The 57671-nt window shown below is 35.3% G+C and carries 62 protein-coding genes and 1 pseudogene (1 of these 63 running past the window's edge); 42 read left to right on the top strand and 21 right to left on the bottom strand.

The genetic code is table 11. From position 1 onward, the window contains the following. On the bottom strand, positions 1–1734 hold the 5' portion of the coding sequence (locus EKM64_RS00315) for an ABC transporter ATP-binding protein/permease (RefSeq protein WP_125674409.1). The gene continues 213 nt to the left of window position 1, outside the view; 1734 of the gene's 1947 nt are visible here — the first part of the coding sequence; the start codon lies at positions 1732–1734; the stop codon falls past the left edge of the window. Positions 1735–1788: 54 nt separating this feature from the next. Further along, positions 1789–2538, bottom strand: coding sequence for a tyrosine-protein phosphatase (locus EKM64_RS00310; RefSeq protein WP_125674407.1), 750 nt, complete (start codon positions 2536–2538; stop codon positions 1789–1791). 73 nt (positions 2539–2611) lie between these two features. On the opposite strand from EKM64_RS00310, the gene EKM64_RS00305 reads away from it, so the two are divergent. From EKM64_RS00305 to EKM64_RS00280, 6 genes are all read left to right on the top strand, one after another. Continuing rightward, positions 2612–3361, top strand: a complete 750-nt coding sequence (locus EKM64_RS00305; RefSeq protein WP_125674405.1) for a glycosyltransferase family 2 protein — start codon at positions 2612–2614, stop codon at positions 3359–3361. A gap of 217 nt (positions 3362–3578) precedes the next feature. After that, positions 3579–4766 carry a Firmicu-CTERM sorting domain-containing protein gene (locus EKM64_RS00300; RefSeq protein ID WP_125674404.1) on the top strand — a complete coding sequence of 396 codons (1188 nt, stop codon included), beginning with the start codon at positions 3579–3581 and terminating at the stop codon, positions 4764–4766. 36 nt (positions 4767–4802) lie between these two features. Continuing rightward, positions 4803–5402 (top strand): exosortase family protein XrtG, encoded by a 600-nt coding sequence (gene xrtG, locus EKM64_RS00295; RefSeq protein ID WP_125674403.1) that lies wholly within the window; start codon positions 4803–4805, stop codon positions 5400–5402. After that, positions 5402–6757, top strand: coding sequence for a TIGR03111 family XrtG-associated glycosyltransferase (locus EKM64_RS00290; protein WP_125674402.1), 1356 nt, complete (start codon positions 5402–5404; stop codon positions 6755–6757). The genes xrtG and EKM64_RS00290 overlap by 1 nt, the downstream gene beginning before the upstream one ends. 3 nt (positions 6758–6760) lie before the next feature. Further along, positions 6761–7168 (top strand): 6-carboxytetrahydropterin synthase, encoded by a 408-nt coding sequence (locus EKM64_RS00285; protein ID WP_125674401.1) that lies wholly within the window; start codon positions 6761–6763, stop codon positions 7166–7168. A gap of 13 nt (positions 7169–7181) precedes the next feature. After that, positions 7182–8789 carry a TIGR03766 family XrtG-associated glycosyltransferase gene (locus tag EKM64_RS00280; RefSeq protein ID WP_125674400.1) on the top strand — a complete coding sequence of 536 codons (1608 nt, stop codon included), beginning with the start codon at positions 7182–7184 and terminating at the stop codon, positions 8787–8789. Positions 8790–8953: 164 nt separating this feature from the next. Here EKM64_RS00280 and EKM64_RS00275 read toward each other — a convergent pair whose 3' ends face one another. Further along, complete coding sequence (locus EKM64_RS00275) at positions 8954–9397, bottom strand: OsmC family protein (RefSeq protein WP_125674399.1); 444 nt, start codon at positions 9395–9397, stop codon at positions 8954–8956. 194 nt (positions 9398–9591) lie between these two features. On the opposite strand from EKM64_RS00275, the gene EKM64_RS00270 reads away from it, so the two are divergent. Further along, complete coding sequence (locus EKM64_RS00270; RefSeq protein ID WP_125674398.1) at positions 9592–10305, top strand: helix-turn-helix domain-containing protein; 714 nt, start codon at positions 9592–9594, stop codon at positions 10303–10305. Between the two features lie 110 nt (positions 10306–10415). Here the strand turns inward: EKM64_RS00270 and EKM64_RS00265 are convergent, their stop codons facing one another. From EKM64_RS00265 to EKM64_RS00250, 4 genes are read right to left on the bottom strand one after another with little or no spacing between them, the layout of a single operon-like run. Then, entirely contained in the window at positions 10416–11393 is a 978-nt protein-coding gene (locus EKM64_RS00265) for an acetylxylan esterase (RefSeq protein ID WP_125674397.1), read from the bottom strand. A gap of 26 nt (positions 11394–11419) precedes the next feature. Further along, positions 11420–12925: a sodium:solute symporter gene (locus EKM64_RS00260; protein WP_125674396.1), complete on the bottom strand. Its 1506-nt coding sequence runs from the start codon at positions 12923–12925 to the stop codon at positions 11420–11422. Continuing rightward, positions 12922–14115 carry a cation:proton antiporter gene (locus EKM64_RS00255; protein ID WP_125674395.1) on the bottom strand — a complete coding sequence of 398 codons (1194 nt, stop codon included), beginning with the start codon at positions 14113–14115 and terminating at the stop codon, positions 12922–12924. Before EKM64_RS00255 ends, EKM64_RS00260 begins: the two co-directional genes overlap by 4 nt. Next, positions 14115–14858, bottom strand: a complete 744-nt coding sequence (locus EKM64_RS00250) for a sugar phosphate isomerase/epimerase family protein (RefSeq protein ID WP_125674393.1) — start codon at positions 14856–14858, stop codon at positions 14115–14117. Before EKM64_RS00250 ends, EKM64_RS00255 begins: the two co-directional genes overlap by 1 nt. A 438-nt stretch (positions 14859–15296) precedes the next feature. Between EKM64_RS00250 and EKM64_RS00245 the strand changes: the two genes are divergently transcribed. Both EKM64_RS00245 and EKM64_RS00240 read left to right on the top strand, forming a co-directional pair. Then, positions 15297–16172 (top strand): N-acetylneuraminate lyase, encoded by an 876-nt coding sequence (locus EKM64_RS00245; RefSeq protein ID WP_125674391.1) that lies wholly within the window; start codon positions 15297–15299, stop codon positions 16170–16172. 13 nt (positions 16173–16185) lie between these two features. Continuing rightward, positions 16186–16878, top strand: a complete 693-nt coding sequence (locus tag EKM64_RS00240) for an N-acetylmannosamine-6-phosphate 2-epimerase (RefSeq protein ID WP_125674389.1) — start codon at positions 16186–16188, stop codon at positions 16876–16878. Positions 16879–16958: 80 nt separating this feature from the next. Here EKM64_RS00240 and EKM64_RS00235 read toward each other — a convergent pair whose 3' ends face one another. Then, on the bottom strand, positions 16959–17780 hold the full coding sequence (locus EKM64_RS00235; RefSeq protein WP_125674387.1) for a MurR/RpiR family transcriptional regulator: 822 nt from the start codon (positions 17778–17780) through the stop codon (positions 16959–16961). An 84-nt stretch (positions 17781–17864) separates the two neighbouring features. Between EKM64_RS00235 and EKM64_RS00230 the strand changes: the two genes are divergently transcribed. Beyond that, positions 17865–18725, top strand: coding sequence for an ROK family protein (locus EKM64_RS00230; RefSeq protein ID WP_125674385.1), 861 nt, complete (start codon positions 17865–17867; stop codon positions 18723–18725). Between the two features lie 28 nt (positions 18726–18753). On the opposite strand, the gene EKM64_RS00225 is transcribed toward EKM64_RS00230, so the two are convergent. Continuing rightward, positions 18754–18993: a hypothetical protein gene (locus EKM64_RS00225; protein WP_125674383.1), complete on the bottom strand. Its 240-nt coding sequence runs from the start codon at positions 18991–18993 to the stop codon at positions 18754–18756. 72 nt (positions 18994–19065) lie between these two features. Between EKM64_RS00225 and EKM64_RS00220 the strand changes: the two genes are divergently transcribed. The 3 genes from EKM64_RS00220 (at position 19066) to EKM64_RS00210 (ending at position 20710) form a co-directional block, all read left to right on the top strand. Then, entirely contained in the window at positions 19066–19446 is a 381-nt protein-coding gene (locus tag EKM64_RS00220; protein WP_125674381.1) for a YueI family protein, read from the top strand. A gap of 15 nt (positions 19447–19461) precedes the next feature. After that, complete coding sequence (locus tag EKM64_RS00215; protein WP_125674379.1) at positions 19462–20439, top strand: ribose-phosphate diphosphokinase; 978 nt, start codon at positions 19462–19464, stop codon at positions 20437–20439. Between the two features lie 70 nt (positions 20440–20509). Then, positions 20510–20710, top strand: coding sequence for a hypothetical protein (locus EKM64_RS00210; RefSeq protein ID WP_125674377.1), 201 nt, complete (start codon positions 20510–20512; stop codon positions 20708–20710). 56 nt (positions 20711–20766) lie between these two features. Here EKM64_RS00210 and EKM64_RS00205 read toward each other — a convergent pair whose 3' ends face one another. Then, positions 20767–21627, bottom strand: coding sequence for a LysR family transcriptional regulator (locus EKM64_RS00205; RefSeq protein WP_125674375.1), 861 nt, complete (start codon positions 21625–21627; stop codon positions 20767–20769). 120 nt (positions 21628–21747) lie between these two features. Here EKM64_RS00205 and EKM64_RS00200 point away from each other — a divergent pair, with 120 nt between their 5' ends. From EKM64_RS00200 to EKM64_RS00190, 3 genes are read left to right on the top strand one after another with little or no spacing between them, the layout of a single operon-like run. Then, positions 21748–22605: an aldo/keto reductase gene (locus tag EKM64_RS00200; protein ID WP_125674373.1), complete on the top strand. Its 858-nt coding sequence runs from the start codon at positions 21748–21750 to the stop codon at positions 22603–22605. Positions 22606–22619: 14 nt separating this feature from the next. Beyond that, positions 22620–23267: an NAD(P)H-binding protein gene (locus EKM64_RS00195; RefSeq protein ID WP_125674371.1), complete on the top strand. Its 648-nt coding sequence runs from the start codon at positions 22620–22622 to the stop codon at positions 23265–23267. A gap of 19 nt (positions 23268–23286) precedes the next feature. Then, positions 23287–24030, top strand: coding sequence for an SDR family oxidoreductase (locus tag EKM64_RS00190; RefSeq protein ID WP_125674368.1), 744 nt, complete (start codon positions 23287–23289; stop codon positions 24028–24030). Between the two features lie 322 nt (positions 24031–24352). Here EKM64_RS00190 and EKM64_RS00185 read toward each other — a convergent pair whose 3' ends face one another. Further along, complete coding sequence (locus tag EKM64_RS00185; RefSeq protein WP_125674366.1) at positions 24353–24715, bottom strand: rhodanese-like domain-containing protein; 363 nt, start codon at positions 24713–24715, stop codon at positions 24353–24355. Then, the gene (locus EKM64_RS00180; RefSeq protein WP_225420910.1) at positions 24705–25256 is read right to left on the bottom strand and encodes a MarR family winged helix-turn-helix transcriptional regulator; all 552 of its coding nucleotides are present in this window, start codon (positions 25254–25256) and stop codon (positions 24705–24707) included. Before EKM64_RS00180 ends, EKM64_RS00185 begins: the two co-directional genes overlap by 11 nt. 721 nt (positions 25257–25977) lie before the next feature. On the opposite strand from EKM64_RS00180, the pseudogene EKM64_RS00175 reads away from it, so the two are divergent. After that, positions 25978–26109: pseudogene (locus EKM64_RS00175) on the top strand (SDR family oxidoreductase); the annotation flags it as partial. Between the two features lie 19 nt (positions 26110–26128). Further along, positions 26129–26776, top strand: coding sequence for a flavodoxin family protein (locus EKM64_RS00170; RefSeq protein ID WP_125674364.1), 648 nt, complete (start codon positions 26129–26131; stop codon positions 26774–26776). Positions 26777–26884: 108 nt separating this feature from the next. Here EKM64_RS00170 and EKM64_RS00165 read toward each other — a convergent pair whose 3' ends face one another. Together EKM64_RS00165 and EKM64_RS00160 are read right to left on the bottom strand one after the other, a co-directional pair. Beyond that, a complete protein-coding gene (locus EKM64_RS00165) occupies positions 26885–27724 on the bottom strand; it encodes a class I SAM-dependent methyltransferase (RefSeq protein ID WP_125674362.1) in 840 nt (279 codons plus the stop codon). 67 nt (positions 27725–27791) lie between these two features. Then, positions 27792–30119: an HAD-IC family P-type ATPase gene (locus EKM64_RS00160; RefSeq protein ID WP_125674360.1), complete on the bottom strand. Its 2328-nt coding sequence runs from the start codon at positions 30117–30119 to the stop codon at positions 27792–27794. Positions 30120–30208: 89 nt separating this feature from the next. Between EKM64_RS00160 and EKM64_RS00155 the strand changes: the two genes are divergently transcribed. The 5 genes from EKM64_RS00155 (at position 30209) to EKM64_RS00135 (ending at position 33852) form a co-directional block, all read left to right on the top strand. Next, entirely contained in the window at positions 30209–30871 is a 663-nt protein-coding gene (locus EKM64_RS00155; protein ID WP_125674358.1) for an HAD hydrolase-like protein, read from the top strand. A gap of 2 nt (positions 30872–30873) precedes the next feature. Continuing rightward, positions 30874–31686, top strand: coding sequence for a hypothetical protein (locus tag EKM64_RS00150; protein ID WP_125674356.1), 813 nt, complete (start codon positions 30874–30876; stop codon positions 31684–31686). A 16-nt stretch (positions 31687–31702) separates the two neighbouring features. Beyond that, positions 31703–32065, top strand: a complete 363-nt coding sequence (locus tag EKM64_RS00145) for an iron-sulfur cluster biosynthesis family protein (protein WP_125674354.1) — start codon at positions 31703–31705, stop codon at positions 32063–32065. A gap of 103 nt (positions 32066–32168) precedes the next feature. Then, entirely contained in the window at positions 32169–33368 is a 1200-nt protein-coding gene (locus EKM64_RS00140; protein ID WP_125674352.1) for a glycosyltransferase family protein, read from the top strand. Then, entirely contained in the window at positions 33346–33852 is a 507-nt protein-coding gene (locus EKM64_RS00135) for a hypothetical protein (protein WP_125674350.1), read from the top strand. Before EKM64_RS00140 ends, EKM64_RS00135 begins: the two co-directional genes overlap by 23 nt. A gap of 90 nt (positions 33853–33942) precedes the next feature. On the opposite strand, the gene EKM64_RS00130 is transcribed toward EKM64_RS00135, so the two are convergent. Both EKM64_RS00130 and EKM64_RS00125 read right to left on the bottom strand, forming a co-directional pair. Then, positions 33943–35328 (bottom strand): hemolysin family protein, encoded by a 1386-nt coding sequence (locus EKM64_RS00130; RefSeq protein ID WP_125674348.1) that lies wholly within the window; start codon positions 35326–35328, stop codon positions 33943–33945. 77 nt (positions 35329–35405) lie between these two features. Beyond that, positions 35406–36500, bottom strand: a complete 1095-nt coding sequence (locus tag EKM64_RS00125; protein WP_125674346.1) for a CAP domain-containing protein — start codon at positions 36498–36500, stop codon at positions 35406–35408. 177 nt (positions 36501–36677) lie between these two features. Between EKM64_RS00125 and EKM64_RS00120 the strand changes: the two genes are divergently transcribed. The 6 genes from EKM64_RS00120 (at position 36678) to EKM64_RS00095 (ending at position 42035) form a co-directional block, all read left to right on the top strand. Continuing rightward, complete coding sequence (locus EKM64_RS00120; RefSeq protein ID WP_125674344.1) at positions 36678–37205, top strand: MerR family transcriptional regulator; 528 nt, start codon at positions 36678–36680, stop codon at positions 37203–37205. 75 nt (positions 37206–37280) lie between these two features. Further along, positions 37281–38180, top strand: coding sequence for a phosphogluconate dehydrogenase (NAD(+)-dependent, decarboxylating) (gnd, locus tag EKM64_RS00115; protein WP_125674342.1), 900 nt, complete (start codon positions 37281–37283; stop codon positions 38178–38180). A gap of 27 nt (positions 38181–38207) precedes the next feature. Further along, positions 38208–38651, top strand: a complete 444-nt coding sequence (locus EKM64_RS00110) for a fluoride efflux transporter FluC (RefSeq protein WP_225420909.1) — start codon at positions 38208–38210, stop codon at positions 38649–38651. Next, the gene (locus EKM64_RS00105; protein ID WP_225420908.1) at positions 38648–38992 is read left to right on the top strand and encodes a fluoride efflux transporter FluC; all 345 of its coding nucleotides are present in this window, start codon (positions 38648–38650) and stop codon (positions 38990–38992) included. Before EKM64_RS00110 ends, EKM64_RS00105 begins: the two co-directional genes overlap by 4 nt. A 12-nt stretch (positions 38993–39004) precedes the next feature. Continuing rightward, a complete protein-coding gene (locus EKM64_RS00100) occupies positions 39005–39418 on the top strand; it encodes a DUF805 domain-containing protein (RefSeq protein WP_125674340.1) in 414 nt (137 codons plus the stop codon). A gap of 229 nt (positions 39419–39647) precedes the next feature. Continuing rightward, positions 39648–42035 (top strand): DUF11 domain-containing protein, encoded by a 2388-nt coding sequence (locus EKM64_RS00095; protein WP_125674338.1) that lies wholly within the window; start codon positions 39648–39650, stop codon positions 42033–42035. Positions 42036–42162: 127 nt separating this feature from the next. Here the strand turns inward: EKM64_RS00095 and EKM64_RS00090 are convergent, their stop codons facing one another. Together EKM64_RS00090 and EKM64_RS00085 are read right to left on the bottom strand one after the other, a co-directional pair. Then, a complete protein-coding gene (locus tag EKM64_RS00090) occupies positions 42163–42552 on the bottom strand; it encodes a winged helix-turn-helix transcriptional regulator (RefSeq protein ID WP_125674336.1) in 390 nt (129 codons plus the stop codon). 45 nt (positions 42553–42597) lie between these two features. After that, entirely contained in the window at positions 42598–43821 is a 1224-nt protein-coding gene (locus EKM64_RS00085; RefSeq protein WP_125674334.1) for an MFS transporter, read from the bottom strand. Positions 43822–44359: 538 nt separating this feature from the next. Here EKM64_RS00085 and EKM64_RS00080 point away from each other — a divergent pair. Genes EKM64_RS00080 through EKM64_RS00070 form a run of 3 tightly spaced genes read left to right on the top strand, consistent with a single transcriptional unit; the run spans position 44360 to position 47012 of the window. Next, complete coding sequence (locus tag EKM64_RS00080; RefSeq protein WP_125674332.1) at positions 44360–45328, top strand: ABC transporter substrate-binding protein; 969 nt, start codon at positions 44360–44362, stop codon at positions 45326–45328. 18 nt (positions 45329–45346) lie between these two features. Further along, positions 45347–46312 (top strand): ABC transporter permease, encoded by a 966-nt coding sequence (locus EKM64_RS00075; RefSeq protein WP_125674330.1) that lies wholly within the window; start codon positions 45347–45349, stop codon positions 46310–46312. Then, on the top strand, positions 46245–47012 hold the full coding sequence (locus EKM64_RS00070; RefSeq protein ID WP_125674328.1) for an ABC transporter ATP-binding protein: 768 nt from the start codon (positions 46245–46247) through the stop codon (positions 47010–47012). The genes EKM64_RS00075 and EKM64_RS00070 overlap by 68 nt, the downstream gene beginning before the upstream one ends. Before the next feature lie 134 nt (positions 47013–47146). Here EKM64_RS00070 and EKM64_RS00065 read toward each other — a convergent pair whose 3' ends face one another. Then, positions 47147–48013 (bottom strand): NAD(P)-dependent oxidoreductase, encoded by an 867-nt coding sequence (locus tag EKM64_RS00065; RefSeq protein WP_125674326.1) that lies wholly within the window; start codon positions 48011–48013, stop codon positions 47147–47149. 154 nt (positions 48014–48167) lie between these two features. Here EKM64_RS00065 and EKM64_RS00060 point away from each other — a divergent pair, with 154 nt between their 5' ends. Continuing rightward, entirely contained in the window at positions 48168–49016 is an 849-nt protein-coding gene (locus EKM64_RS00060; protein WP_125674324.1) for a YitT family protein, read from the top strand. 136 nt (positions 49017–49152) lie between these two features. Here EKM64_RS00060 and EKM64_RS00055 read toward each other — a convergent pair whose 3' ends face one another. Beyond that, the gene (locus EKM64_RS00055) at positions 49153–49794 is read right to left on the bottom strand and encodes an SDR family oxidoreductase (protein ID WP_125674323.1); all 642 of its coding nucleotides are present in this window, start codon (positions 49792–49794) and stop codon (positions 49153–49155) included. A 97-nt stretch (positions 49795–49891) separates the two neighbouring features. On the opposite strand from EKM64_RS00055, the gene EKM64_RS00050 reads away from it, so the two are divergent. After that, on the top strand, positions 49892–50656 hold the full coding sequence (locus EKM64_RS00050) for a flavodoxin family protein (RefSeq protein ID WP_125674321.1): 765 nt from the start codon (positions 49892–49894) through the stop codon (positions 50654–50656). Between the two features lie 53 nt (positions 50657–50709). On the opposite strand, the gene tpx is transcribed toward EKM64_RS00050, so the two are convergent. Next, complete coding sequence (tpx, locus tag EKM64_RS00045) at positions 50710–51207, bottom strand: thiol peroxidase (RefSeq protein ID WP_125674319.1); 498 nt, start codon at positions 51205–51207, stop codon at positions 50710–50712. 97 nt (positions 51208–51304) lie between these two features. On the opposite strand from tpx, the gene EKM64_RS00040 reads away from it, so the two are divergent. From EKM64_RS00040 to EKM64_RS00005, 8 genes are all read left to right on the top strand, one after another. Continuing rightward, complete coding sequence (locus EKM64_RS00040; RefSeq protein WP_125674317.1) at positions 51305–51952, top strand: nitroreductase; 648 nt, start codon at positions 51305–51307, stop codon at positions 51950–51952. A gap of 2 nt (positions 51953–51954) precedes the next feature. Next, entirely contained in the window at positions 51955–52464 is a 510-nt protein-coding gene (locus EKM64_RS00035; RefSeq protein ID WP_125674315.1) for a GNAT family N-acetyltransferase, read from the top strand. A 115-nt stretch (positions 52465–52579) separates the two neighbouring features. Further along, positions 52580–53011, top strand: coding sequence for an LPXTG cell wall anchor domain-containing protein (locus EKM64_RS00030; RefSeq protein WP_164505254.1), 432 nt, complete (start codon positions 52580–52582; stop codon positions 53009–53011). Positions 53012–53147: 136 nt separating this feature from the next. Then, positions 53148–53987, top strand: a complete 840-nt coding sequence (locus tag EKM64_RS00025; RefSeq protein WP_125674311.1) for a WxL domain-containing protein — start codon at positions 53148–53150, stop codon at positions 53985–53987. Positions 53988–54113: 126 nt separating this feature from the next. Next, positions 54114–55211 (top strand): DUF3324 domain-containing protein, encoded by a 1098-nt coding sequence (locus EKM64_RS00020; RefSeq protein ID WP_125674309.1) that lies wholly within the window; start codon positions 54114–54116, stop codon positions 55209–55211. A gap of 88 nt (positions 55212–55299) precedes the next feature. Further along, positions 55300–56280, top strand: coding sequence for a WxL protein peptidoglycan domain-containing protein (locus tag EKM64_RS00015; RefSeq protein ID WP_125674307.1), 981 nt, complete (start codon positions 55300–55302; stop codon positions 56278–56280). Between the two features lie 2 nt (positions 56281–56282). Beyond that, positions 56283–57317 carry a DUF916 and DUF3324 domain-containing protein gene (locus tag EKM64_RS00010; RefSeq protein WP_125674305.1) on the top strand — a complete coding sequence of 345 codons (1035 nt, stop codon included), beginning with the start codon at positions 56283–56285 and terminating at the stop codon, positions 57315–57317. A gap of 3 nt (positions 57318–57320) precedes the next feature. Then, positions 57321–57599: an acyltransferase family protein gene (locus EKM64_RS00005; RefSeq protein WP_125674303.1), complete on the top strand. Its 279-nt coding sequence runs from the start codon at positions 57321–57323 to the stop codon at positions 57597–57599. The last annotated feature ends 72 nt before the right edge of the window (positions 57600–57671 follow it).

Below are 57671 nucleotides of genomic sequence, written 5' to 3'. Positions count from 1 at the left end.
TACTAATCCAATTAAGAATGATTCGGAAACAAACATATTTCTGATATCTTTCTTTCTAGCCCCGATGGCACGCAATATACCAATTTCTTGGGTACGCTCAGAAACACTGATGTATAAGACTACGATGATCATAATAGCTGAAACGATCAAGGAAATACCGGCGACACCAGCTAGAACGTAGAATGCAAGGTTTAGATAAGTATTAAGTTGGTCGATGATCGCACCAACTCCAGTGATCATATATTTATTTTGCTTCTTACTCTTAACTGTCATCTTGTAAGATTTGATCTTGTCTTGAACAGCTTTAACATTTTGAGTTTCATTGACGGTCAAAGTAGCAAAGTTAGGTTTGATGGTTACATTAGATTTCTTAGATGCTGATTTTAAAGTGTCATAAGTGATGGCAGAAGATCCAGATTTGATAATACCAGAAACTTTCAAGTCAATAGCAACCTGAGTAGGCTTTTTATCGTCATCTAAAGTTGAAATGTACATCTTTACAGTTTTACCAACTAAATTCTTATAGTGCTTTTTGTTTAATTTTTGAGCGTCTGATTTAAGCAGAATGATCTCACCATTACTTGGCTTTGATCCTTTGGTAATGTCACCAGTTTTTTCAGTGGCATTCCAGGTCTGGAAATATTGAACATTGGTATTTTTCTTGTTGTAATTCAATTTTGGAGATTGTAGGAAATAAGCTTTTTCGACTTTTTCAACGTTTTTGATGTCTTTAAAGCTAGTTATGTCAGATTTAGTAATATTGATGGAATCAGTATCTGTATTAGCTCCATTTTGTGGCAGATTCTTAGTAACTTGAATGGCATTAGGATTGATCTGCTTAGTCATTTCACCATTGATATAGCCAGTGACGCCAGAACCTAGTCCTAACATCAAGATAACCGAGAATATACCAATAGCGGCACCAATTATGATCAGGATATTTCGACCCTTTGTGTAGAGCATATGTTCCCAAGCTAGTCTAAACGTATCCATGAAGCTTAGATGAGTGATTTTTTTATTAGCGTCACTGATATTTTCCATCTTATAGCTTTCTCGGATTGTTTTATCAGAATCAATCACACCATCTGCCAAGTGAACGATTCTTGTACCATAATCAGCTACTGTTTGTGAATGGGTAACAGCGATGACTAATTTACCTTCTTTGGCAATGTCATCTAAAATCTTCAATACTTCTTTTGTATTTTGTGAGTCTAAGGCCCCAGTAGGCTCATCGGCAATAATGATCTCTGGATCATTTGCTAAAGCACGAGCAATAGCAACACGTTGTTTTTGCCCACCGGATAGCTGGTTGGGATGCTTAGTAACGTGTTCTTCTAGTCCAACTTTCTTTAATAAATCAGTGGCACGCTGTATACGTTCCGATTTACTTAATGATGACATTTCAAGAGGAACTAGGACATTTTCCAAAATGGTCAGGTGACTGATCAGATGGAAACTTTGGAAAACAAAGCCAACAGTGTGACTACGATAATTATCTAGGGCTTTATCTGATCCTTTCTTGAGTGACTTGCCGTCAACAAAAATATCGCCTTCAAATTGAGAATCCAATCCACCGATAGTGTTTAGTAAAGTAGTTTTACCACCACCAGATTCACCTAGAATTGAAACAAATTCTCCACGATCAAGTTCAAGATTGATTCCTTTTAGGACAGGAAACTTCTTTTTGCCTAGCATAAAAGATTTTTTGACATCTTTTAGTTCTAACAAGCTCATTGAATAACCCCGATTCATAACTATGTATTTGGTAAATTGATTATAATAGTTATCCTAGTCTAAGTAAATTCTTTTTAACTTTTTGAGTTTTTTGGAATTAATCCCAAAGGCCGAATGCAAATATTCCTCAAAACTTCCATAATAATGATTTATTGCAGCGAAGACAGACGTAACGCTGGCTAAATCAGCTTTAGTCATATTCATTTTATTGATATCTTCATTTCCATTTTTATCATTTAAAGTACGCGCAATTGTAGCGGTGTCAGAATACATAAGATTAGTCAGAAGGTAATCCTTTGTTATTGTCTCATCGTCAACTCCGAGAGCCTTGAGAATCAAAATGGCACCCATGCCAGTTCGATCCTTACCAGCAGCACAGTGGAACAACAGAGATTCATTGGGTTGATCATTCTCTAATAGTAGATCAAAAAATAATTTGTAAGCTCTTTGCCCATATTTATCTAAGAGAACTGATTGATAGATCATTCCTAGATATGATTGCTGGCTGTCAAAAGCATTCATTAATTTTTCACCATTACCTTTTAATGGGTATATTGGATCTGAATAAATTTTATAAAAATTAGTATTTTGATCAGTCCAGGAGTTCTGTTCTCGCTCTGAACGAAAATCGACGACATATTTTAATCCGTATTTTTTAAGGTAATTTAAAGCTTGAGGCGTTAAATTGCTTATATCTCCTGAACGAAGGAGTTTATTATATTTAATTTGTTGGCCACTGGTGGTTTTATATCCCCCCAGTTCACGTAAGTTTATTGCACCTTCAAGATTTAAGATACGTTTCATAATTTTCCTCCCCGATAATTCGTTGCGTGTATTAGGTTTTTTGAAGTAAAATGTTATTAAGGTGATTTTATTAATGACAGAAAATAAACTTTCAATTATTGTATCAGCCTACAATGTTGCTGGCTACATTAACAAAACGATTGAATCGTTAGTCGCTCAAACTAATAAAAATTTTGAAGTGATCATTGTCGATGATTGTTCAACTGATAATACTTTAGAGGTTATCAAAAAATATGAAGCAAAGTATAACTGGATCAAAGTTGTTTGCCATGCTCAAAATGCCGGAGTTTCAGCGGCTAGAAATTCTGGATTGCAGGTAGTTAAGACTGATCTGGTTACTTTTGTTGATGGTGATGATTTTGTTGAACCAGAATACGTTGATTTTTTTCTAAGTCTATTTAATGAATATGATTTAGATATGGCAACATGTGGTTTTTTCAATGACAATGGGAAAAAAAATAAAAATACTGACCGTCAAAATAGTTTTGTTGATCGTGACGAAGCAATCAAGCAGATCATTAAAATCAATGGAACAGTCATGGGTTATACTTGGAATAAAGTTTATCGCACATCGATCATCCAAAAAAATAATCTGTCTTTTCAAACAGATTTGGATTTGATGGAAGACGAAGTTTTTAATGTTGAGTATGCAACGTTAGCACAAAAATTTTACCTCGATAATAAACCCTTGTACCATTATGTTTCTAGAAAAGACAGTGCAAGTCGTAAAGTGACGATTGAAAACGTTCGAGATGTTGGACTTGCCAATCTGCGAGTTTACAGAACTATTCACGGATTCAATGATCGTGAAGAAATGAAATAGGGTTTTTATTTAGGCCACTCGTTACTTTAAGGTAATGCTTGGCCTAATTTTTTTTGATTATAGAATAAATTATTTATAGTTGAATTAAAGGCAAAGTATCTTTATCATGACTATAAATTAAGTTAAAATAAAACTGAGTATAAATATTTTTGTAAATAATAAAATGTCAAAATAGTTATTTGAGAAATCTTAAATTTAAAGGGGGGAATTTAACTGTATGAAATTACGTAAAATAATAGTAATTGGTGCAATCATGCTTGGACTAGGCGGGTCAATAGGATTTATAAAACCTGCAACTGTGAATGCTGATTCTAGTACTATTACCATTGACGGAAAATTCTCTGATTGGAAAAACATCAATTTGATCGAGGGCTATAACGGTTATACCGGAATGGTCAGTGATGGTCAATATGTCAATGTCTACGTGAAGATGAAAAACGGACAGGTACCCGGTCACGGTGATTATATTTTTAATGTTGATGGAAAAGATTATCATGTTTGGACTAACGATATTTCGGGTGACGTTGCTGAGGGTGATGCCAAACAAATCACGTTAACTGGTGGTTCAGATTATGATGGTACTCAATATGGAACAGTAGGTAATGGTTATGTTTCTACTGTCGATGGTAAAAGTGTGGCGGAGTTCAAAATTGATTTAAGTAAGTTTGATTTACCTGATTCAGATGTTGGCAAGCAGATCTCAATGAAAAATTCTAATATTGGCAGCGACGAAGTAACCACAATAGTCAATTCTGTTGGTGGCAAAGATGCAGTTGGTACTGTTGATGGTAAGGCCGATAAGAATGAAAAAGGTGATACGCCAACGAATGCCAATGCCAATAATACGAATGATAATTTGAATATTAATATTGATGGTAAGTATCAAGATTGGAAGAATATTCAATTAACTGAAGGCTATAACGGCTATACAGCTATGGTCAGTGACGGCCATTACGTATATGTTTATGTCAAAATGAAGTATGGTAATGTACCTGGTTATGGTGATTATAATTTTGATATTAGCGGTAAGAAAGTTTACGTTTGGACAAAAGAAATTCCGTCTACTTTAGCAGCTAATGAAACCAAGGCTGTCAGTTTTACTGCTGGTGACTATAACGAAGATAATAAGTACGGAACTGTCGGAAATGGTTATGTTACTAATGATGGAAAAAATAATATTGGTGAATTTCGAATAGATCTTAGTAAGCTAGATGTTTCAACTATGGGTGGCCAGACAATTACTATGTATAATCCCAACATTGGTAATGAGAAGGTCACAACTTCTGGTGGTTCAACAGGTCCACTCTTGATTTCTGGAGTCGGGGTTTTAATCGCCGGGTTTGGATATGTCAAACTAAAGAAAGCTGGATATTTAAAACGTGGAGCACGTAATTCTGGTAAATAGTTTGATCAATAAATTAAATAATAGGACTGATGTTAAATGAACATATACATCCTACTGGGAATTGTAGTATGGCTGTACATGTTATCAGTACTAAAAAGAGCCCAGTTATCTGCTTTCTTCTTCATTGTTGGTAGTGCTGGACTTTTCTTTATTTTGATGGCAATTAGTCGTCCATACTGGGTCTGGTTTTTTACCCATGCGGTCATTCACGGAGTTGACCTTTTAAATAAAATAACCGGTTGGGCCACAGTCATGTTGAAGACGGGATTAGTGTATATTACTAACGGCCATAATCCGGTCATTATGTCGATTGATTATGAATGTTCAGGAATTATTGAAACATGTGCATTTGTCTCGTTAGTCGTCTTTTTTCCGATGTATGAACGTAAGGAAAAAGTATTCTATGCTATTTTTGGGATGTTCTTCATATATTTGATCAACGTTTTGAGATTGATCATTGTTATAACAATTGTTCATTTTATGGGTGGGCAGTCGTTCTTTTTAGCGCACTCTGTTATTGGACGATTAGTCTTCTATGTATTAGTCATTGCACTATATTATAACGTCTTCACTTACTCTCAATTAGCACGTGGAATTTATCGAAAGTTCATAGATCGGAGGAGCAGTAAGGAGTAATGTACTGGATAAATTTAGCACTTACTAAAATGGGCTTCTGGATCACTTGGGCGCTTATTCCAATAATAGTAGAAATCATTCCTGCAATTATTTCTACTATTAAGCTGATGTACATACACACACATCAAAAAAAATTAGTAGCGCCTGGAAAATGGCCTTATGTATCGATTATTGTGCCAGTATATAATTCTGAAGATACTTTATTTGAATGTATTCGATCAATCAATAATCAGACCTATCCTAAAGATGCCATGCAGATAGTTTTGGCAAATAACCAAAGTACAGATGATAGTTTTGGAGCCTATGCTAAAGCACAAAATACCTTTCCAGAGCTAATTCTGCGTTACGTTAATACGGACAACGTTAAGGCCAAAGCTTTGAATACAGCCATTTATGAAAGCATTGGAACGTATATTATCAATATTGATAGTGATGGTATATTGGAGCCACATGCTGTAGAAAATATGGTCTTGCGTTTTGAAAATGATCCTAGTATTTCGGCCATGACAGGATCGATAATTCCTAAAGAAGAATTGGTTCAAGGTGTGAAGGGCTTTTGGCATCGCATCTTGGCAAAAAATGAATATTATGAATACGCCCAAGCTTTTATGTCTGGACGTACGATCGAGTCATCACGGGATCAATTATTTACAATGTCAGGAGCATTTTCGGCCTTTAGGCGTGAAGTCTTAATGGAAACGTTCTTGTACGATATCGACACTATCGGTGAAGATACTGATATGACATTCCAGATTAGGACTCGATTAGGTAAAAAGGTTATTGTTTGTTCAGATGCTATATTTTATGTTGAACCGATTTCAGGATTTAAGGAATTGTATACACAGCGTCAACGATGGCAACGTGGAGAATTGGAAGTTACACACAATTACATGTCACAATCGGCTGGATTAAATAAATTTTTTAATAATTTTTTGGTACGAAGAATGATGATCGATCATACTTTTAGTTTTCCAAGAATGATTTGGACTTTTGCCAGTTTTGTCTTGATAGCATTTGGGTTTTCACCATTGATCCTGTTACTATCGTACATTTTGATTTATGCTCTATATGTTTTTGTAGCAGTGATCAATTATATCAGTGTAGGGATCTTACTTAAAAAGTATCCAAAAGAACAACGTTACTATTTGCACCTTTGGTGGGTAACATTGACGTTACCACTGTATATGTTTATCTGTTCTTGGATCCGCTTGATTGGAATTATTAATAGTATGACGACCAAAGCTTCATGGAAAATGCGTGGTATTAATACTGAAATGGATCAACTTAGAAGTGTTCTAAAAGATGATATTAAAACTGTTAAAGAGCAATGTCGCAAAGATAGAAAGGGAGAATAATTCATGGTAAAGCAACGGTCATATAAGATTAAATCGTATGTTAATGCAAGTCATGCGGTTCGCTGGGAATCGGGAACTGGTAAGAAGCATAATCATACTTGGGAAATCACATGTGAATTGCATGTTGCTGAGGCGATGGTTTCTTTCTTTGATATTGAGAAATCTCTACATCGAGCTATTGACGCACTTTCAGGTAAGTATTTGAATGATTTACCTGAGTTTAAGGTTGTCAATCCAACAGTCGAAAATGTAACGGAATATCTATTTAACGAGATCGATGCAATTTTACGTACAAATGGTGCGATGTTACTTAGAATTGAAGTCAGTGACTCTCCAACACGAGCATATTGTATCGATGTGACGGATAGAAAATTACCAAAAGATCCAGAAACTAAATCGGAACAAAAATAATAGGGAAAACCAGATGCGTAGATTTTATAATTTTAGTAATTCAGTGATAAATATATTTTGGAGAGTCTTATTTTTTCTGACTCTCTTTTTTGCATTGACGTCAGTGAACATAATTATTGGAGATAATGATACATTCGGAACTAGTACAACTATGGTGACAACAGGTTTAGTTATTTTTATTATTGCGATAATTGTTATGAATTACGCATATCCGAAAATCCGTGCTTGGTTTTATAATGTTTTTATTATTCATCAAGTCTTAACTGGTAGTTTGATAATATTAGCAGTAGTAGCTGCTCAAATTTTTTTTGTGATGTATTGTCATCCAGTCAGTGGATTTGATTCAGGTATGTTACTACATGCGGCAACTAGTACTAAACATGCCCAAGAGGTTGATGTTACTAGTTACTTTAGTCTTAATCAGAATAACTTGCCTATAATGTTATTTATGCACTGGTTAGTAACTTTGAGTGGTAAGACGTCGTGGTTATTCTTTGATTACGTAACATTGTTTTCAGTTGATCTGTCGATGGTCATTAATTTATTGAGTATTATGTTGATCAAAAAAAGACTCTTAGGCACGGCACTTTATATGCATTCTGCTTGGTTAATGGTATTCCCAACGATCATCATGCCCTATACCGATGCTTGGTCGTTGCCATTAGTGTCAATGTATCTATTCTGTTATTTTGTCATGTATAAGACAGCCAAAATGGATACTGTCATCGAACAGATATCGTTTATGTTAGCGGGAGTAGTATTTGGATTTAGTGTTGTTTTAGTTTATTTTGTAAAACCATCTGCGATCATCCCCGTGATTGCAATTGTTATCATTGGGATCTTAAATTGGCTGATTAAAAAGAAACATTTAACTATACGTGGATTAGTTGTGACATTTGCAGCACTGACACTAATTGGTGCGGGAGCGGGAGCTACCTACAAAATCGCTAATGATAAAATTCAAAACCAAACATATATTGAAATTGATAAGACACGTTCGATCCCTGCAATTCATTTTATGGCGATGGGAGTTTACGGACAAGGTGGTTATGATTGGCATCAAGCGGTTGCGATGACGTTTATTCCAACTGAAAAGCAAAAGTCTGACTACTCTGTTATGATGCTTAAAAAGAGGTTAAAAAAGCTAGGAGCCTTTGGTTATTTCAAATTTTTAATCATGAAACAGCGTAACAATACGGCCGATGGAACATTCGGTTGGCTAAAGGAAGGCCATTTCTTTTTAGATAATCAAAAACCAAGTAATAAAGGTATTACAAATAAGTTGAAGAATTATATATATCTTTACGGAAGACACATTGCTGATTTCAGATTTGCAGCTCAATTGTGGTGGATAACTTTGTTAGTTATTATTGCTCTAGGATTCGGACCGCGAAATAACTTGATCCAGATATTGCGATTATCACTAGTCGGCGGTTTTATCTTCTTATTACTATTTGAAGGTGGACGTAGTCGTTATCTGATTCAATATTTACCATGTGTTTTGTTGTTAGGGGTACTTTCATTTGAGCGGGCGGTATCTAATATTAAACGCTTATTTGGTTGGTATGAATTCAAAGTAAATGAAGCTGAAAAATCTGATGAATTATCTAGAAATAGTTAAGGGATTTGTATTCTCTCAGATTAAGACTTTTGTTGATTTTTAGTAAGTGTGTATGAAATAGAACCTTCTCTGATTAGCTTTAAAATAGAGTTAGAGATGAAAATATACAAAAAGGCTATGAGAAATATCATACTTAATTGATGAATTTCTTATAGCCTTTTTTCTTATTCGTAAGTTAAAACTTTGTCTTCGAATTCTGGAGCATTTTCAATTGTGTCATGTACGGGACAATGTTTTGTTACGAAGTCGATATATTCTTTAACCTCTTCTTCAGTATTATCAGCATCTACATAAAACTTTGAAGTTAGTTTTGAAAATCCAACTTTGGCATTAGAATTTTTACCTGTATAGCCATCTGAATCGAGTACCCCTTGAACTTCAACTTTTATTCTTCTTAAAACGATACCTTGGGATTTAGCGAATGATTTAGCGACCATAGTTTCACAGGCGCCAAGAGCGGACAACAAAGTTTCAACAGGATTGATACCTTTATTAGTACCTCCAGATGATAGTGGTTCATCTAAAGTAGCATTGAAATCTCTTACTTGACTCTCAACCTCATAACCTTCTATTGAAGTTACGGTAGCTTTATATGTTTTGTTTGCCATAATTAATTCCCCCTTACTATTATAAAATAATACATATCTTAAAATTAGACAATTTGATCAAATGGAGTAAAGTTAGACTTATTATGGTAAATGTTTCTTTAGAGTAGAATTTTCATTACTTTTGAATGGATAAACGTATTGAATTTCTTAATCAAAGATAATTTTAAAAAATATTGTATTTATAAGAGGCTATCATGGAACAGATTTCCAAAACTATCGGACAAAGAATCAGACGCTTTAGAAAAAGGAAAAATATAACCTTGGTCGAGTTTGCTGAGAAAGTATATAAAAGCAAGGCAACGGTATCAAAGTATGAAAGTGGAGAAATAAATATTGATATCCCTATGTTGTACGAAATTGCGGGTGTATTAAATGTCGAAGTAGGTCAGTTATTACCTGAGTGTGCATCGGTTGTGACAAGTCCTGAAGAGAAAAATATGTGGTTAAAAAAGCAAGGCAAAAATTCACGATTATATTCTTATTTTTACGATGGAAGATCTAAATGTATCGTCAAGTGTATTTTAGAATTTCAGGCAATTGAGGATGAATCTACTAATCAAAGTATTACTATTTATATGAACATCAAAAACTATGATGAATATCAAAATTGTGAAAATATTTATCGTGGCAAAGCTGAATATTTTGATAGTTTAACTAATATTTATGCCGATAATATTGATACTGATTTAGAAAAAATACATATTAGTATTCTATCTTCATTTTTAAATACCCCCTATAAGTTCGGTTTAATGTTTGGAATATCGTTTAGACCTATTATGCCGGCAGCATTAAAAATGCTATTTTCAAGTGAACCCATTATTGATGAAAGGGAATTGGTATCTTTGCTGAAGATATCTAAAGAAGATATTAGAATCGAAAAAATGTATAACATGTTTAGTGTTATGTAAAAAAGCATTCTAATAAAAAAATGAGATCAGTAATCCAAAGTGGATTTCTGATCTCATTTCTATTAATGATTAAAAGTTGAACATATATTGTTCCACTTTTTTTGAAGGTATTACATTTGGGTTTGAATTTTGATCGTTGAACCTGATAACCAATTCATAACTTTATCATTAACATGAACATTCATTTCCTCGTGACCATATTCAGGGAGAGTGAACATTTCTTTAGCACAAGTTAACCGGTTAAACATGGCAAATTGAGTAGAAGGGAAGCAGATATTATCGTCTAATCCAGTTATTAGTTTTACAGGGTTTTGGATCCTATGGGCCATGTTTTTAACGTCAATATAAGATAAAGTATTTAGAATTTGTTCTTCAGTTTTATGAAACGGATCTGAGAACTTGAAATATCTAAATAATTCGTTATAAGGTTCATTTTGATCGCCTAATTCTAGTATTCGTTTAAAGTCGGACAAGAAGGGATAAATCACGACTGTTAAGCTAATTTTTTTGTTCAATGCGGCGGCGACAAGGGACAACGCACCGCCTTGTGATGCTCCGTAGCTGTACAGTTTATTTTCATCGACGAATGACTGTTTCGAGATAATTTCAACTGTCTGATAGACATCTAAATAGACGTCTTTGAAGAATAGATGATCTGGTCCATCGATAGCACCGCGAATGATTTGACCTTTGATCGTATTACCACGAAATCTGGTATTATCTTGTGATTGTCCTGACTGACCACGGACATCCATCATTACGACTCCAAGCCCTGCAGCTGGATATTGTAATAGGATCGACCAATCTAGTGATTGTCCCATGTAGCCATGGAAAGTAAAGACTACTGGGCATTTCTTTTGATTTTTTGGAAAAATACATTTGGCATAAATAGTGGAATTATTTGTTCCTTCAAATGTAAGTTCATAGCAATCGACATTTGGTAGATTAAAATTTTGGGGAGTTAGTTTATATTCTGGTGAGGAATTTAAATTTTTTATATTATTATCCCAAAATTTATCAAAATCCTTAGGTGTATCACGGCGTCCGCGATAAGTTTTCATTTCTTCCAATGTCATTGTATCTTGCAAAGTTATTGACTTCCTTTATTTAGAAATTATTTTTTAACATATTGTTGGTTGATAGTAGCAGCTGTTAAACCAGTAACATCTTTGTTTGCTTTTGGAGCAAATAAACTGAAGACATATCCAAGAACAAATGATGAAATAAAGGCAACACAAGCAACTAATAATGAAGAAATATTTAGTGATTGTGCATAGAATGACAAAGCAACACTGGCAATAAGTCCTAATAGCACACCAGTTGAATTTGCACGTTTTGTGAATATACCAGCGGCAAAGACACCGGCAATAGGAACACCAAAGATACCAGTAACAGTTAAGAACAAGTTCCATGTTTCAGATGCATTACCTAGTAGTAGGTAAATAGCAACGCTTAGACCTAACAATCCAGCAATGATGATAATGATACGAGCAAGTGTAACATCACTCATATTTTTTAGTTTATCACCGAAGAACCTTTGTTTAAAGTCAGTGACAGCACAAGAAGAAATAGCATTCAAACTGGAAGCAATTGTTGATTGTGCTGCGGCAAAGATACCGGCAATAACTAATCCGGCAACACCAGCGGGCATTTCTGTAATAACGAAGTAAGGGACGATGGCACTAGTATTGAATCCCTTTGGAAGTGAACCAGTATGTTGATAGAAACTGAAAAGAACAGTACCCATACCGAAGAATAAAGGAATAGTGATCAAAGCAAGTAGACCATTAGTCCAAAGTGATTTATTAGTATCTTTAACAGATCCAGTGGTTTGATAGCGTTGAACAACATCTTGACTACCAGTGTATTGGTACAAACTATTAAATATTTGACCAGCAAGGATCAAAGGTATGAATTTAGATAGGTCGCCGAATTGCCAGTCAGCGCTTGAGAAGAATTTATGATGAACTGATACGTCGTTAACGATGGTACCAAATCCACCTTTGACATAAGCAATACCTAATATACATACAAGTAAAGCTCCACCAAGTAATAAGAATCCTTGGATAACATCACTCCAGATAACACCTTCAATACCGCCAAGGAATGTATAAACGATACATAGGCCACCAACGAATACAGCTATAAGGATCGGATTAATATTTGAGACTGATGTGATAGCAATAATTGGTAAATAAATAACGATAGCAACACGTCCAATGTGATAGAGCATGAAAAGTGCACTACTGATAGCTCTCATAATAGGACTAAAACGTTCTTCAAGATATTCGTATGCTGTGGTAACTTTTAATTTTCTGAAGAATGGAACGTAGTATTTAATTAAAAGAGGAATAAGAATCAAAATTGATAAATTACCTACGGAATAGCCCCAATCATTTAAGAATGATTGTTCAGGAGTAGACATAAATGTAATAGCACTTAAAGTCGTTGCATAGATACTGAATCCAGCGGCCCAAGCAGGGATCTTACCTTCTGCAGTAAAGAAAGCGTCTGCATTTTTACTAGCCTTTTTTGTAAAATAAGCACCAACGCCAAGCATAGCTAATAAATAAACAACTAGAACAATCCAGTTTATAGTACCAAAACCGGCCTTTGTCATATTTTCACCTCATTAATTGCAGTATCTGCAATTTTATTTTCTTTTGTAGCTCTTTGAATGAATAATTTCAGGATCAACGGAGCAATGATTGTGGTAACAACTGTGACTACAATCATTGCCGTGTAATGGTTTTGATCGATTAGTTTTGCGCCAAGGGCAACGTTTGCTACAACTAAGGCCATCTCGCCACGAGAGACCATGCCGGCACCAACGATATTTGCTTCATTCCATGATAGATGGAATATCCTTGCACCAAGGGCACCACCAATTTGTTTTCCAATAATAGCGATAATAATTAGTGAAGCAATAAAAATAATGTCGTTTTGAAGTCCTTTGAAGGTAATATTTAAACCGATACTTACAAAGAACACTGGAATAAAGACGGCATATCCTATTGGTTCGATTTTTAGAGCTAGAGATTCTCTGAACTTTGTTTCTGATAAAGCTATACCGGCAAAATAAGCACCAAGAACATCACTCATGCCAAGAGAAACGGCAATGGCCGCAAAGCCAAAGCATAAGATGATGGCACCAGTAGCTTCATTTTCACTGGTATTTAATTTACTGAAGAAGGACATGAACTTAGGGACAAACCATTTGCCTAGGACAAGCATGATAACGAAGAATAATAATTTAGTACTGATCATTAACCAAACTGGTTGATCACTGCTACCACTTGAACCGAAGAAAGCAACACAGAGGCCTAGCAGAATAACACAGATAATGTCATCAGCAACGGCAGCTCCTAAGATGATGGCTCCTTCACGAGTATTCATCCGACCCATTTCCTTTAGAACTTGGACTGTGATACTGACAGAAGTGGCACTTAGTACGAGTCCAATAAAGATTGAAGTGGTCCAGGGAAAGTTGAAACCCCAAGCACAGAGAGCAGCAGCGGTTAATGTTGGGAAAATAACTCCTAGAGTTGCTACGGTCATTGCAGGTTTCCAATATTTGATAAGTAAGGAGAGGTCACCTTCCAATCCAGCAATAAACATTAAAACGATGACACCAATTTCAGAAAAATACTGAATAAAGGTCGTACCGGTCAAAATATTCAAAACTGCTGGTCCAGCGATAACACCGACTAGGAGTTCCCCAATAACGCTAGGAAAGCTTAAAACGCTGGAGAGATGTGCTCCTAGTTTGGTTAAAATCAAAATAAGTACTAATTGAAGCAAGATGCTCATTATTTACTATCCCGATCCTTTAAGGCATTGTTTACTAGTTTTATTTGTCCAGGCAATTCTTGTTCAGAAGTTTCATATTCAATAAAGACAGGGATGTTATTTGATAAGTTGTTAATGAGTGATTTCCAATTAGTAGTACCTTCATTTAACATAACTGTTTCTTTATCTTTAATATCCTTTAAGTGAAAGACTGTGATGGCTTCAGAAATTTTTTTAAAAGCATCTTCTGGATCTTCAAGAATCCAATACCAATTTCCAGAGTCAAATGTGTATCCTAAAGGAATATCTAATTCTCGTAATTTGATGATTTGTTGAACTATATTGTCCAGAACACCATTTTCATTGGGTTCATTTTCGATCGTAACTTTAACATCATAGTTATTGAGTAAATCCTTTAAACTTTCTAATTGATCAACTGAGATATCTTCAAGGTCGCCGAGGCTGATCTTCAAATGGCCAATATGATATTTTTCAGCCATTTTTAGATGATCTTCTAAATTAGGATTAACTTCAGTAGTCTTGAAGAGTTGCTCAGGTACTGAATAAAAGAAGCCCCAATTTTGTTTCTGGCATAATTCATAAATGGCTTTTAACTCTGAATCCTTTGTTTCTTCGTTGAAAAGCTCTCCACGAACCTCGATATTGTCGATAGGATAGTCGGATAATTGTTCCAGATAAGAAAGTTGGGAACCACCAGCCTGAATTTTACTTGCGAATACAGCTGTGTTAATAGATGCTTGCATTATTTATTCACCTCTCAAAATAAAAAAACCGTCACCAATATTCACCCTGTAGGGGCGTTTATTAGTAGCGGTTAGGTTGACTGAATAACTATTACGTGAAAAATATAACATGGATTTTTAATAATGTAAACGTTTTCTTTAAAATAGTTACCGAATATTTTAAAAACGGTAATTATTAACAAACCGCTTCTACTTTATAGAGTATTTTTTTTGTTTTCAGCAGTATTTAAAACAAAACTTCAAGTAAATTGGATTATTGAAATTCTGAAATTTTTTTTAACAACAAAGAAAGCCTTTACAATAATCTATTCTCGGTGAGGCGAAAATTATTACCATAATATGCTATTGAAATATTAATTATCGTATTGTACATTTATGTCAGCGGTTAACGATTGGAAAAACTATTACAAACAAAATCAAATTTAATCGAGGGTAATTATGAAAAAATTATATTCAGCATTAATGACAGCTTTTAACGATGACGGCACAGTTAATGAAGCCGGAACAAGAGAAATGATCCGTTACAACATCGACGTAAATAAAGTTGATGGTTTGTATGTTGGTGGTAGTACTGGTGAAAATTTCAATATGAGTCATGAACAAAAGGAACAAGTTTTCAAGATTGCTATTGATGAGGCCAAAAATGATGTTGATCTTATTGCTCAAGTTGGATCATTAGATTTGAACGAAGCAAAATATTTAGCCAAATTTGTTACCGATCTTGGTTATCCACATATTTCTGCTGTTACACCTTTCTATTACAACTACACATTTGAACAAATTAAGAATTATTACAATGAAATTGTTAAAGATGTTGATAATGAACTTATCATTTATTCAATTCCTGTACTAACAGGTGTTTCACTATCACTCGACCAGTTTGCTGAATTGTTTGAAAATCCAAAGATTATTGGTATCAAGTATACAAATGCCGACTTCTTCCTATTAGAAAGAGTTCGTAACAGATTCCCTGACAAATTAATCCTATCTGGATTCGATGAAATGCTACTTCCAGCACTTGCACTTGGTGTTGATGGTGCTATTGGCTCAACATATAACTTAAATGCAAAACGTGCTAAAGCTGAAATGAATGCTTTTGATGCTGGAGATATCGATAAGGCTCGTCAATTGCAAAAAGACAGTAATGATCTTATCTCAGCACTTATTGCCAATGATATTTATCCATCATTGAAACTTGTCTTCAAAGAACTTGGTGTTAATGCTGGTGTTACTAAACGACCTATGGCACAACCAACTCCAGAAATGATTGCCGGAGCAAAGAAAATTTACAATGACTACCTAAAAGAAGATTAAGAAGTGATAAGCTATGAAAAATAATTTTTTAGAAACAGTAAAAGGAAAATTAGTCGTTTCTTGTCAGGCCTTGTCCGCTGAACCATTGCACAGCTCATTTATCATGTCACGTATGGCTCGTGCTGCCAAACAGGCGGGTTCAGTAGCGATTAGATGTAATTCTGTTGTTGACATTCAAGCGATTCAAGATGAAACAAATTTACCAGTAATTGGTTTAAATAAAGTGGATTATGATGATTCTCCAGTTTATATCACACCAACAATGAAAGAAATGCGTGCTGTTGCCAGTACCGGAGCCGAAGTTGTGGCTTGTGATGTAACAGGACAAAAAAGACCACACGGTGAAAAGTTAGCCGATATTGTAAATCAAATGCGTCAGGAATTTCCTGATACATTGTTGATGGCCGATACAGCAACACTTGATAATGTTCACGAAGCTATGGACCTTGGATTTGATATTATCGGAACAACTATGCACGGTTATACTTCTGATACGGATGGAATGAATATTGCTGATGACGATTTCAGATATTTGAAGGAAGTTTTAAAAACAGCTGATCGTCCAGTAATAGCCGAAGGTAAAGTTGATACACCTGAAAAGGCACGCCGTTGTATAGATCTTGGTTGCCATGCCGTAGTAGTCGGTGGAGCAATCACTCGTCCATTGGAAATTGCTACAAAATTCATCAACGCTGTTAACGCATAGCGTACACGGTTAGTGTTTAAACATAATCTAAAATAGGGCCGTATTTGCAAAAGCAAATGCGACCCTATTTCTCAATTATATTAGTTATTACTGTGAAATTTATTTTCCATAACTAGTTCAACAGTGTGGCCGAGACGTTTATTGAAGGTTTCATTTTCCAACAACATCGTAGTGATAATATCTAAAGCATAAGTCATAGCAAATTGTGAGTTAATGAAACGAGTATTATCAACAAAGTTACTATTTTTAACTAAAATCGGATAATCACTCAATTCATATAATTTACTTTTTTCAAAACCCGTTATACCAATGACCTTGGCACCATTACCTTGGGCAATTATAGCGGCCTTATTCAAATCAGTCGTGCTACCTGAAGATGATAATGCGAGAACAACGTCATCTTTATCAATAATTCCAGAAGTTATATACATGATGTGACTTTCAGTCATAGAAAATGCAGCGATGCCCATTCGAATCAAACGTTGTGTCATTTCTTGAGCAGTATAGCCAGAACTCCCGATCCCAAAGATATAGATACGACGGCAATGTGAAATCAGGTCAACGACTTTCTTTAGTTGATCCGTGTTTAATCGTTCCCAAGTATCACTTAAAACGTTGCGATAGAAACTATATACTTCATCGGCAATCGAATTTGTAGCTATTGGCTTAGGTGCAGTTTGTTGTTCACTAGCTAATTGTAGTTTAAAGTCATAGAAATCATGACAATTCATTTTTTTAACAAATCTAGTGATAGTAGCATTACTTACGCCGACTTTTTCAGCCAGAGTTGTAATGCTCATCTTTTGAACATCACTGGGATTCTGAATGACTTGGATTGCGACTTTTCGCTCTTGTCTAGAAAGTATTGGCAATTGATCTTCAACTAGTTTTAGAATGTTCATAAAAGTTCCTCCATGGTCTATAACACAATAATAAATACCATTTTAGTAAAAATCAATAATTATTAACAAATAGGAGAGAGAATAATGGATGATAAATTATTTCTTGCTTTTGATATCGGTGGTACCACAATTAAGTATGGAGTCGTAGATACAGAATTAAATGTCAGTGATTTTGGGAAGGTGGATACTAAACATAATAAAGATGGTTATATTTTGACTGCATTGCAAGAAGTCGCTGCTGATTTTCAAAAAAAATACAGATTGAATGGAATTGGCGTAAGTACAGCCGGAATTGTTAAAGATGGCAGTATTTTATTTGCTGGACCGACAATTCCCGGTTATCAAGGTACTAAAATCCAAGAGACATTAGAAAAACAGACCGGACTATCAGTTTTCGTAGTTAATGATGTTGATGCGGCACTTTTGGGTGAACAGCTAGCCGGAGTTGCAAAAGACAGTGAAACAACTTACTGTGTTGCTTTGGGAACGGGTATTGGTGGAGCATATCTCAAAGATGGCAAATTACTTAGCGGCACACATGCATATGCTAATTCGATAGGATACATATTATATGATGAAAAAACTAAAACTTATTATGAACAACGAGCTTCAACATTAACTTTGGAACATAATTTGGAACAATACAATACGAGCGTGATCGATGCTTTTGAGTATGCCAAAAAGGGACAAGAACCATACATGCAGATCATTGAGGATTGGGCAGATGAAGTAGCCCGTGGATTAGCCGAGATCGTTCTACTATATGATCCAGAAATATTAGTTATCGGTGGAGCAGTTTCTAAACAAAGCCAATATTTGATTGATCTATTGCATCGTCATATGGATAGTAAAATTCCTGATGGATTATTTAAGACGGAGTTACGTATTGCTAGATTGACAGATAAAGCTCAAATTTATGGTGCAATTTCTCAATTCATCCACTAAAAAAGAGCACCTGTAATGGTGTTCTTAATTAAATACGTTTTTTAACATTGTATGGTACAACGCCAGTATCACTATCTTTAGCGCTGGACTTTTCATCCTTAGCAAAGTAAACGTAGAATTTCTTATTATCTGCTACATCCTCAGCCACGATCAAGGATGATTCATAAGGATCTTTTGCTTTGTAAATCTGTGCTCCTCTGACAGCTTCACCAAAATCTCTTGAATTAGCAATAGCGTCACCGGGGTTAAAAAATACCATTTCATCCATAACCAACACATCCTTTCATTGCTTCTATTATACAATTATGCTATTAATTAAGCTAAGAGAAAGAGGGATGTTATGACTAACGTTGAAGATTATATTAAAAAAAATATCTTTGGCAAGCCACAATTAAAGCCAGACGAAAAAAATAAATTTTTAGGTAATTTTGCGGAAAGAGTTGCGATTGCTTTAACAGTTGCACAGCTTAAGAATACCAGTAATATCAAGTTGGTAGAGGACATCATGAAGAAGTATCCACATTATCATCTTTATTTAAATGGAAAAATAGATTCATACATACTGGATAATTATATTCAATTAAGTGTAAAATTAGGGTATAAGTTTACCATTGTTACACAATCACCCATGAGAAAAGGTAGCCGAATCTTAACCGATGCTGATATGGCCTTGGTGATTGCGGACGAGAATAAACCCATTGGACGACCAGTACTTTTATAATTTTGGAGGACAAAAATGTCTCAGTCATTAGATAAACTTGCTTTACTTTCTTTAAATGGAAATCAACCATTAGCCAAGAGAATTTCCGAATATATGGGAATCCCATTGCTTGATGCTTCAGTTTCTCATTTTAGTGACGGGGAGATCAACATTCAGATCAACGAGAGTATTCGTGGTAAGGATGTTTATATCATTCACTCTGTATCTGATCCCGTTAATGATAATTTTATGGAATTGATGATTGCTGTTGATGCGTTAAGACGTGCAAGTACTCATAGAATTACTTGTGTTTTGCCTTACTTCGCATACACACGTTCCGATAGAAAGTCACGTTCAAGAGAACCTATTTCAGCAAAACTATTTGCTAACATGCTGGAAATGGGTAAAGTTGATCGTGTTATTGCACTTGATATGCATGCCGATCAAATTCAAGGATTCTTTGATATTCCAGTTGATCACTTACGTGCTATGCCGATTTTTGCACGCTACTTTATGGATACAATGGATAATAAAGAAGATGTTGTTTTTGTTGCTCCAGACCATAATTCAACTAAACGTGCTCGTGCTTTAGCCGAAGTATTTGGTTCACAAATTGCGATTGTTGATCAACGTTCAACAGAAGATGACGACCTTGTCTCGGATGTTATCGGTGATGTTGATGGTAAGGAATGTGTCATCGTTGATGACTTGGTTGATACTGGTACACGTATGATCAATAGTGCTAGGTCATTGATCAATGCTGGTGCAACCGGCGTTTCAGCAGCTGCAACACATCCTATTTTTTCAAAGAATGCTGCACAAAAATTACAGGATTCTGATTTGAAACAAATTGTTGTTACAGATTCGATTACTATTCCTAATGAATGTAATTTTGATAAGCTTAAGGTATTGTCAGTCACTGGTTTAGTTGGTGATGCAATTCGTATTATTGAATCGGATGATTCAACTGCACCGTTGTTTACCGTTCGTGACAACTATCGAGAAATTCAATAAGGACTCATCTGGGGGTGTCCCAGAAGAATCCTTTTTTATAACTAATTTAAAAATACAAAAGGTGGTATATATGAAAAAGAAAGGTCCCATATTTTCCTTAACGATTTTGATTATAGCTTTATTGATAGTGAGTGTGATCCTTTACATTGCTGATCAACAGAGAGCAATTTTAACCCTAATGGAAGTCATTGTGATTTCGGCAGTCTATTTGATGGGCATGGATCGAAACCACAAGGGACACGGCAAGAAACGTAAAACGGTGAAGTTTTAAGTTTCTATCATATAAAACAGGTAGGAGGACATTGTCCTTCTATTTTTTTTTATTTATTATCTCCATACTTTCGACAACAGATTGATCAGGGGCATAATTTTGGACTTTTTGTTCTTTAAATAAGAAACGTAAAAATCCATAGTTCCAGCGTCATCACTGATTGGGATTTTGATACGATCATCATCCTTAGTAGGTAGATGATTACTAGCTTTGGAAACATTGGTACTGAAATAAGGGAAGCTAGAATACTGTGTTATTTCTTTAAAGGCATCATATTGTTCTTGATATAAAAACTTGGCATCAGGAATATTATCTTGAATAATTTGTTTCCAAATACCAATATCATTGATAACAATAAAACTCATGCCCTTTAATTCTTCAAATTTTACAGAATTTTTATTAGCTAGGTAAGTGAATTTATCTAAGTTGACCGATAGATGTTCACTACCAATGAATCGAGATTCAATTGAGTCTGTCATGATTTCTTTATTGGTTAAAATTGCGGCAAAACTTCGATTTTCTAAATCCCCTATGACTGCATCTTGTTCTAATAAATTATCATTTATCACAAGATTGTCAGGGATATCATCCAGTGAATGTAGCATAAGTATAGGTCCTGGAGCCACCGAGCCGACTTTTATAGTAGTCTGGCTGGCTTCATATGCTTGGACCGTATCAATAAAATTTTGATTTTGATTCAAAACCTTTTGTGCTTCTTTAGCTGCCAGAATTCCTGTTTTGGTCAGAGAAATACGATTAGGCTGACGGTCAAATATTTTAACATTTAACTCATCCTCAAGCTTTTGCATTCCTCGAGTCACAGTTGGTTGGGTCACCATCAATTCCTCGGCAGTGGCAGCCAATGTTCCAGATTTACTAAAAGTAACTAATTCCTCAAGTAAGTAGTTATCAATCATAAGATCACCTCATTATATTGCTATACGTCCAACGTATAGTAGCATGTTTATCTGGTAATTTTCAAGTGTACGGTATCCACATATAATGAACTCATAAATCAAATGCAGAGGTAAACAAATATGGATACAGTTAAATTAAATAATGGAATTGAAATGCCACAATTAGGATTTGGTGTTTTCCAAGTAACAGACTTAGAACAATGTGAACAAGCAGTCGTTGATGCAATTGCCTCAGGTTATCGATTGATCGACACAGCCGTGGCTTATCAAAATGAGTCAGCCGTTGGGCGTGCTATCAAACGTAGTGGTGTTGACCGTAAAGAACTTTTCATCACATCAAAGCTTTGGGTATCAGATGCCAATTATGAACGAGCAAAAAAAGCTATCGAAACTTCACTTAACAATCTTGGTGTTGATTACCTCGACTTATACTTATTGCACCAACCATACGGTGATGTTGCTGGATCTTGGCGTGCTTTAGAAGAAGCCTACAAAGCGGGGAAGATTCGCGCAATCGGTGTTTCAAACTTCTATGCTGATCAATTGAAGAATTTGGAATTATCAAATGAAATTAAGCCTGTAATTAATCAGATTGAAGTTAGTCCTTGGTATCAACAAAATTCAGAAGTTAATTTTAATCAAAGTGAAGACGTTCGTGTCGAGGCTTGGGCACCTTTTGCGGAAGGTAAGCATGATATTTTTACTAATGAAACTATTAAAGAAATTGCTGATAAATATAACAAATCTAATGGTCAAGTCATTTTAAGATGGTTGCTTCAACGTGGAATTGTAGTAATTCCTAAGTCGGTTCACAAGAATCGAATGGAAGAAAATATCAACGTCTTTGATTTCAAGTTAACAGATGAAGATATGAATACTATGAATAGTCTTGATAAAGGTGAGAGTCAATTCTTTGATCACCGTGATCCAGTAACTATCGAACAGATTTTTGGAACAAGTTTGGCTCAATTAAAATAAATGGAGAGATAAAAATGAAAAAAGTATTAGTATTAGGCGCAAATGGACAAATTGCTAGAATCGTTGAAGATCGAATTTTGAAGGAACAAGCAGATGTTGAATTGACACTATTCTTACGTAATAGCAGTCGTTTATCTGAATTAAGTACAAATAAGAATGTTACCTTGATTGATGGCGATGTAACTGATTATGAAGCCGTTAATGAGGCCATGAAGGGGCAAGATATTATTTATATCGCCTTTGTTGACCACGATGGCAACAACACGATGACTAAGAATGTTGTTAAGGCTATGAAGGAAAATGGCGTTGAACGTGTTATTGAATCAAGTTTGTTAGGCCTATATAACGAAGTTCCTGGTGAATATGGTCGTTGGAACTACAGCATGGTTAAAGGCGGATTGGACGCCGCAATCAACGCTGACAAATTACTAGAAGAATCTGGTTTAACGTACACAACACTACGTTTTCCATGGTTGAATGACCGTGATGAGGTTAAATACACAATCACACATAAAGATGAACAATATCTCGGTGTTTCCGGATCTCGTCAAAGTATGGCTGATGTAATCGTCAAAATCATTGCTGATCCAGACTATTTGAAGAATGATTCGATTGGTATCGCTGATGCTGACACACAGGGTGAAGATAGACCTGTTTATTAAAAGAAGGAGTATATCTTATATGAGTAAATCAAAAGTTGTTGTAATTACCGGAGCTTCAAGCGGTATTGGTGAAGCTACTGCCAAGTTATTGGCAAAAGATGGTGCCAAGCTTGTTTTGGGGGCACGTCGAGAAAATAGATTGAAGGATATTGCTAAATCAATCGAAAAACTAGGTGGAGAAGCAGCATACCAATCAACTGATGTTACAGATGATGATCAAGTTGAGTCTCTTGCTAAATTGGCTATTGAAAAATTCGGTCGAATCGATGTTTGGCTGAATAATGCCGGTATTATGCCACAATCAATTCTTTCGGAGAAGAAGATTACCGATTGGAATAATATGATCGACATCAATATCAAGGGAACACTTTATGGTATTGGAGCTGCTATTCCTTATATGGATAAGCAAAAATCTGGTCATATTATCAACGTATCTTCAGTTGCTGGTCATACAGCACACCAAGGCAGTGCAGTTTATTCGGCAACTAAGTTTGCGGTACGAGCTATTAGTGAATCATTGCGTCAAGAAATGGTCGATGCTAAAAATAATGTTCGAGTAACCGTTATTTCACCGGGAGCTATTAATACGGAATTGTTGAGTTCTGTAACAGATCCAGATGTTAAAGCTAATATGGAGAAGTTCTATGAATCATTTGGAATTCCAGTTGATAGAGTAGCCTTAACTATCAAAGAAGCGATTGATATGGCGGCTGATGCAGCTTGGAATGAAGTAATTATTCGCCCTACTAATCAATTGGTATAATTTAAAAAACTACACACAATTATTTGGAAAATTAATTGTGTGTAGTTTTTTTGTTTTGAACTAAAAGTTGAAAGTTTGATGCATTATGCCGTTTCCAGAGCTGAAAGTATTCATATGCTGCGCGGTATGATTCGAGCCAAAAGGCGGTCTCGAATCTCGGTTGAAGCCGAACCCCGAACCGGTAAGTCTCCAACACGCCCGGTGGTGTAAGTGTAAAGTTCTAACGCCACTTTCGCGGCAAATGAATACTTTCAGCTCTTCCAACTAGTTTTTTAATAATATTTTGCGATTTGAATCTAAAGGTATATTCAGTTATTGCGTTCTAAATTTTCTCAACTGGAAGATGCATCCCTTTCCATCCTTCAAGTGCGCATGACAATTCGAATGCTTCAAATCCAGCTGACATTAATTGTAGTAATGCAACTTTGCCAAGAGTAGTTCCGGCTGTCCAGTCATAGACTACATATGTTTTTGACTTGTCCAATTCTTCAAGATGTTGAGCTAAATCTTTTGCTGGTATGGCCATGGCACCTTTGATCTGATCCTTTTTGATTGCTGCAGGTGCATTACGAACATCAAGTACCACATACTTTGAATTTGGTTTTTGCATATCAGCAAGTACGGTATTGTGATCGATGTATAAGCTAAGATAAGTTTTTAAAAAGTCAATTTTTTCATTTTGCATTATTATTATTCTCCAATTGTTGTTTTAAATGTTGTGTTCCTTGATTTACTTTTTTTAGAAGTTTGTTTAGTTGTGTCACTTCGTCAGTTGACAGTGTCCCCATAATTGTTTGGACTGCTGAAAAATTGTGGGGTAGAAACTGTGTCACGGTTCGTTGTCCTAATTCAGTCAATTGGATCATGGCTGAACGTTTGTCAGTGTCAGACGCTAGACGTTGTACCCATTTTTTTGCGACTAGTCCTTTGAGTAATTTCGTGACAGTGGCTCTGGTTGCTCCCAATTTATCAGCTATCTCCGAAGGGGATAGTTGTTTTTGATTAGCTTGTCCGAGAAACATCAAGATGATGAATTTTGATTCGGTCAAATCTGAATTTGCTAAAATTTGGTCGTATTGTCTTTGCATTTCTCTGTATGCCCATTGAAAATTTAAGAACAGCACAGATAATTCTGCCTCTCCTGATGATCCTGCAACTAGTGAGATTCGAGCTGCGTCTGGTCGATCGTTAAAATCAAAATTGGTTGAAATTATAAACACCTCCATAAAAGTAATTAGCCGGCTTACTATATTTGATAGAATAGCAGGTATTATTTTGGAAATCAAGTCATTTTTCGAAATAATAAACAAATGAATAGCAGACATTATGTTAGCTACAGTTTAGTTAAGTATGCCGTTTCCAGAACTGAGAGTATTCAATTGCTGCGCGGTACGATTCGAGCCAAAGTGCGAACTCGTTCCTCGGTTGAAGCCTCGCAAAACCCGCGAGTCTTCAACACGTCCGGTGGTGTAATTGCTAAAGCAATAACGCTACTTTCGCTGCAAATGAATACTCTCAGTTCTTCCAACTAGTTTTTTTTAATAGCGGAATAAAATGAAGATTTCCGATTATTTAAATAAATTAACTCGAAGCCTGTAATAACAATTGTTAGATTAATTTTTCACCGTTCAACCTTCAGTAAATAATAAAATTTTGCCGTTATAACCAAACTTGAGAAAGAACCGAAATATTGCAGTGAGAAACAATCTTTTTTTATCATTATTATTTTATAAACCGGCATGTATAAGCGTTATTTCAATAGCATACGATAAACGTATACTGCCATGTTTATCTAGTAATTTTTTTATCTCTGAAACGGTCATATACTATGTTCATCGCTTGAGAGATATATACAAGAATATGGAAGTGTAAATGATGAATATTGTATTAATGTTATTACCTGCCATTGCTTGGGGAATTTTACCATTAGCAGTTGCCAGGATAAATGGGAAACCTGAGGAAGTTGCTGCAGGAGCTGCATGGCTTGCATCAGATGAATCAAGTTATGTTACAGGTACAACCTTATTCATTGATGGTGGTATGACATTGTATCCAGCATTTATGAATGGCGAAGGATAATTAATTGGAGGATAGAAAAATGAACAATGAATTTCAAAATGCAACAATTGATGGACAAAAAGTCACAGTTTATCAATTAGGGAAGTCTAGTATCGAGTGGGGTAACGGAGCAGGAACCTTATCTGATGGCATGGATACTAACAAAGATAATCAACCTACTAGAAAGTTAACTGACTCTGCTGAAAGTATTATTATTTACTTTTCAAGATCAGGTAGTACAGAATTATTGGCTAGTAAAGTTGAAAGAGAAACAAATGCTGATATTTTGGAAGTCATTGTGAAGGATCCCTATCCAAGCAATTATTCTAAGACATTATCACGAGCTAATTTTGAAAGAGAAAATCAGGATTATCCAGAATTATATATGCAACTACCAAATCTTGACCAATACAAAACAATCTATTTGGGATATCAAATTTGGGCTATGACGTTATCACATCCAATGACATCGTTTCTAAATACTTATGGCAATCAATTATCAAATAAAAGAATTGCCCCTTTCATGAGCGAAGGAGGATATGGACAAGGTGATAGTGTTCAAGTGATTAAAGAAATATTGAAGCAACAAGGTTCGACTAATAATACATTTGTACCTGCACTGATAGTTGATGGTAATAAAGTCGATCGTGCTGGTAAACAAGTTAATGATTGGATTAAATACATTTAATTTCTGCAAATAAAATACAACCAGTGATCAAATTCGATTACTGGTTGTATTTGTATCTGATAATGTGTCACCTAATTTTTTTGGATAGGTTAGTGTAGATACGTTTGATTATTTACATTTCTTAGCCACTATTGCAAAGGTTAACGGGATTTTTGGGGCATCTTTTGGAAGAACGTAACCATCATCAGTTTGAATGAGATTAGACAGGGCTGGCCATTCGGCCGTAGGATATTCACCTAAAAATTCAATATTCAAACCGGCATTTAATAATGCAGTAGTGATCTCCTGGAAATCATGATTCCAATTGTGATTTTTGGTATGTGCGATTTTGGGACCGACATTATCAGTGTACGATTCGTCACTGTCATAAGTATCAACGTTGGTATTGAAGTAATCTGCTGTGATATTCATAGATTCGAAGTTTAATGCAGCCAAAAGCGGATGGTCATCACGAATCATGAAAGTTCCATCATCTTTTAACAATTCATAGATGGAATTTGCCCAGTCTTTTAAATCTGGAAGCCAGGTTATAGTTCCAATACTTGTCACAATGACGTCAAATTTGTTAGAAATTTTACTTGATGCAAATCTTGCGTCTCCTTGTACGTAAGTTATATCAGCGTTAGCTTTTGCAGCAATTTGTCGGGCATAAAGTAAAGAATTTTCAGAGAAATCTAATCCGAAGGTTTTCTTTGATCCGAGACGTTTCCAAGATAGGGTGTCTGTTCCAATGTGACATTGGAGATGTAACAAATCTAGTCCGACAACGCTTTGGTTAGGAAGAAATGGTTTGAGTACATCATAATCATGCTTAACTACTGTCGAAATTTCGGAGTTATCTTTGACTAAGTTATCAACATCATAAAATTTGGATTTAATATGTACTTCAGCACGATCATTCCAATTAGCCTGATTGTCGATCATGTCTTGATCAATGTTTTCTTTCATCTTGTAATTTCTCCCTTAGTTACTGAAATAGAATCATGTTAATTTTTTTATTTTTGTAGATAGAGGTTTATTTCCAATTTATTCTAGAGAAAACTCTTCGACCCAATACTTCACGCATAAACATGAATAACGGCCAGATGATAACAAGGGTCACGATGTAAATTATGATGTAGTTCCAATTCAGGATACTCTGAATACCGAATAATGAGGTTCCAAAAAGAAACAATATTGCAAAAATTGCAAAGGAAACACTGATCATAACTTTTTTACGAATTATTAAAGGACGACTGATCGAAAGCAATGCACAATAACCTATCAGACCGATCACAAATACCGATTGAGTGGAGGTAGTAATAAATGGAATATTCATTTTTCCACCAAAGAAGACTATTCCACAAATTAGTAAAATATTGCAGATAGCGGCCGGCAACGCAATTTCCATAACATTTCTCATGAACCTACCAGCTGGTGGCGTGTAATTAGGTTCTAACGCCAAAATGAAGGTTGGTATTCCAACTGTTAGAGCATTTATTGGTGTTAATTGCGAAGGTTGGAAAGGATAGCCGGTCCCCAAAATTATAAATATAATGGCCAGGACAACTGAATAAATAGTTTTTATAAGATATAGCGAGGCAACTCTTTCAACGTTATTGATAACTCTTCGACCCTCGTTTAGCATGAAGATCATTGAGTCAAAATTTCGATTAAGGAGTACAAAATCGGCACTGGCCTCAGCGGCATCACTTTCACCAGCAATGGCGATACTGCAATCTGATTGACGCATCGCCAAAACGTCATTAACACCGTCACCAGTCATACCAACAGTTAACCCATTATCTTGCATAGCTTTTATCAAATCTGCTTTTTGACTAGGTCTAACTCGTCCGAAAATCTTGTATTTATCAACTAGCGCAGGATAGTCGCAATCATCTTCGACTGAACTCATGTCGATGTAATTTTGGCCAGAATCAATTCCAGCCTGCTTGGCAACATTAGCAACTGTTACTGGGTTGTCACCAGATATTATTTTGAGGTCGATGCCTTGATTCTTTAAGTAACTAAAAGTTGCCGGTGCCTGTTTTCTAACTTCGTCAGCAATTTTGATCAAACCAACCAATGTGTCGTCCTTTAAAACAGCAATGACTCTAAATCCTTGCTTAGCAGCGGTTTGAATCGTATTACTTAATTCATCTGAAGGTCGTTTGATGATGAACTCAGGGGCTCCCATGATATATCTAGATCCATTTAGGTCAATGAAACCAGAATATTTAGTTTCCGATGAGAAGGGAATAACACGTTTTATTTTTATATTCAAAACAGCACTATTTAATTTTTTAATTGCTTCAGCTGTAGCATTTGTTTCTTCAGTAGCCTCGACAATTTTAGCAGCTGTTTTCTTAACGAGTTCTTCTGAAAAATTATTATATGGAAGGATTTCTTTAACATTTAAATTTCCTGTTGTGATGGTACCGGTTTTATCTAGACAAAGTGTGTCAACCCTAGCCAGTGTTTCAATTGCGCTCAATGATCTAACAAGAATATTCTTTTTAGAAAGGTTGTAAGCACCAGTAGCCAAGGCCACTGAGGTTAATAAAACCAACCCTTCAGGAATCATGCCTATAACGGAGGCTGATGTTCCCAAGATCGATGTTGCAATATTATGATTTTGAAAATATGAACGGAAAAACAAAAGAAGCCCGATTGGGACGATAGTGTATGTTAAAATTTTAATGATGTTGTTAATAATTTTCATTAGGACACTAACTGAGCGTTTGTTTTTACTGACAGCGGAGGATAATTGTGAAATAAAGCTATTCATACCGACTTTAGTCAACTGAACCTTGGCATGTCCAGCAATGATAAAGCTACCCGAGTAAACCGGTTCATCAATCTCTTTAGTAATCGTATCAGATTCACCGGTAATGCTTGATTCATTTGTTTGGAGTCCATTGGTTGAACGAACGATACCATCAGCAGGGACGGTATCTCCACGTTTTAGAATAATAATGTCGTCTTGAACTAGATCTTCGACGGCTACATCGTTTTTTACTCCATTTCTGATAGTTGGAAAGTCTTGAACATTGACCAAACTGATTTTGTCGATTGTTAATTTGGAACGGATCTCTTGAAAACTTCCGATAATGATATTGGCAATTACGGGTCCAAGAAAGAAGAGATTTCGATAGGAACCAGTCCAAAAGATTAAAAGAGCAATTACCAAGTTTAATAAGTTGAAGAGTGTAAAAAGATTACTTCCGATTATTTGGGAAATCGAACGGGATAGTTTTTTTATTTGGACATTTGTTAATCCTTGATTTATTTTAGTTTGAACGGCTTCACTTGAAAGACCAGAATCTATGTCGGTATATGAAGTGTTTTTCTTAATTTTTACCATAGATTACCTACGACTATTAGTTATTTTATAGCCAATGCTATATAATTTGCTGTACTACTTAAAATTTAACACAAAAGGATGAATTTATTTTGAATAACTTATTTTTTGACTTGGATGGGACAATTATTGACTCAGAAAAGGGAATCGTTAACGGCCTAAAGTACATGTATAAAGAAGTTTTGGGCTATGTTCCTCACGATGACGATATTTTGAGAACATATATTGGACCAACTATTAGTTATTCTTTTGAAAAGTATGATAATTTGAATAGCAGTGATCCTGAAACTCAACGTCGGGTTTCAATTTTTCATGATTATTACATGGATAAGGGATGGCAAGAATTAAGCGTCTATGATGGCGTTTACGATATGCTTAAAAATCTGAATGATAATGGTAAGAAAGTATTTATTGCCACATCAAAACCAGAAAGTGTTGCTAAGAAAATAGTTGACCATTTAGATATGAAACCTTATGTTAGACATGTATTCGGAGCAACAGACGATGAAAAAACACGTTCTCTAAAAGAAGATGTTATTTCATACGGTATAGCTAAGACTTCCGTGGAACTAGATCCTAATAATCTAGTCATGGTTGGGGATAGAAGTAGTGATATTGTGGGGGCACACAAGAATAACTTGAAAGCAATCGGTGTTACTTATGGATTTGGCAAACGACAAGAACTAGTTGATGCCAAATCAGAATGGATTGTAAACAAACCATCTGACATCACTAAAATAGCTATGGAGAAGTAATTATGAGTAAGTCATTATCATATAACAGGCACGGTTTTACCCTATTTTTATTATCAATTTGTCTTATGCTGATCGTATTTTTAGGGATAACTCTGACTACAGTTTTGAACGGGAATTACGTAAAAAAGGTCGTTTCTAGTGATGAAAATGTTTCTTTGATACGCAGTTACTCTAACCAAAAATTGAGTAGATTAGTAAATAGCTATTCGTCGGTCTCTAGTATTTCAACTAGTCTTAGCAAAAATGATGTTAAGAAAATAATAAATACTTCTGTGGACGAAATGTATGATGATGATTCTAAATTGACCGTTGGTAGCTCAATTTTGGATACTATTGGTGGTAATCTAAAGCGAGCCTCCAAAAAGCAAGGATTGAATCTTGATGCAGAGATCAATCAGACGGTTAGCGTCAATAAAGATTTAATGAACCAGATGATCGACGATGATTTGGGACCGATAAATAATCTTTCCATTGCCATAAAAAAAGTTCGTGGAATTATTAAGGCAACGATTATCGTCTTGGCTATAATTTTTGTGTTATTAGCAATTAGGTTACGAGCTAAAGTAGGTTCCAGCATGTTGTTCTTCCATCATTTGGGAACTGTTGGAATCTGTACCTCAATATTATTAGCGATTTTATTGGCATTTATTTATTTTCCTATGCAAAACCTCATTTCGAGCAATATCGAATACAATTTGCATGATGTACTTTATAATGTTCTCAATGGCATATTCCTCAGTTACATATCAATTGTTTTTATGGTATTGATCCTAAGTGTGATCGACTGGGGGAGTACCATGAAGTATAAGTACTAATAGTGAGGTGTTAGTCATGAGAATTAAGTTAACGACAGAGGCCAAGAACAAATTAGTGGCCTATGCAGAAAAAGGGAAAAAGATAATTCTTGATCTTGATGACGGCCTGGGACGCTTTTCAGGAGAAGGGGACTGCGCTTTGATCACTAAGTTTCGTGTGATAATTGTAGATAGTTGCGAGGATGTTTCGGATTATTCAATTAAATTGAATAGTTCATTGGGAGACATCTATTTTAAAGAAAGTGCGTCCGAATTCTTACAAGCTGGTCTTGAGCTTAAAGTGAATCCTAAGACACAATTGCTCGTTTTAAAGAACGACCATGAAATGATTGATAATTGCGTCAATATTATTGATTTTGGCGTAGTAAAATCTAAATAAAGTTTAAAATTGTTGAGTACTGGAAATTTTCCGGTACTCTTTTTTTATTGACCCAGTCTTGTATAATGAGTAATAGCGTTAAAATTTTAGGGGAGTATTAATAATGCAGGATAATTCAAAGATTCGAAGTAACAAGTATCTTAAATATACTTTGATAACCATTGCCACATTAATTGTTTTTGTGGTGGCGAGTATAGCATCAGTTTATTTTACTGAACTCTATCATGGCCAATTTTGGTCATATTTAGGTAGTAGTGATAATCGTTTCCATGCTATGAGGATTGAAGGATTGTATGAAGCCATCAAACATAATCAATATTATCCTTGGGTCAATATGTCATTTATTGATGGCTTTGGTTATATTTCAAATATTTTCTACTCAAATATAATGATCTATCCAGCGGCTATCTTTAGGTTGATGGGCTTTTCAATGGCTAAAACTTTTATTGCATTTTATTTTCTAATAAATGTTTTGACATTTTCAACATCGTTTTTAAGCTATTTGAAGGTAAGTAAAAAATACTGGAACAGTTTGGTATTTAGTTTTGTTTATACATTATCGACTTATCGTTTACACAATTTGTTGTTCCGTCATGACGTTGGTGAATTACTTGTGTTTGTCTTTTTGCCAATTGCCTTTTTAGGGATTTATGAGATTTTCTATGGCAAGCGTCAAAATTGGTGGTATCTAACTATCGGAATGACAGCCATTATTTATTCACATGCTCTATCACCAGTTTTGGTGGCAATTGTTATTGTTCTGATTGCGTTATGTCAATATAAAGAATTAAAGATCCATCCAAAACGTCTTTTATCATTATTATATGCAGCAATTACTTCGTTATTACTGTCATTGGCATACTTCTTACCAATGATGGAACAAATGAAACACACAGATTTTAACTTATCACATTCGGCTATCAGTCTTTCTGCAGGTGCACTGGAACTGCAAGATTTGATCGATGCCAGTTTGAATAACGTCGTTACACAACCAGTAATTGGCCTGTTAATGATGACCTTGGCAGTGATAATTTTTGCTAGTTATAAGAAAATCGACAACACTGCGGTTAAGCATTTCTCATTACTAGGTGCCGGTTTGTTAGTTATGAGTACCAGAATTTTCCCATGGGGACTAATCGATAAGACGCCGCTAAAGGTTTTACAATATCCATGGCGTTTAGATATCGTTATCTCGATCATGCTAGCAATCTTCATCGCGTATGACCCGTTACACATTCTCAGAGGTCGTTTAGGGAAAATAGGTATGATACTTGGTCGTTATGTTATTGACTGTCTCAGCTAGCAGCAGACTCGGTCATACAGACGGTGGAATCAATTCGTACTCCCAGTATAATAAACTAGAAACATATAGTATTGGGGCTGGTCAAGAATACTTACCGATTGGAACGAGTTTGGATGAACTAGAGAAAACTTCTCATAAACCAAGTGTAGAGTCTGGTAAGGCTAAATTAAATAACTTTAAGCAAGATTGGTCGACATTGACACTAGATTATAAGAATGCCAAGAATGCTAAAGTAGATATGCCAGTAATTGGTTATTACGGTTACCAAGCAACGACAAAAGGTAAAATATCTGCTGTTACTATGGATAAAAATAAGGAGAACTTGGCTCAAGTAAACTTAAATGGTAGTGGTAAATTGACAGTTGCTTACACAGAAACAAGTATTCAAGAATATAGCCGAGTACTTTCATTGTTGAGTTTTGTAGTATTGTTGGTTTGGCTCATTGCTGATAAGGCAGGATTTAAGTTTAAAAAGAATAAGTAAAAATAACTTTGTATTGAATTTTAAAGTAAACAAATAGCACGTATATATCCAATCGGATGTATGCGTGCTATTTGTTTACAGAAAAGTTACTTATTCTTTCAAATCATCAACATCAGTAAGTGATGCTAAATTATCTTGTTTAGTAACGGCTTCTTTATCAACGGAAACATTAAACCAGTTAACAAATCCGTGATCGAATTCCGCAACTTTAAAGTGGAAATTCAACATGTTAAATTCAAAATCTTGACTGATATTAGGATATTGTTCAATCATATATCCACCGATAGTAATAATATCTGATTCTTGGAATTCAGGAATATTTGTCTTAAAGAATCTCTCAAAATCGTATAAGGTAGTCTTACCAGAAATATTATAACTACCATCATCATTTTTAACGATATATTCATCAGAAACATCGTCGATCTCATCTTTAACGGTACCAAATAATTCTTCATAGATATCTTTATCGGTGACAATACCACTTGTACCACCATATTCATCGACAACTACAACGATAGGAGTTTGTTTCTTGATCATTTTAGATAAAATGTCTTGGATAGGCATTGTTTCAGGAACTGTGTTTACTGATCTAAGCACACGACTGATCCCAATGTCGCCGTCTACTTGATTTTGACGGACAATATCGTAGGCATAAACGTAACCTAGGACTTTATCTTTATCATTGTCGGCCACAACTGGAAATCTTGAAAAGCCTTGTTGCAAGTAATCTTTTAAAACATCTTTTACTTTGTCTGTAATGTCAACTACATAAAGACTTGTTCTATCAACCATGATATCTTTAGCAACTTTATCATTTAATTCAAAAGCTCTTTGCATAAAGACGACATCGTTTTGATCCATATCACCACCATGGATAGATGACTTGGATAATCTTAAAATTTCTGACTGTGAAAAGATTTCATTTTCAGAATCTGCGGGTTTTAGACCCATTAATTTGATAATTCCAGTTGCGGAGATATTTAACAGCCAAACGAAAGGATAAACTGATAAATGGAAGATACGCATTGGTGTAACAACGATCATCAACATACGCATTGGCATATCGATCGAAACGTTTTTTGGAACGATTTCAGTTAAAACAACTTCTAAGTATGTTAGTAGTAGAACACCGACAATTGAACCTACAATGTGTAATCCGCCACCACTGCTTGAAAGATGGATCAGACCGAAGAGATCGATCAAAAGATATTCGATCGTACTTTCACCAATCCAACCTAAGATAATACCAGCAATACTTGTACCGACTTGTGTAGTTGATAGGTATTCGTTTAGATTATTTACCATCATTAAAGCACGTTTTAGTTTTTTCTGATTACCTTCACCTTTTGAAATAGCATCTTCAAGTTGGCTTGGTCTAGTTTGTACTAAGGCAAACTCGGCTGCGACAAAGAAGAATGCGAAGACGAATGTTATTAGAATAATAATTAAGTTAGCTGTAATTGCAGAACTTGACAATATTGAATTTCCCCTTTTTTTCTATGTAAGTTGGATTATAACACTATAACATCAATAAAAGCCGACATTGTCGGCTTTTAATAATTAGCGTAATCATAACCTAATCCGTTAGCTGTTTCTGAGAAAGTCTTGAAGGTATAGCTGTAACTAGGAGTATTCTCAGAATTTAAATTACTTATAGTTACACGATAACTCGAATGACCGTTAATTGTAACACCCTTTGGTGGAATATAGGCAATAACATCACTTAGATAAGCATAAGATTTATCGGTCAAAGGAACTGTCATACCAACAGATCCGTCAGTTAAGTTTTCAACCTTAATTGACGTGTTGTCTGTGACCATATTTTGATTTTGATCTGCAAAAGTAATTGACCAAGGAATCGAATTACCATATTTGTTGGAAAGTTCTTCAACTGGGAAAAGACTGCTTGGGTATGTTACGACTGATTTTTCAGCTTGATTATAAATATCAGGTGGATTATTAACGAAAATATCTTCATATTGGCGACCATTGTTGGCGATGGCTATACCTACACCCACAGTAGAAAGACGAGGTGAAAGTAACCAAGCACGATGACCAGTGTCGTTACCTTCTATATTAGTATCATCTAATATTAGTTCACGAACAGGTTCTCCGATCGTTTTTGGAAAGCCAAAGTATAAGTTGCCATATCCGGTACCATAAACGGCTTGATTCCAATAATGTGATGAAATATAGCTTGCTCGTTCAGTATTAACCAAAAAATGCTGGTTGATCATTGGATCTGAATTCGATACAGCCATTACTGCAGCGGAAACTTGAGATGTGTAGTTTGAAGTCTCTTTTGAAGAAATTGGACTCAAGCCTGATAATTCACGATAATAGTTTATCCAATCAACAGTCCCGTTGATGGCGTTATTACTTAACCCTCCCGGATTGAAAGATCCATCCGTTGATAATCTTGGAACTGTAGCAAATAAATTATCCTTGTTATACAAATTACTATCCAGATTTTGATAAGTTTGTTGAAGCTCTTTGATCTGAGAAATTTCACTTGGACTGTAATAAGTTCGATAGTAATCGGAAATGTTAGTCGTTACATTACTGGCTGCTTGTACCGTTGTAGGAGCTGCAACGGAAAAGAATAACAGTAAAGACGCGCAACTGATAAGTAACCGTGACCTCTTCATTTTCATAACCCCACTTGCAATGTATTTACTACTTATAGTATACCCAATTATGATCATAAAATGTAGTTTGAGGAAAGCACCATTATGAATAAGTTGGTTTATAAGCATATTAGTGGTTGAACTCCTAAATGATTATTTTTATAATATAAGAATGAATTGATCTTGGGGGAAATACTTTTGAGTAATGTAAAGAATGAAAACTTTTTAACACCTGCACAAGCTGCAAAAGAATTGGGGATTAGTGTTGCAACGCTACGTAAGTATTCTTTGATCGTAGAACATACAACAGAAAACGCCAATTATTTTGAGCGCAATAGTCAAAATAATCGATTATATACTTCAACAAATTTGGATGGTTTTAAGAAAATGGTTGAACTGGGTCATGAACCAAAAATGACCTTGGATCTTGCTGCACAAAAAATTTATCCAACTACTGAAGAAGAAAAAACGGCGGATGATGATCATTTAGAACAATACATAGATGACTTGAAGGCTGAAAACAAGAAGCAATTAGAAACTATCGAACAATTGAAAAGCGAAGTTTCTGATTTGAAAGTAGCCAATGAAAAACTAGAATCGAATAACGAAATGCTTAAGACTGAAAATATTCAGTCAGATGAACGCACTTCAGAATTAAAAGAGCGTGTTAATGAACAAGTTCAAGATGACAAAAAGGGTCATTGGTGGAATAGATTCGTTAAATAGGTAGGGTAGACAAATTGTCATACCTGCTTTTTTTGCGTATAATTACAGGTTGGTAAAAACTTAGGAGGATTCAATTTGAAATTAGCAATGATCGGACTCGGCAAGATGGGGATCAACTTAACCGAGAACTTAATTAGAAATAATAACGAAGTAGTGGCTTTTGATCTTAATGAGGATGCAAAAAAAGATGCACAAGAATTAGGCGCAGAAGTAACTGATGACTTGCAAAGTGTCGTTGATAAATTACCACAGCCAAAAATTGTTTGGGTTATGTTGCCAGCCGGCAAACCAGCCAATACAACAATTGACACTTTGAGCAATATTTTGTCCAAAGATGACATCGTTATTGATGGTGGGAATTCGTTCTATGAAGATTCGCTGACACATAATGAAATTTTGAAGGCAAAAGGTATTATTTTCTTTGACGCTGGTACTTCTGGTGGTATGTCAGGTGCTAATCATGATGGAAACTTCATGATCGGTGGAGATAACAAGGAAGCATTTAAGATCATTGAACCTATTTTTAAGGGTATCGCGCAAAAAGATGGTTATCTTTATACTGGTAAAGCCGGTAGTGGACATTATCTAAAGATGGTTCATAACGGTATTGAATATGGTATGATGCAATCCATTGCTGAAGGTTTTGATGTTTTGGAACATAGTGAATTTGAATATGACAATGAGGCCGTTGCTAAAGTTTGGTCAAATGGTTCTGTTATCCGTGGTTGGTTAATGGAGTTGGCTGAATCGGCCTTTTCAAAAGATCCTAAATTGAATGAAATTCGTGGCGTTATGCATTCATCCGGTGAAGGCAAATGGACGCTTGAAGAAGCTCTGAAGTTACAAGTTCCCACGCCCGTTATTGCCGCATCGTTGATGATGCGTTACCGTTCGTTAGAAGACGATACCGTTACAGGAAAAGTTGTTGCCGCTTTACGTAATGAATTCGGTGGACATGATGTTGACAAAAAGTAATTAAGTTATATAAATCCGCATTTGCTTATGCAAGTGTGGTTTTTTTATAAGGAGGTAAGGATCATTAAAGAATTCAAGACTTTTACAATCATCTTTATTGGTGCTTTCATTGGTAGTAATTTGCGTTATGGTGAAAGTTTACTTTTTACTACTAGTGATAATTTTCCTTGGGGAACAGTAGTCGCTAATCTTTCTGGAGCCTTTATTTTGCCGTTTCTGATTCATTATTTACAGGATCGTTATAAGTTATCGTCGAAGACAATTTTGTCACTTAGTACAGGATTATTGGGTTCATATACAACATTTTCAACCTTTACGGCAGATGCATACCGATTATTTGAAACGGGTAATTGGATTTACTTAGCTGGATATTTATTTTTAACTATGATTGGCGGATTTCTATTTGCCATTGTAGGAAATTACTGGGCTGTTTCTAGGGCTTTTCGTGATTTGGAAAGAAGTCGCAAATGATAAACTCACTGCTAGTCGGGTTTGGCGCTGGCTTAGGCGCATATATAAGAAATTTTTTAATGCAGACCTCTAATAAAATAAAAATCGACTTCCCATTTATGACTCTGCTTATCAATATATTGGGATCATTTGCCTTGGGTTATCTAACTGCTTCGGTAAGAGATAAAAGAATGTTATTATTTCTAGGTACTGGAATTTGTGGTGGATTTACTACTTTTGGAACTTTTAATATGGAATTGAGTCAATTATGGTTTCAACGCCGCTTTTTCAGTTGTATATTATATTTTAGTTTGACATATATTTTTGGTATATTAGGTTTTGTTATAGGAATTCAAATGTAGGAAGTAAATTAAATGAATGAATCAGTTTGGAATGAGAGTAAAAAACCAAGTTTAATCAATTCAACAAAATTATATTTCCAAGATATGTTTGTTGGTGCAAAGAGAATAGGACGTGCTGATTTTTGGTGGGGTCTTTTAGGAATGACAATTCTCTGTGCTCTTCTGATGGCCATTTTTGGATTTACAATGAACTTCTTTTCATTAAAAAGTTTCTATTGGAGCGCCGTTATGGGAGTTGCTTTTGCAATGACATTTGGATATTATTTAGTATCAATTTACACAGCTACTATTAGACGATTACATGATCGTAATATACGTGGTTGGTGGGTCTTATTATACTTAATACCGATTATTGGTGAAGTATTGTTGATTATTTTGATGTGTTTACCACAGAGAAATTATTCTAAATGGCCGAAACTCGTATAAATTTAAATAAATTAAAAAATCTCATTATACAGTATGTTTAGCTATCAATACTGTGTAATGGGGCTTTTTTTTGTCAATCGTTATTGTAAATTCATTTTGAAAGAATAATTTACAATAAATGATGCTCAGTAACATGATATTTTTTATACAATAAGTATAGGAACAGTTATAATCAAATTGAGTATTTTAAATAACTAGAAACAAAATATTTACTGAGGAGTGAATATATATGAGAAGAAGTAGATATTTGAAACCAATCATATTATCGTTCTTCTTTTTTGCGCTTTTAATCTTGGGGGTATTTGGAACGAGTCAAAACGTAAAAGCAGCGACAATAACGGGTAATGAGATTGATGATGGTATCAAAAATTGGACAACTCAGGGTAATTCTCAGGTTGGACAGAAGACTATAGGCAATGGTTTGTCTTTAGGATACACATTTGGATTAGCTAATGATGCTAATGGTAAAGTAACTAAGGGGAATGATACTACTGTAGCTACGAATAGTACGCAGCCTACCACTAATTCGTCTAACAATTTGAGTTTTTCTAAAATAAATATTTTCTTGAATGATAATGGCAATTATAAGGCGTCACAATTTCAATCAGGTGGGACATTAAATACTAATATCAAACCAGAAAATGTTTCATTAAGTTCAATTGATTTTGGTATAGTATTTTCACCTACGGCGGCGGCCTCAAACTCAACTGTTAAGGATTATGCCTTACTTTTAAATATGACCGGAAAAAAGTATTATGTTGGAACGGATGCCAATGGTAATCAAGCTTCTAAAGTAGTTGGCAATTACTCAAAAGATGGTCACACTTTTTTAATGGAGATTCTTTTGAGAGTTTCTCCGGGTAATTCGGCCTTTGTTCAAAGAGAATTATATGTAAAAAATACGTCAGGGACTCCGCAGTCATTTGGTATCTTTTATGGTGAGGATACAACTTTGAGTACATATGACACTGTTCATGTTAAAGACTTGGGTAATAAAAATGGTGTCTATATCGAAGATGGATCTTATAAACTAATGGTTTCTAATAATGTACCTGACGGGTTCACTAAATATACTGGTGTTAGATATAACAGTAATGGTATGAGCTGGCTACAAAAACTAACTAATCCTACTAATTTCTCTGGTAGTGGGGATGAAGCAAATAATAATCCTTATGGAACAGATTTAACTTTAGGATCTGATAGTGCTTACACTTTAATGTGGCCTTATACTACAAACTTACAACCCGATGAAACTGCACATTTCAATTCTGGTATGGGTGTAACGGAATCACCATACTCAGTTCCGGTAGCTCAAAAAACTTTCACGAATGAAACAAGTACCGACGGAAAAAATCGTGTTGGTGATAAATTGAAGTTTAAATTGAAAATGGGTAATTATGGTTACAAGAGTCAATGGAACTTTTCTAATATCGAAGATAAGATTCCAGATGGATTACAGATTGATCCTAATTCGATTAAAAAAATCAATCAAAGTGGAACATCAACATCAATTGATAGTTCTGCATATGATGCTACAACTAAAACTTTGAATGCACCGGTAAATTTGTCATTGACTGATGGTCAAGAAGCGTCAGTGACGTTTGAGGCCACGATAACATCTGACGCTGACGGATCAACTGTCACTAACACGGGTGATTTTCTAGGTACCGATCCGAATACAGATAATGGCGTTACAAAGACCTATTCTTCTTCAGTGGATATTCCGGTTGAGGGGAATCCATACAAAGATTCGTTTACTCAACAAATTAAGAACTCCAAAGACTCAGATTGGGGCACTACTGCTAAAGGTTCCAAGGGTGATACAATCAATTTCCAGAATACATATACTGTTAAATCTAATAGTACGGATTCATTAAAGGCGGCAACGGCATCTTTTATCAATAAATTACCTACTGGACTCACTGCAGATGGATCAGCCACATTTACGTTTAGTAACGGCACCGCTTCGTATACTTCGAGTATCGAAAATGGAACTATTATAGTTCCCTCGTTGGCACCAGGAGATTCGGTCACGGTAACATATTCAGCAACTGTGACGGGAGATGCCGGTACAACACTCTATAACGATGCTACATTGTCTGGAGGAAAAACCAGTTCAGGAGTTAGCCTGGGGACTTTGACCACTAATCAAACTGAATTAAATATTGAAAATATGATTGGATTTACCTCGATACCAACTAAAATTGACTTTGGAACTGTTCATATGGCTGGAAAAGAGAAGACCTTATCGAATGTCAGCACCGATGGTCAATTGATCGTGAACAATTCAAGTAGCGTTCCGTATAATGTTACAGTTAGCTATGATAACGCTGATTCAGAAACACAAATAAAAGATCCGTTAACTGGAACGGTCTTAGATCCTTCAGCAGATACAGGCTTATTGTTCCTTAAACAGAGAAGTAGTGCGGCAACTGATTCCGGTACATGGCAAACAGTTGATGCTACAGGCACTAAAATTAGGACTAGTTCGTTTACTGGTAATCAGGATCTAACCAACTACGTTGGTGTTGGTGATTGGCAGTTAAAGCTTAGTCCAACTACTAATCCAGGTGGCTATAGTGGAAAAATAACTTGGAATATTTCGGATAGTATCTAAAAAATCTTGAAATCTGTTTTTAAAAGCAGATTTCAAGATTTTTTTGTATATTTTTTTACTCAGGGTATTAGTTAAATTGGCCGGAGTAAGTAAGAACATTCTAAGATCTGGAGATAATTTTAAACCTTTAGTTTACGTAAGGAACGTCATCGGGTTCAACGTTCTCGCTATTTAGTAAAATAATGTTTTCACCACGTTCTTTACGTAATTCAATGTCATGTTCACCCCATAGGCAAAGTGCCTCAAGAATACGATTCAAACTATCACCATATTCCGTTAATGAATATTCAACCTTAGGAGGGACTTGACTGTATATCTTACGGCTGACGATGCCATCATCCTCTAATTCACGTAATTGCTGTGTCAGCATTTTTTGAGTAATATTTGGAATTGCCCGTCTAAGTTGTCCGGTGCGCATAGTTTGGTGTTTAAGATGGCAGAGAATAATAGGCTTCCACTTTCCACCGATGATATTCATAGTTGCTTCAACGCCAATATTATAAACTGCTTGTTTCATCTAATTCACCACTCCTTTATTTTAAATAATGATATTTTAACATTATTATTTCGTTTCACAATTTGATTGTAACTTGAGATCATCACTAGAAACAATGTTTTTGTTCCCTAATTTCATTAGGATAGCGGTCAGAATGACACTGGCTAAGATCATGCCAATTCCGATCCAAGGAGTATTGACTAATTGCCCGGCACTTACGGCTTGCCCACCAAGGGATGATCCAAAGGTTATTCCGACATTAAAAGCTGAAATATTTAAAGCTGATGCCAAAGAAATTTCGTTTGGTGTAAATTCTTCGGCCAATTGAACAATATATAGTTGTAATCCGGGGACATTCATAAAAGCGAATAGGCCCATAATTAAGACAGCAAATAATCCTAAGTAATGCATGTTCATAGTAAATAACATCAATAATAAAGCAACACCTAAACCTATAAACATCTTCAATAGTGCGCTTAAAGGATTCGTATTAGCAAATCTTCCTCCAAGCGTATTACCGACGGCAACTGCTAAACCATAGAACACTAAAATAATTACGATAGCGGCCTGTGACCAGTTCATTTGTTTGTTTAAGATAGTTGTTAGATATGTGTAGACTGGGAAAGTTGCACCATATCCTAAAGCTGTGATAATTAAGATTAATAGTAACTGTGGTTGTTTCAAAATTTTCCAAATGCCCTTGGCACTAGTTGGTCTAGGTAAAGGTAAATCGTTTGGTACGAGAATAAAATTAGTTATTAATCCAACTAATCCCAAAACTACTAAGAATAGAAATGAAGCTCTCCATCCTAAAGTCTGACCGATGAAAGTTCCGATCGGAACACCAGTAACAGTTGCAACTGTTAAACCAGTAAACATAATAGCTATGGCCGAGGCACGTTTATTTGGCTCAACAACGTCAGCGGCAATCAATGAAGCAATGGCCATGAGGATTCCGTGTGATAAAGCCGTTATAACTCGTCCAGCTAAAAGAATCCAAAATGTTGATGCAAAGGTTGCAATTAAATTGCCAATTACAAAACTTACCATAATTCCAATCAATAATTTTTTTCGATTCCAACGATTAGTTAATAAAGTTAAAATTGGGGCACCAAACATGATTCCAGTAGCATAGATAGAAACAGTCAATCCTCCAGTTGCGAGTGAAACGTTAAAGGTATTTGTCAAAAGAGGCATAATACCGACACTGATAAATTCAGTTGATCCAATAGCAAATGCGCTGATAGCAAGTGACATTAAGATCCAATTTGATGATACTTTCTTATTCATTTGTATAAACTCCTTTGTAGTGAAATATAAGCATGAGTTTCATTATATGGGGTTAGGACAAATAAACAATTACGTACTTTAAAGTACAATAGGTACTAAAAAGTGCCTATTATTTTTTATTTTTTTTAAAATGGCGACAAACACCGTTACATCAAGAACTTAATATTAGAATTTAACTCATAAACTTCTTTTATTATTAGATTATTCGTTGACAGATTAACTTGAAAATGTTTTACTAGGAAACATAATAAACAGACATGAAGGGAAAGGTAATTAACTATGATAGAAAAACAACTGAAACAATTAAATAGTCAATTTGCCTTTAGCTTTTTCTTTAGATAGCGTTTGTATTCAATCATTGGATACGAACGCACACGCAAGCGTTTGTATCTATTGATTGGCTAAAGTTATTAAGCATGTCGCTAAGCCAGATAGATGCGAGTTGAATCTATCTGGAAATAATATTCGGGCCCGATATTAAACCAGATGGATTCTCATAATCTATCTGGTTTTTTATTTTCTCTGGAGGGATAAGAATATGAAAAAATATTTAATGGGATTAGTAACAATGATGATGGCGGTATTAGTTTTGGCAGGATGTTCGTCAAATGCCAGTTCTGATAAGAAAACTTTAAATATAGGGATTTTACAAATTGTTCAACATGGATCACTTGATGCCGCAAGGCAAGGATTCAAGTCAGGATTGAACCAAGAAATAAAAAAACACGATAAAGATATCAAAGTAAAATACGATTATATGAACGCTCAAGGTGATCAATCAAATTTAAATTCAATGAGTCAACAATTAACTTCAAAGAAGCATGACTTACTGCTAGGGATCGCTACACCGGCCGCCCAAGCCCTGAGTAAGAAAACTAAAGACACACCGATTTTGGTTACGGCCGTGACAAATTTGAAATCGGCAGGTTTAGTTAAATCAAATGAAAAACCTAAGACAAATGTCTCTGGTACCAGCGATATTGGACCAGTTACGAAGCAAATTAAGTTATTAACAACCTTGACACAGTCAGACAAACCAATTGGAATTTTATATAATTCTTCTGAAGAAAATTCGGTCTTACAAGTTAAAATGGCCAAGAATTATGCTAAAAAGAACAATTTAAAATTGAATGTAGTTAGCGTTACAAGTACCAACGATGTTGCCAGTGCTGTTGACAGTCTGAAAGGTAAAGTTTCAGGAATCTATCTACCTACTGACAATTTGATGGCAAGTTCAATGAAAACAATCGGTAAAAAGGCTAAAGAAGCTAAGTTACCAGTAGTTACAGGGTCAATTGAAATGGCCGAAGATGGTGGAACAGCAACTTATGGATTGAACTACCGTGATCTTGGTAAACAAACAGGTAAGATGGCTTACAAAGTTCTAGTGGAGAACAAGAAGGTAGAAGATATGCCAGTTGAAAAAGCTAAGACATTACATCTTTACGTTAATAAGGCCTATGCCAAAGAAATTGGCTTAGATCCAGCTAAGATTCAAAAACCTTAAAAAGGAGTACCAAAAATTATGATAATATCCAGTTTAGGACAAGGATTGTTGTGGGCGCCGTTAGTGATCGGTGTATTTATTACCTTTAGAATTTTAGATATTCCGGATTTAACAACCGAGGGAAGTTTTCCATTTGGAGCAGCTATGACAATCAGTTTGATGATAAATGGTCAATCGGCCTTTACTGCTACTTTAATGGGTTTTGTGGCCGGATGTCTGGGTGGATTTGTAACTGGTATCCTCGATACCAAATTACATATTCCCTCATTGTTGGCCGGAATTTTAACAATGACTGGTTTGTATTCGGTAAACATGCATGTAATGGGAAAGTCGAACGTTCCTCTTTTGACACAAAAAGTTTTGACAGATTACTTACCTAGTTGGGCAACGACAACTCAAACAATTGTTTTGGGAATCATTATCATTGGAATCGTCATCGTGGCATTATACCTTATGTTCAAGACACGTCTAGGATTATCTTTGATGGCGACAGGTAACAATAAAAATATGAGTTCCGCCAATGGGATCAACACGGACAAAATGATCATTTTTGGTTATACAATTTCAAATGGTTTAATTGCTTTGTCAGGATCATTAATTGCTCAAAGCAATGGATATGCTGATATTGGAATGGGAATCGGCACAATTGTTATTGGTCTAGCGTCAGTTTTAGTTGGTGAAATCTTCTTACGAGGTCGAAGTATTTTAGTTAGATTATTGGCTATGTTAGTCGGTGCAATATTGTATCGTTTCTTACTTACAGTTGCGATGGGACTAGGATTCCCACCAGATGATCTGAAAATTTTATCAGCGATAATTTTGGTTATCGTTATCTGTGTACCAATTGTCAGAAATAAACTTAAAACACGTAAACAATTAAAAATTTATCTATCTCAGTTAACGGAAGGTGAACAAGATGAGCAAGTCAGAAGTATTAAACGTCCAAAATTTACAAAAGGTGTTCTTTCCGGGGACCGAGAATGAGCGACACATTTTAAAAAATGTTAGTTTGAAAGTCTACGATGGTGACTTTATTTCATTGATTGGTAATAATGGTGCAGGTAAATCAACATTATTGAATACAATTGCTGGAACTCTACCGGCTGACGCTGGATCCATTAATTTAGAAAATAAAAATGTTATCAAAAAATCCGTTTCATATCGTTCTCGTTGGATGTCACGAGTTTTTCAGGATCCTAAGATGGGAACTGCTGGAGAACTTAGTGTCGCTGAAAATTTAGTTTTAGCACAGAGTCACGTCAATACGACCAGTTTGAAATGGTATAACAAGAAGGGGCAATTGGAGAAATTCCAAGAGCTGTTGAAACCACTTGATATGGGATTAGAGAATAGATTAAAGACTCAAGTCAAATATTTATCTGGTGGTCAAAGACAAGCCTTATCTTTACTGATGGCAACGTTGAGCAAGCCTAAATTATTACTGCTTGATGAACATACAGCGGCACTTGATCCTAAGACTAGCCGTGATGTGATGAATCTTACTGATGAGATTGTTAATCGTGAAAAATTGACAACTATGATGATTACCCATAAGATGTCTGATGCTTTGAAGTATGGTAATCGTTTGATTATGGTACAGGACGGTCAGATCACTTTGGATGTTAGTGGAGAAGATAAAATGAAACTTGATTCTGAAGAGCTTGTTGGTATGTTTGATAACTAGGTCTGGATAGTTTTGTGTATATATATAGTAGAAAAATAAATTTTTAAATATTTTTAAAGTAAAAGAGCGTACCTTCAATATTTTGAAGGTACGCTCTTTTTGAATTAAATCGACGAATGTTAGAGGGGCGTTAGTTACCACCATAATTTAACTAGTGCTTGTGTCCCGTCATTACCCAAGTTTTCTTTATCTACTAATTGTTCATATAATTTTTTAGCTTGTTGTGTAGCGGGTAAATCAAGTTTCATTTTTTCGCTTTCATCTATGGCAATTCGCAAATCTTTCAAAAAATGTTTTGAAAAGAATCCAGGTTTGAAATCTCCGTCTAAAATTCTTGGTGCATAATTTTCTAAACTCCAGTTATCTCCTGATCCACCACTAACTGTCTCTATAATAGAAGGAAGATCTAGTCCAGCTGCCTTGGCATAAACTAACATTTCGGTCATTCCAGTCATGGTTCCGGCTATCATAATTTGATTGGCCATTTTAGCATTTTGTCCGGCGCCGTAGGATCCGAAGTAATGATTTGATTTTCCTATTATGTCGAAAATAGGTTTTAATTCTTCGAAAGCCTTCTTAGATCCGCCGACCATGATGGTTAATTTTCCATCTCGAGCACCAACGTCACCACCAGAAACAGGGGCATCCAATGCTAAGGCACCAATTTTTTCAGCCTTTTCACCAATTTTTTTGGCTAAAGTTGGAGTACTTGTTGTCATATCAACGATTATTTGACCAGATTTTAGATCTTTAAAGACACCTTTTTCGGAATTAAAGTAAACATCCTCAACATCTTTTGGAAAGCCTACCATTGAGAAAATAATATCTGTATTTTCAACAACATCCTTTGGTGAATTAAACCATTTTGCTCCCTTTTTTATTAGAGGTTCAGCCTTAGATTCCGTTCGAGTATAGATATATACCTGATAGTTTTTCTTCAACAGGTTGTTTATTATTCCGCTGCCCATGACACCGGTTCCAATAAATCCGATTTTTTGCATTTTACTACCTCCTGATAACTCGATTATATATAAAATATAAGCTATTTGATTCAAAATTTAAAATATTTCGTGATAAGTCAAAAGTATATTGTTTTTTAGAAATTCCTAAGCTATAGTGTGTGATGTTAGCAAAAAATTAGGAGGTGATTTCAAAATGAAATTAAAAAATTATCCAAGAGACATCTTTGCAGCAATATTCTTTGGAATAACTTCTGCTATGGGGATTCAATTACTTTTACAACCAGCCAAAATTTATACTGCTGGGGTTATGGGTGCAGGTCAGTTGATATCAAACTTATTTGCTGAGTTTGCTAAAGTTAATAGTCCAGTTTATTTATGGTATTTTCTTCTTAATATTCCAATAATTACCATAGCATGGTTCAAATTAGGCAAGAGGTTTACTATTCTGTCATTAGTAGCCGTTGCTTCGTCTACTCTTTTTATTAAATTTATTCCGTTATTCCAAATCACTAATGATCCAATGCTAGCTTCCGTTTTCGGTGGGGTCATGGTTGGTGTTGGTACGGGTTATTGTTTCCGTTGTGGTTTTTCAACCGGTGGAACTGATATAATCGCGCTATTAATTCAGAAAAGTACTGGAAAAAGCGTTGGTGAAATAGGTTTTTATGTTAATGCTATTATTCTTTCTATTGCCGGGATCGTATTCGGCTGGGAGTTGGCTTTATACAGTATGGTGTCTATTTATGTTACTTATTTATTAGTTGACAAGATGTATATTCAGCAACAAAAAATTACTGTTACTGTTTACTCACATCACATAGATGATATTGCACAAGAACTTTTGAAGACAGTTCATCGTGGAGTCACACTCGATCATAGTTTGGAAGGTGGATACTCTGGTGAACCAATTGGTTCAGCCACTATGGTTCTGACAAGATATCAATTATTCTTTGTTAGGGATGCCGTTTCTAAAGTTGATAAGGATGCATTTATCAATATTCAACCAACTATGTCAATTATGGGAAATTTCTTCGACAATTAAATTATTATATGATCAATTAATTTTTGTATAGATATTCAAATATAGTTTAAAGGCATGATTTCATATTACTGAAATCATGCCTTTAATTTTTTACATTTGAATGTACCAATCTATCACTACTAAATGCTATAAGTTTTTATTTGATTACATCAGAAATTGGTTCATCCCCACTAGCTATACTGTACTCCTTGCCTATGGTAGAAGGATTTTGCAAAATTTCGACTAATGATTTGGCAACATCGATTCTTGGAATATTATCAACTTCATTTTCTCCGAGTAATTTTATCTTGCCAATTGATTCTTCGTCAGTAAGCCCACCTGGATGGATGATCGTGTAATCAAGGTCCGTACCGCGTAAATGTACGTCCGCATAGTGCTTGGCAATCATATATGGTTTGATACCTGAGGCGTCCCACTTGTCACGATTGTCACTAAAGACGGAACTAACCATGATGTAACGCTTTATGTCTAATGCTTCAGCAATCATCATTGTCTTGATGGCACCATCGAGATCGATTTGTAGTGTGAGATCAGATCCAGCGCCACCCGCACCTGCAGAAAATAGCAAAACATCAGCCCCAGATTCTTTCACAGACTTAGTGATATCATCTAAAGATGCTGTTAAATCAATAAATTGAGTAGGAATATTGTTATCTTTGTAGGCTTTAATTTGTTCCTTACTACGTAAACCAGCAACGAAATCAATGTTCTTCGATTGTAATTCACCAATTAATAAATGCCCAACTTTACCGTGAGCTCCAATTATCAATACTTTCATTTAAGAGACCCTCCTTGTTACTCTTACCATATCAGCAAAAGATTCTTTTTACCAATGAAATGAATTTCATTATAATAGAAGAAAAGGGAGTGGTTAGATGAAAGTTCTTGGCATTTTGGCCTCGCATCAAGAGCATGGATTGAACGCTCAGATGCTTGATGAAGTCCTAAAGAACGTGGATGAGGGTGTAGAAACAGAAACAATTTATTTGGAAAATTATAAAATCACACCACATAAATATCACGAAAAAAATCAAATACTGAATGAATTGTCTGATAAATTGATGTCCAGTGATGTTTGGGTATTTGCTGCACCAACGTATTGGCGTGAATTATCCGGTGTTTTGAAGAATTTCTTTGATTGTATGCGTCCTAAACTCGTATATTTCAAAGAAAATGGCGATACTATTCCGGGAAAATTTAAAAATAAACATTATTTGAGTATTACATCTTGTTATGTCGGTCCTTTAGAAAATTTTGTAACTGGTGTTACTGATGAAAGTTTAAAGACAATTGACCGAGTAATGAGTGCTGCTGGGGTTATTAAAACTGGGGAAATAGTCCTGCCAGGTACCTTTGGTATGAAAGAAATACCTGATAATAAGAAGCAGATCGCTGCTAAGTATGGACACAAGATATCCCATAAGAAGAGAAAGGACGATTCGACCTTGAAAAGATATATTCAGCTATTCTTCATGATTGCCATTATGGCCTTAATTACGATGGGTATCCAAGTTCCTTTGCGTTATGTGATGCCAATCAATAATTTTTGGATCAATTATATAAGTTTTACGGTTATTTTCTTTGTGCTTTTAGCATGTATTTTACATTTTGTTACGTTTATGAAACATCGAAGACGTTAAAAAGAAGCAAGTATTACCTGGCCTTTTCCAAGTAATAATTGCTTCTTATTATTTTATTCGTGCATTTGATCTAATTGATCTAACACTTTGTTGTAGTTAGGTTCATTTGTTTGTACTTTAAGGATTTCTGAGTAGATGACCTGCTTATTTGTGTCGACTACCCAAACGGAACGTGCTAGGATTCCTTTGGCTTCGATCAAAAGCTTACTCTTTTCACCAAAGTCGTGGTCCACATCAGAAATCATTTGCATATTTTTAACACCTTCAGCAGCACACCAATTAGCTTGTTGCTCAACAGTATTTGTTGAGATGGTAATGAAATTGATCTCTGAATGTCCATCAATTTCTGTGTTGAAATGTTTTGTTTGAATACTGCATACACGAGTATTGATGTCTGGCACGACACTGATCAAAAGCGGTTTATCCAAGAAGTCACTCAACTTAACAGTCTTGCCATCTTTATCCAATGCTGTGAAATCTGGAAAACTCTCTCCAACTAGAGGTGGTTGCCCCAAAGTTGTTACTGTTTCTCCCTTGAAATCTAAATCCATACTGTCCACACCTTTCCTATTACAAACGTTTATAATTTAATTATAGATGATATTTTTTTAAAAACCTAGAAATACGATTATTTGGGAGGAATTATAGTTGGAAAATAGTAATTTGATCTATCAAAGAAAGTCAATTCGCTCATTTAGTGATAGAAGAATTTCTACTATTACTATAGAAGAAATAATTCAGGATGCCCAACGTGCACCTTCTTGGCAGAACTCACAACCTTGGGAAGTCTATATTGCGTCCGGTGAAAACGTCAAAAAGATCAGATCAGGATTTAAAATAACCAATGAAGCTGGTAAGACGGATTTAACAACACCTCATCGTACCAGTCGTTCTGAATTATCAATGAATAATATCAAAGAATGGTCCAAATCTGTTGAAGAAGCGGTTGGAGTTGAGGGGACAGATGATCCAGAGTGGGTAGATGCCAGAAATAATCTATTCTATGCGCCATATTTGGTATACTTAACTACTAGTAAAAAGGCCAGCGAGTTCACTATTTATGATATGGGAGCGTTTGGTCAAACATTGATGTTAAGTGCGGCAAGCCATGGTATCGGGACTATTCCTGCTTATGCATTGTCTAATCATCCGGAAATCATCAAAAAAGAATTGTCGATACCTCAAGATCAAGAAATTGTTGTTGGTATTGCAATGGGTTATGCTAATAATAGCAAGATTAATAATATTTCGACTAAACGTGCCTCAGTTAAAAAAATATTACATATGAAGGAATAGAAATGCATCTAATAGGAAGAAACGTGTCTGTTCGTAACTTTATTGATGAAGATTTTCCTGTCTTTTATCATCTGGTAAGTGATCAAGAGAATCATCAAAGATCCGGATTAGAGTACGTAACTGATAAGAAAATAGCTAAAAAGCTTTTTAAGAAGTATAAAGAGTTACCAAGTAGTTATGCAATTACACTTGTAAATAACTCAATGGTAGGGATAATTGAGTTAAACGAGCGGGGAATAACTGCTGATTTGAAAAAAACTAGAGAAATCGGCTTCATTATTGACCGCCAATTTAGGCGGAAAGGGATCGGTAGTGAGGCAATTTCTTTGTTAATTGACTATAGTTTTAATGAATTAGGACTGATTGAACTGTGGGCAGCAGTCGAAACTGACAATTTGCCCACAAAAAATCTGTTAAATAAGCTAAAATTCAAATTTATTTATCAAGTAAATCAGAATTCTCTTCTGACCGACAATCATGTACCGCTAAACTTTTATCTTTTGAAGCCTTGATTCCCACTTTTGGAAAAGATTTCTTAACTAGAACGGAAATTAAAGCGGTATCTTACATGTTAAACTTAGTCTTGGTAAGGAGATAATAGACTGATTTTTGATGAGAGGTTTTTATATGAAGAAAAAAAGAAGATCTACTAGAAGTCTCACAGTCAAAAAGCGAATGATCGGATTATTTGCGATTGTCGTTATTGTCTTTGGAGTCGTCGGTGCCTTTGGGGTAAATCAAGTCATCGCCGATTCTGCCAATAATTCTACTGGAAGCTCCGTTGATAGTGCTCAACCAGTAATCGCAGAGGATAGTGGTGATGGGCCTTCAAATGCCCACGTACTAGTAACCAGTGATAATACAGGGGATAACACAGATGGGGATTCAAGTAAGACTCAGTCATCAGATAACGTGCCATCAGTAAACATCAATAACTTATCATCGTATCCACAAACAGGGGATGCCGATGAAACAGGACTAGTTATTGTAGGTTTATCTATGTTGGTTGGTCTATTCGCTTTTTACATGAAGAGAATTAGAAAAGTTTTACAGAATTAACGGTTACAAAGAAATATCAATTTTAATAAATTTCATTTACAAAAGGTGAAGTTTACAAGAGCAATTTTATTGGTATTATCAATATGTAATCAAGTTACATCAAAAAAGTAATTCGTATATCAGGGAGGAAACAAACATGAAATTATCAAGAAACGTATTCGTAGGATCATTAGCAACAGCAGGTATCGTATTAGGAGCATTAGCACCTTCACTAACAGCACAAGCTGCTACAACATCAGCAACAGTTAATGCTGATGGTACAGTTACAGCTGTAACACCTAATAAGACTGTTAACTCATTAAATGATAAAGACAATCCAGGCCTAGCAATTGCTTATGATAATGGCTCAGGAGATCAATCAGCAATGGGTACAGCAACTGCACAATCAGATGCAAATGTAACAGTTATCAGTGGACTTCTAACATTAGACAAGGTTCCTGACTTTGGATTTGGTACAGCCGCAGCTGGATCAAAAGTTGATCTTCAAAACAACAGTTCAGCTATCGATGATGATGGTAACCAATCAGGTATTTTGCAAGTAACAGATTCACGTACAGATGCAACTACAAAGACTACAGCAGGATTTAATGTTACTGCTCAATTAGGTACATTCAATCATACTGAAAATGATGTGGATACACCCGCAACTGGTGACTTCCTTCTAGCATTGAAACCAGTACAATTGACAACATCAACAGCTCCTAAAGATGTTATTCAAGGTCAAAAATCAACAGCCGCAACATTAACTTCAGGTGATAAGACTGACCATACGGTTATGGATCTAGCAGCAGGTAATTACGCAAATGGTGCTATCATTGCTCAATTTGCAGCAGAAACTGGTTCACCTAATTCAAATGCTCAATTGACAGTTCCAGCTGAAGCTGGTAATTCATCAACAGCATCAGCTAAATCATATCAAGCACCTATCACATGGACATTAACACCAACAGCAATGACAAAAGTTGCTGGAGCTTAATTTTAAAAGGATCAATTTAGTAGTTAATAACAATTGATTTAAATAAAACCACTACTATACTTATAGTAGTGGTTTTTGTATTATATAAGAGAAGTTATTTTTAAGATTCTGTGGGAGGAATTTGTCATGAAAAGAGTATCCAAGAGAACTCTATTCGTTTTTTTTGCAATATTTGGTCTGATACTTTCGGGCTTAGCAACGATTCAAACAGCACAAGCTGCTTCAGGTGATTATGCTATTAAACCGGAGGCAAGTGTCGATGAGGTTAATACAGATAATGGTACCTATGTTGTTGAGGGTGATCCAGGACAACAAGTACAAGTTAAAATTGGTGTTATTAATAAGGCCAATAAGACACGTAGATTTGTTATTAATGCCAATACAGCATACACAACTAATGGTGGTCAACCAGGATATGATAGATCAAAGGTAAGTGATCCTAAGTTGAAGATTCAGACGCGTGATGCGATTACACCTAATCATATAATTGCTACCGTTAATCCGGGGAAAGAAATGATTATTCCAGTTACTTTGACGATTCCTAAAAAGAAATTCAGTGGATACATCATGGGTGGTTTTAACGTAAAACCATATAAGGAAAAAGCTAAGGGTACAGTTAGTGCCAATGGTACCTTGATCAAGAATAAGTTTAGTTATTCATTACCAATCCAGATCCATCAAAAATCAAGTGGAAATCAAGATCCTAAGTATTCAATAAATACTGTTAAACCAGCATTAGTAACTGGTAATAATGCACAAAGAGCTGGTGTCAACGCCAATGTTCGTAATTCTTCAAACGGTTTTGTGGCAAGCATGAATTCTAAGGCTACAGTTACCAAAAAAGGTGATAAGAGTTTTAAGGTTACCAATTCACAATCTGGTCAATCTATAGCACCAACTTCAAATTATAATTATTCTATTTCATGGGGTAAGAAACCCATGAAGGCCGGTAACTATCATTTGAAATTAGTTTATAAAACTAATGATGGTATTAAGAGCTGGACTTTAAATAAAGACTTCACAATTACCAACGCACAAGCCGCTAAGTACAATAAGTTGGCCGGTATCAAACCTAACTACATGTGGTTATATATTCTTCTTGGCATTCTATTACTCGCTATTATTCTTGGACTAGGAATCTATCTAGGAAAGAAAAATAATAATGGTGGTAATGGCAACACACCAAACAAACCAAATAAATCAACAAGAAAACGTCGTCGTTAATTTTAAAAAAAAGAAGCTGTTCCAAGACTTGGAGCAGCTTTTTTAGTATTATCATAGGTGTAGAGATTAAAGAATATGGGGCTTGAAAATGAATAAGAAATTTAAATGTCTTCTGTTATTTCTCACCTGCTTTATTCTGGGGATAATTGCTAATCCCACTAAAGTATCTGCAGATATTAAAGGTATTGCCGTAACGCCATTGATTGAAGATTCCAGCATTACTGATCGTTTTCAAATAATCAGTAAAAGTGGTGGAACTAGAGATCTAAAAGTATCTATCAGTAATTTTAATAGTAGTCCCATTGATTTAGTAGTTGCGCCAACGAATGCTACTACATCTCCTGACGGCAAAATTATCTTTACTGATATGATCAAAAAAGGTGATTTTGGTCTGCAATATGCTTTTTCTAGTATGACAAAAACTCAGAAGGTAACCGTTAAGGCAAATCAAACTAAGGATTTAACATTTAAGATAAAACTGCCCAATAATAAAGTTAAGGGATTGATTATGGGTGGTTTTAATGTTTACGAAAATACTAGTAATTTCAATAGTAGTGCCAATGTTCCAGTCTGGATAACAGGCGATAACAAGGCCGTAGGTGGTATTCTAAAGGCATACAATTTAACAATTGGTGTCCAGAACTACCAACCACACATGTATGTAAATCTTCAAAACGATCAACCAGGACTAATGAAGAATGTTATTGTACATATGACGGTCAAACGTCAGAGTTGGTTGGATCGTTTCAATCTCGGCCCAAAGAAAATGGTAGCTGACCTTCGTTATCCAAAAATTGCACCTAATTCAAAAGTCCCAATTGATTTCAATCAAAATCAAACACCGATCGCACCTGGTACCTACAAGATGAATGGTGTAGCTCGAAGTGGAAAGACTGTTTGGAATTTCCATAAAACTTATAAAATTTCTCAAAGTGATGCCAACAAGATAAATTCTAAGTCACGTAATTTGATTTACGATAAGACTTTGACATATATCCTGATTAGTGGTGTTCTAGTAACGTTAATAGCTTTCATTTTTTGGGGAATTTGGTATCAGAACAGGAGTTAAACATGAAAAAGTTCATAGTATTTTTATCAATGTTCATCTTTGCAATACCACTTTTTAATCAAACGACTAAGATAGAAGCTGCAGGGGACAAATCATACTCGATCCAATCCGTTTTGCCAGATAATCAAATTGACAAGAACGAATCTTACTTTGATTTGAAAGTGGAGCCTAATAAGGAACAGACGTTAAAAATCATTATTTTCAATACTGGTAGTAAGAGCATCAAGGTTACTGCCGAAGTAAATAACGCTTATACGGCTGATTCGGCTACTATTGGTTACGACAAGTACAACAAAAAGACATATAAGAGCAGTTTGCCTGAATTAAGCTCATTGGTAGAGGGTGCTCGTAAAAAGTCTGTCAGCCTAAAAGCAGGCGAATCCAAAGAGGTTAGTTTTAAAGTTAAATCACCTGACAAAGAATATCAGGGAATTATTTTGGGTGGTGTGACAACAATTGCTAATGTTTCACCTACTAAGTCTAAGAATTTGAATATTCAAAATCAGGTTCGTTATGTTAAGGGGATTGTTTTACGCTCTAAAGATGATGCGGTAAATCCTGATATGCATCTAACTAATGCGTATCCTAAAGCAGTTTCTGGCAGCAAGGGTATTGCATTTAAGATGGATAATACTGCGCCAATAAACATAAATAATGTAAAATTATCATCTAGGATCAAACATAATTCCAAAGTTTTAAATTATCATGCTAAGAATTTACAAATTGCACCAAATTCACAATTTGATTACTTTATTCCGATCGATAATTTTACTGCTGGAAAATACCAGGCCAAGATTACTTTAACGGGTAAGAACGGCTTTAAGAAGGTATTCACTAAGACAATTACTGTTTCTAAGACTGATGTAAAACAAGTTCAACAGCAAACTGAACCCGTCAAACAAAATAATCATCAATGGATAATTATTCTTGTTGGAATTGTTCTCTTGATCTTTGTCGCCTTGTGGATGTATCTCTACTATGCACAAATAAATAAGAATAACTCTAAACATGGCAAGTCGGATCGTCGTAGAAAGTAAATTATGAGAAAAACTAGAAATTCAAATATTGAGCTTTTGAGAATTATCAGCATGCTCTTTATTACGTTGCATCACTTTAGCCTTTGGGCTCAAGGTGGCAGAAGTGACTATTTGATCGCCCACAATCATCTGTGGTCGGCCTTTTGGTCACTTTTTTACTTACCGTTAGGTGACATTGGCGTTTATATATTTGTCATGATCACAGGCTTTTATTTGGGCGTTCAGAATGTAAGCATTAAGTATTCAATAAAAAAAACCTTGAAGATTTATGCGCAAGTGTAATGAACCCCTTGCATTGGAGAAATCCAAGCAAGGGGTTTTTATTATGCCAAAGTATTCTGTTGAAACTAAAAT

The sequence above is a fragment of the Companilactobacillus keshanensis genome, assembly GCF_003946205.1.
GTDB lineage: Bacteria > Bacillota > Bacilli > Lactobacillales > Lactobacillaceae > Companilactobacillus > Companilactobacillus keshanensis.
Note: the sequence above shows the minus strand (reverse complement) of the source record. Positions and strands in the feature narration are given on the sequence as shown.

Bases quoted from the DNA above. Each gene is read 5' to 3' on its own strand.
- EKM64_RS00310 (WP_125674407.1), bottom strand. From the start codon at position 2,538: ATGAAACGTATCTTAAATCTTGAAGGTGCAATAAACTTACGTGAACTG.
- EKM64_RS00305 (WP_125674405.1), top strand. From the start codon at position 2,612: ATGACAGAAAATAAACTTTCAATTATTGTATCAGCCTACAATGTTGCT.
- EKM64_RS00300 (WP_125674404.1), top strand. From the start codon at position 3,579: ATGAAATTACGTAAAATAATAGTAATTGGTGCAATCATGCTTGGACTA.
- xrtG (WP_125674403.1), top strand. From the start codon at position 4,803: ATGAACATATACATCCTACTGGGAATTGTAGTATGGCTGTACATGTTA.
- EKM64_RS00290 (WP_125674402.1), top strand. From the start codon at position 5,402: ATGTACTGGATAAATTTAGCACTTACTAAAATGGGCTTCTGGATCACT.
- EKM64_RS00285 (WP_125674401.1), top strand. From the start codon at position 6,761: ATGGTAAAGCAACGGTCATATAAGATTAAATCGTATGTTAATGCAAGT.
- EKM64_RS00280 (WP_125674400.1), top strand. From the start codon at position 7,182: ATGCGTAGATTTTATAATTTTAGTAATTCAGTGATAAATATATTTTGG.
- EKM64_RS00275 (WP_125674399.1), bottom strand. From the start codon at position 9,397: ATGGCAAACAAAACATATAAAGCTACCGTAACTTCAATAGAAGGTTAT.
- EKM64_RS00270 (WP_125674398.1), top strand. From the start codon at position 9,592: ATGGAACAGATTTCCAAAACTATCGGACAAAGAATCAGACGCTTTAGA.
- EKM64_RS00260 (WP_125674396.1), bottom strand. From the start codon at position 12,925: ATGACAAAGGCCGGTTTTGGTACTATAAACTGGATTGTTCTAGTTGTT.
- EKM64_RS00255 (WP_125674395.1), bottom strand. From the start codon at position 14,115: ATGAGCATCTTGCTTCAATTAGTACTTATTTTGATTTTAACCAAACTA.
- EKM64_RS00250 (WP_125674393.1), bottom strand. From the start codon at position 14,858: ATGCAAGCATCTATTAACACAGCTGTATTCGCAAGTAAAATTCAGGCT.
- EKM64_RS00245 (WP_125674391.1), top strand. From the start codon at position 15,297: ATGAAAAAATTATATTCAGCATTAATGACAGCTTTTAACGATGACGGC.
- EKM64_RS00240 (WP_125674389.1), top strand. From the start codon at position 16,186: ATGAAAAATAATTTTTTAGAAACAGTAAAAGGAAAATTAGTCGTTTCT.
- EKM64_RS00235 (WP_125674387.1), bottom strand. From the start codon at position 17,780: ATGAACATTCTAAAACTAGTTGAAGATCAATTGCCAATACTTTCTAGA.
- EKM64_RS00230 (WP_125674385.1), top strand. From the start codon at position 17,865: ATGGATGATAAATTATTTCTTGCTTTTGATATCGGTGGTACCACAATT.
- EKM64_RS00225 (WP_125674383.1), bottom strand. From the start codon at position 18,993: ATGGATGAAATGGTATTTTTTAACCCCGGTGACGCTATTGCTAATTCA.
- EKM64_RS00220 (WP_125674381.1), top strand. From the start codon at position 19,066: ATGACTAACGTTGAAGATTATATTAAAAAAAATATCTTTGGCAAGCCA.
- EKM64_RS00215 (WP_125674379.1), top strand. From the start codon at position 19,462: ATGTCTCAGTCATTAGATAAACTTGCTTTACTTTCTTTAAATGGAAAT.
- EKM64_RS00210 (WP_125674377.1), top strand. From the start codon at position 20,510: ATGAAAAAGAAAGGTCCCATATTTTCCTTAACGATTTTGATTATAGCT.
- EKM64_RS00205 (WP_125674375.1), bottom strand. From the start codon at position 21,627: ATGATTGATAACTACTTACTTGAGGAATTAGTTACTTTTAGTAAATCT.
- EKM64_RS00200 (WP_125674373.1), top strand. From the start codon at position 21,748: ATGGATACAGTTAAATTAAATAATGGAATTGAAATGCCACAATTAGGA.
- EKM64_RS00195 (WP_125674371.1), top strand. From the start codon at position 22,620: ATGAAAAAAGTATTAGTATTAGGCGCAAATGGACAAATTGCTAGAATC.
- EKM64_RS00190 (WP_125674368.1), top strand. From the start codon at position 23,287: ATGAGTAAATCAAAAGTTGTTGTAATTACCGGAGCTTCAAGCGGTATT.
- EKM64_RS00185 (WP_125674366.1), bottom strand. From the start codon at position 24,715: ATGCAAAATGAAAAAATTGACTTTTTAAAAACTTATCTTAGCTTATAC.
- EKM64_RS00180 (WP_225420910.1), bottom strand. From the start codon at position 25,256: ATGGAGGTGTTTATAATTTCAACCAATTTTGATTTTAACGATCGACCA.
- EKM64_RS00170 (WP_125674364.1), top strand. From the start codon at position 26,129: ATGAACAATGAATTTCAAAATGCAACAATTGATGGACAAAAAGTCACA.
- EKM64_RS00165 (WP_125674362.1), bottom strand. From the start codon at position 27,724: ATGAAAGAAAACATTGATCAAGACATGATCGACAATCAGGCTAATTGG.
- EKM64_RS00160 (WP_125674360.1), bottom strand. From the start codon at position 30,119: ATGGTAAAAATTAAGAAAAACACTTCATATACCGACATAGATTCTGGT.
- EKM64_RS00150 (WP_125674356.1), top strand. From the start codon at position 30,874: ATGAGTAAGTCATTATCATATAACAGGCACGGTTTTACCCTATTTTTA.
- EKM64_RS00145 (WP_125674354.1), top strand. From the start codon at position 31,703: ATGAGAATTAAGTTAACGACAGAGGCCAAGAACAAATTAGTGGCCTAT.
- EKM64_RS00140 (WP_125674352.1), top strand. From the start codon at position 32,169: ATGCAGGATAATTCAAAGATTCGAAGTAACAAGTATCTTAAATATACT.
- EKM64_RS00135 (WP_125674350.1), top strand. From the start codon at position 33,346: ATGTTATTGACTGTCTCAGCTAGCAGCAGACTCGGTCATACAGACGGT.
- EKM64_RS00125 (WP_125674346.1), bottom strand. From the start codon at position 36,500: ATGAAGAGGTCACGGTTACTTATCAGTTGCGCGTCTTTACTGTTATTC.
- EKM64_RS00110 (WP_225420909.1), top strand. From the start codon at position 38,208: ATGCAAGTGTGGTTTTTTTATAAGGAGGTAAGGATCATTAAAGAATTC.
- EKM64_RS00105 (WP_225420908.1), top strand. From the start codon at position 38,648: ATGATAAACTCACTGCTAGTCGGGTTTGGCGCTGGCTTAGGCGCATAT.
- EKM64_RS00100 (WP_125674340.1), top strand. From the start codon at position 39,005: ATGAATGAATCAGTTTGGAATGAGAGTAAAAAACCAAGTTTAATCAAT.
- EKM64_RS00095 (WP_125674338.1), top strand. From the start codon at position 39,648: ATGAGAAGAAGTAGATATTTGAAACCAATCATATTATCGTTCTTCTTT.
- EKM64_RS00090 (WP_125674336.1), bottom strand. From the start codon at position 42,552: ATGAAACAAGCAGTTTATAATATTGGCGTTGAAGCAACTATGAATATC.
- EKM64_RS00085 (WP_125674334.1), bottom strand. From the start codon at position 43,821: ATGAATAAGAAAGTATCATCAAATTGGATCTTAATGTCACTTGCTATC.
- EKM64_RS00080 (WP_125674332.1), top strand. From the start codon at position 44,360: ATGAAAAAATATTTAATGGGATTAGTAACAATGATGATGGCGGTATTA.
- EKM64_RS00075 (WP_125674330.1), top strand. From the start codon at position 45,347: ATGATAATATCCAGTTTAGGACAAGGATTGTTGTGGGCGCCGTTAGTG.
- EKM64_RS00070 (WP_125674328.1), top strand. From the start codon at position 46,245: ATGAGCAAGTCAGAAGTATTAAACGTCCAAAATTTACAAAAGGTGTTC.
- EKM64_RS00065 (WP_125674326.1), bottom strand. From the start codon at position 48,013: ATGCAAAAAATCGGATTTATTGGAACCGGTGTCATGGGCAGCGGAATA.
- EKM64_RS00060 (WP_125674324.1), top strand. From the start codon at position 48,168: ATGAAATTAAAAAATTATCCAAGAGACATCTTTGCAGCAATATTCTTT.
- EKM64_RS00055 (WP_125674323.1), bottom strand. From the start codon at position 49,794: ATGAAAGTATTGATAATTGGAGCTCACGGTAAAGTTGGGCATTTATTA.
- EKM64_RS00050 (WP_125674321.1), top strand. From the start codon at position 49,892: ATGAAAGTTCTTGGCATTTTGGCCTCGCATCAAGAGCATGGATTGAAC.
- tpx (WP_125674319.1), bottom strand. From the start codon at position 51,207: ATGGATTTAGATTTCAAGGGAGAAACAGTAACAACTTTGGGGCAACCA.
- EKM64_RS00035 (WP_125674315.1), top strand. From the start codon at position 51,955: ATGCATCTAATAGGAAGAAACGTGTCTGTTCGTAACTTTATTGATGAA.
- EKM64_RS00030 (WP_164505254.1), top strand. From the start codon at position 52,580: ATGAAGAAAAAAAGAAGATCTACTAGAAGTCTCACAGTCAAAAAGCGA.
- EKM64_RS00025 (WP_125674311.1), top strand. From the start codon at position 53,148: ATGAAATTATCAAGAAACGTATTCGTAGGATCATTAGCAACAGCAGGT.
- EKM64_RS00020 (WP_125674309.1), top strand. From the start codon at position 54,114: ATGAAAAGAGTATCCAAGAGAACTCTATTCGTTTTTTTTGCAATATTT.
- EKM64_RS00015 (WP_125674307.1), top strand. From the start codon at position 55,300: ATGAATAAGAAATTTAAATGTCTTCTGTTATTTCTCACCTGCTTTATT.
- EKM64_RS00010 (WP_125674305.1), top strand. From the start codon at position 56,283: ATGAAAAAGTTCATAGTATTTTTATCAATGTTCATCTTTGCAATACCA.
- EKM64_RS00005 (WP_125674303.1), top strand. From the start codon at position 57,321: ATGAGAAAAACTAGAAATTCAAATATTGAGCTTTTGAGAATTATCAGC.